Genomic DNA, 50,766 nt, shown 5'->3' with positions numbered 1-50,766 from the left:
CCCCGCCGGCCGAGACCAAGTCGCCGGCCGACAGCCCGGCCGCGTCGCAGTCTCCGACGCCGCCGCCGGCCGCCCCGGTCCAGACCGCCGACCCGTTCGGCGAGCCGTTCACATTGGAGCCGAAGAAGGTCGTGATGCTGAAGGGCACGGCCAATTGGGATTCCGCCTTCGACGCGCTGATCGAGGCGTTCAAGCAGCTCACCGCCCTGCTCGACAAGGACGGCATCAAGGCGTCGGGCAACCCGATGATCGTCTACACCTCGACCGACGACACCGGCTTCACCTTCATCGCCGAAATCCCGGTCGATCAGGATGCGAAGAACCTCGGCAAGAACATGAGCATGGGCAATTCGCCCGACGGCAAGGCACTGAAGTTCGTCCACCGTGGCTCCTATGACAACATGGACAACACCTATGAGGCGATCACCAATCACCTCGACGACAAGAAGCTCGAAGCCAAGGACACCTTCATCGAGGAATACATCACCGATCCGCTGAAGACCGCCGAAGACAAGCTCGTAATCAACGTCTACGTACCCCTGAAGTGAGCCAGATGACCAACCGCCTACCCTTCGCCGCTGCCCTCCTCGCAACCACCCTGCTTGCCGCACCCGCAATGGCCGATTCCGATTTCCCGCCAGCGATTTCAGTCACGGGTGAGGCCACCGTCTCGGTGCCGCCGGACCAGGCCCAGCTCGATGCCGGCGTCACCACCGACGCCAAGACCGCGCGCGAAGCCTCCGACGCCAACAATGTGACGATGGGCAGGGTGCTGGCAGCGTTGAAGGCCGCCGGTATCGCGGAAAAGGACTACCAGACCTCGCGGCTGTCGCTGCAGCCGCAATTCGCCAACCGTCCGCCGTCGTCGCCGAATGCGCCGCCGAGCATCGTCGGTTATCACGCGAGCAACCGCGTCACGATCAGGCTGCATGACGTCAGCAAGGTCGCCAGCGTAATCGACGTCCTGGTCGCGCCGGCGCCAATGATATCGGCGGGATCAATTTCTCGGTGTCGCAGGCTTCCAAGCTGCTCGATGAGGCCCGTGAAAGGGCTGTCGCCGACGCCCGCCGCAAGGCTGAAATCTACGCCAAGGTGCGGGCGTCACGCTCGGCGCGCCGTTGAACATCGCGGAGGTCGGCTCGGCGCCGGTACCGGTGTTCCGCGCCAAGATGGCCACGGCCGGATTCGCCGCACCGACACCGGTCGCGCAGGGCGAGGAAACGCTGACGGTCAATGTGAGCGTCTCCTGGACGATCAAGCCGGCGCAGTAGTACCTGTCGTCCCTGCGAAAGCAGGGACCATAACCACAGGGCCCAGTCGTTCGAGCGAGCTGCGGCTCCAGTGTTGTCCAACAATCGGCATTTGTGGTTATGGGTCCCGGGTCGCGCTTCGCTTGCCCGGGACGACGATCAAATCTCGAACACTTGGCCCGGCCTCAGCGTCACGAATTTCTCCCGCGGCACTTTCGCCGCATCCAGCGCTTCACCCAGCGCAATCGCGGGCGCGTCGATCGCCTCGTCGGTCAATTGAAACGTGCCGTGATGATGCGCCAGCGCTTGCGCGGCGCCGCAATCGGCCAGCGCCTTCACCGCATCCTCCGGGTTCATGTGCTGGTCGCGCATGAACCAGCGCGGCTCATAAGCGCCGATCGGCAGGATCGCGAGCCGGAGCGGGCCATGCGCCTCCGCCACGCGGCGGAAATGCCGGCCGTCGCCATAGCCGGAATCGCAGACGATGTAGAGCTTGCCGGCCGGCGTCTCCAGCACGAAGCTCGCCCATAGCGCCTTGTTGCGATCGAACAGGCCGCGCGCCGACCAGTGCCGCGTCGGCACCAGCGTCGCGGCGAGTCCGTTGCCGAGCTCGACGCGCTGATGCCAGTCGAACGCCTCGGCCTTGATCGCGGAATCCGCCGCGCGCATCGTGATGTCGTTGCCGAGCGGCGTGATCACGCGAGGACCAAACGTCATTTCAAGCTTCGACAGCGTCGCTATGTCGAGATGGTCGTAGTGACCGTGCGACACCAGCACGATGTCGATCCTGGGCAATTTCTCGAACGCAATGCCGGGATCGTTGTGCCGCTTCGGACCGGCGAAGCTCAACGGTGAGGCGCGCATCGACCACACCGGATCGACCAGGATGTTGAGGCCTGAGGTCTGGATCAGCCAGCTGGCATGGCCGACGAAGCACAGCCGCACCTTGTCGCCCTCGACCCGCGGCGGCGGCGTATCGGCATAGGGGCTCGGCGCCCATTCCGGCCAGACCGCGCGCTTGCCGCGCCCCGCGAACTGCCAGCGCAGCACCTCGCCGAGCGATTTCGGCGGCGAACCATCCGGATCGAAGAAATGTAGGCCGTCGAAGTGATCCGAGGCGGGGCCGTCATAGGTTTTCATCAGGGACATCCAGATCGAGGGCACGCCGATCGCAGCGGCGGCTCCGGTCAAGGTTGCAAGAACGCGGCGGCGGGTGATGGGCAAGCGGGTTCCCGAACAGGAGGCAGGCTCCGTTTATATGGGTGGCCACGCCGAATTCGGAATCAACGCAGCAAAATGACGTAATTTCAGTACCTTAAGGCGCAAGCGGCGCGATTTCCGGCGAAACTTGCCTTGACTTTGCCGCCCCGGCAGCGTTTAACGCGGCCACTTTCTCGGAAAGCTTCGTCTTTTCGACCCGCCGACTGGTCCTGGAGGCCAGAGGTCAACGCCCGACAGCGCGATGCGCCCTCGGGCGCGAAAGTGTTTGGACCATCATCTTGGCTCGGTGCCAAGGCAAACTATCTGGTCATCACCCCCTCGAATGCGGGCGGATGACCCGAAGCGAGCGAAGCGCGCTCACGGGCGCAACGAAGGACAACGGCATTGTTCGACAATCTGTCGGAACGGCTTGGTGGCATTCTCGATCGTCTGACGGGGCGCGGTGCGCTGACCGAAAAGGACGTCGATGCCGCGATGCGCGAGGTGCGCCGCGCGCTGCTCGAGGCCGACGTCGCGCTCGAGGTGGTCCGCAGCTTCATCGACCGGGTCCGCGAGCAGGCGATCGGTGCCACCGTCGTCAAGTCGGTGACGCCGGGCCAGATGGTGGTGAAGATCGTCCATGACGAGCTGGTCGCCACGCTCGGCTCCGACGGCCAGACCATCGACATCAACTCCGTGCCGCCGGTGCCGATCATGATGGTCGGCCTGCAGGGCTCCGGCAAGACCACCACCACCGCGAAGCTCGCGCGCCGCATGGTCCAGCGAGACAAGCGCAAGGTGCTGATGGCCTCGCTCGACGTCTACCGCCCGGCGGCGATGGAGCAGCTCGCGGTGCTCGGCCGCGACCTCGACATTCCGACGCTGCCGATCGTCGCCGGCCAGATGCCGCCGCAGATCGCGAAGCGCGCGCTCGAAGCCGGCAAGCTCGGCGGCTACGACGTCGTGCTGCTCGATACCGCCGGCCGCACCACGCTCGACGAAGACATGATGAAGGAGGCGGCCGAGATCAAAGCCGCCGCCAACCCGCATGAAGTGTTGCTGGTCGCGGACAGCCTCACCGGCCAGGACGCGGTCAACCTCGCGCGCTCGTTCGATGAGCGCGTCGGCCTCACCGGCATCGTGCTGACGCGCGTCGACGGCGACGGCCGCGGCGGCGCCGCGCTGTCGATGCGCGCGGTGACCGGCAAGCCGATCAAGCTGATCGGCACCGGTGAAAAGACCGACGCGCTGGAGGACTTCCATCCGAGCCGCATCGCCGGCCGTATCCTCGGCATGGGCGACGTCGTCTCGCTGGTCGAGAAGGCCGCCGCCAACATCGACGCCGAGAAGGCCGCGCGCACCGCCGAGCGGATGCGCAAGGGTCAGTTCGACCTCAACGACATGCGCGAGCAGCTGCAGCAGATGGCGAACATGGGCGGCATCGGCGGCCTGATGGGCATGATGCCCGGCATCTCCAAGATGAAGAACCAGATCGCGGCGGCCGGCATCGACGACAAGATACTCAAGCGCCAGGTCGCGATCATCGATTCGATGACGCGGCAGGAGCGCAAGAATCCGGACCTGCTTAAGGCGAGCCGCAAGAAGCGCATCGCGGCCGGCGCCGGCCAGAGCGTCGAGCACGTCAACAAGCTTTTGAAGATGCACCGGAACATGGCCGACATGATGAAGGCCATGGGAAGCGGCAAGCGCGGCCCGCTCGCCGGCATCGCGCAGGCGATGGGCTTTGGCGGCGGCATGAAGCCGCCCTCGCCCGAGGAGATGAAGGCGCTCGCCGAGAAGATGCAGGGCGGCGCCGGCGGCGGCCTGCCCAATCTGCCGAAGGATTTGCCGGCCGGGCTGCGCGGCGGCCTGCCGAACGTGCCGGGCCTGACCGGCCTTTCCGGCAAGCCGATGCTGCCGGGCCTCGGCGGCTTCCCGGGTAAGAAGAAATGAGCAACTCGTCGCGACGGCTCAGATGCCGGCGTGGCGCGGAATACCGATCAATCGAACACATCGACCTTTGAAGGAGAACTGAATGTCCGTTGTTATCCGCCTCGCTCGTGCAGGCACCAAGAAGCGTCCGGTCTATCACGTCGTCGTCGCCGACTCGCGCTTCCCGCGCGATGGCCGCTTCATCGAGCGTCTCGGCCACTTCAATCCGCTGCTGCCGAAGGACAACGAGGCGCGCCTGAAGCTCGACATGGACAAAGTGAAGGCCTGGCTCGCCAAGGGCGCGCAGCCGTCGGATCGCGTGACCCGCTTCCTCGACGCCGCCGGCGTCAAGAAGCGCGCGCCACGCAACAACCCCGAGAAGGCCGTGCCGCGCAAGGAGCGCAAGGCGCAGGCCGAAGCCGCCGCCAAGGCATAAGCTGAACGGCGACCACGGTGACTGCACCGGTCTGTGTCGCCCGTATCGGCGCTGCGCATGGTGTGCGCGGCGCCGTCCGGCTGTGGACCTTCACCGAAGACCCGCTGGCCGTCAGGGATTACGGCCCGCTGATGACCAAAGACGGCTCGCGCCAGTTCGAGGTCACGCATGCGCGCGAGGCCAAGGACCATCTGGTGGTGACGCTGAAGGGCGTCGCCAGCCGCGATGACGCCGAACGGCTCAACGGCCTCGAACTCTACGTGCCGCGCGACCGGCTGCCGGACACCGACGACGGCGAATACTACCACACCGATTTGATCGGGCTCGCCGCAGTGACGACGGCAGAGCAGCCGCTCGGCAAGGTGATCGCGATCCATAATTTCGGCGCCGGCGACATCATCGAGATCGCCCCGCCGCAGGGCGCGACGATGCTGCTGCCCTTCACCAACGCGGTGGTGCCGACGGTCGATCTTGCCGGCGGCCGTGTCGTCATCGACCTGCCGCAGGAAATCGACGGCGACGATCCGTCGGCAGCCTAACCCGGATATTTTCAGCCCGTCATCCGGCCCTGCTGCTCAAGCCAGTCGCAGAACACCGCACTGTGCGGATCGTTGCTGCGGCCCGCCGGGAAGTAGGCGAAGTAGCTCCGCGCCGGCAGGCTGACGTCCGGGAACGGCGTCACCAGACGCCCGGCTGCGAGATCGTCCGCGATCAGCGCCGTCGGGCCCATCGCGACGCCGAGGCCATCAAGCGCGGCCTGGATCGTCAGATAAAAATGATCGAACGTCAGCGCCGCTGCCGGCTCGAGCGCGGAGTGTCCCGCTTCCGTCAGCCAGTCGCGCCACAGCCGCGGCATCGACGTGACATGCAGCAGCGTGTGCCTTGAGAGATCCGCGATCTCACGCAGCGGCTGTTGCTCGAGCAGCGATGGATTGCACACCGGCAACCTTCGCTCCGACACCAGGAAGCGCGATGAGAATCCGTGGAAGGTGTCAGGCCCGCCACGGATCACGACATCGAACGATTCAGGCAGCGCGTCCACGGGATCATTCGACGTGCTCAAGCGCACCTCGATGTCCGGATGCTCGGTACGAAACCGGCTCATCCGCGGCAATAGCCAGCGCAGGCTGAAGGTTGCGAGCGCGTTGACGCGCAATACCGCGACGGCGGTATCGCCGCGCCGCGCGCGATGCTGCTGCACGGCCGCGGAAATCCGGTCGAGCGCCGGCGCGAATTCTGCCAGCAGCGCAGCGCCCGCCGGCGTCAGCACCACGCGCCGTACCGATCGCCGGAACAGCGCCGGCGCGCCCAGCCATTCCTCGAGCAAACGGATCTGCTGGCTGACCGCGCCATGGGTCACACTGAGCTCGGCAGCAGCTTCCTTGAAGCTGCCGAGCCGCGCGGCGGCCTCGAAGGCGCGGACCGCATTGAGCGGCGGCAGACTGCGGCGTGGGACAAACATGACCGCTCAATACCAGATTTTCTAACACATTGCCTGATTATTACTGATTTGTGACAACGAGCGATCGCGCGCATATTGCGCAACAAGCCACTTGGATATCTCCTCTTTTCGAAGACGCCCTCCGATGCACCATCATCCAATCTTTAGATTTTCTTACCTTGGATGGCAGAGATGAGCGTGTCCGTCGAAGCCGGCGCGCCTCGTTCCGACCAAGCCCGGGCAACCCGCACGCTGACGGTGACTGGGCTCAACCATGCCCTCCACGACGGCTACACCGACCTGATCTACGTGCTGCTGCCGGTCTGGCAGGCCGAGTTCGCGCTGAGCTACGGGCTGCTGGCGCTGCTGCGCGGGCTCTATGCCGGCGCGATGGCCGGCCTGCAGATTCCGGTCGGGCGCGTCGCGGAGCGGATCGACGGCAAGATCATCCTGATCGCGGGCACGGCGCTGTCGGCGCTCGGTTATGTATTCGCCGGCCTCTCCGGCGGCGTGATCGGACTTGGCCTCGCGCTGGCGCTGTCAGGCGCGGGCTCGAGCACGCAGCATCCGATCGCTTCATCGGCGGTGTCGCGCGCCTATGGCGCGGGCGCGCGCGGGCCGCTCGGCATCTATAATTTCAGCGGCGATCTCGGCAAGGCGGCGATCCCCGCGCTGACCTCGATCCTGCTCGTGATCATGTCATGGCGGCACACGCTGCTCGTGCTCGCATCCGCCGGCCTGCTGGTCGCGATCTGCATCGCGCTCTGGATGCCGTCGGTCGGCAAGGGCGCCGAGCACAAGGCGAGCACAACATCACGCCGCGCGGGCGCAGGCGGCGGTTTTCCCTGGCTGCTAGCGATCGGAATCCTCGATACCGCGGTCAGGATGGGCTTCCTCACCTTCCTGCCGTTCCTGCTGCGCGACAAGGGCGCCGCGCTGCCGACCAATGGCCTCGCGCTGGCGCTGGTCTTCATCGGCGGCGCTGCCGGGAAGTTCAGCTGCGGCTGGCTCGGCGCGCGGGTCGGCACGCTGCGCACCGTGCTGATCACCGAGGGCGGCACGGCGGCGCTGATCCTTGCGGTGCTGCTGTTGCCGCTGGCGCCGGCGATCGTGTTGCTGCCGCTGCTCGGCGTGATGCTCAACGGCACCTCCTCGGTGCTGTATGGCACGGTGCCCGAGCTGACGCCGCCGCATCAGACCGAGCGCGCCTTCGCGCTGTTCTATACCGGCACCATCGGATCGGGCGCGATCGCGCCGGTGCTTTACGGCCTGCTTGGCGATGCGCTCGGCCCGACACTCGCGACGGCTGCGACCGCACTGACGGCACTGGCGATCTGTCCGCTTGCGGTCGCGCTCGCGCAGCATCTCACCGACGAAGCTAACACGCGCAGCGCCGACGCCTGACGCCTGACGCCGCATTTTGCAGCGTCGATCTGGCGCGGTCGGGTCCGCGCAATACATAGTCCGTTGTCGATGAGGACGGCCAACGGAAAGCAAAACCATGACAAGCACGCACAAGGCCTGGCGGCTGCACGCCCACAACGATCTTCGCTTCGAGGATGTCGCAACGCCCCAGCCGGTGCCCGATGGCGTCGTGGTCCGGATCGAGGCCGGCATGGTGCTGTCCTATACCAACAAGCTGCTCTCGGGCGCGCTGCCCTACAGCCTGCCGCCGATGCCGTTCGTGCCGGGCACCAATGCGATCGCGCGCGTCGTCGCCGCGGGCGAGAACGTCACGCATGTCCAAAACGGCGACCGCGTATTCCTCAGCCCGCATCTGCGCGGCGACGTGCCGGATCGCGATCCGCCGCAGATCCTGATCGGCCTCACCGCGACGGTGACGACGCCGGAGGCGTTCGCGTTGCAGGCACGCTGGCGCGACGGCGTGTTTGCCGAGATCGCACGCTGGCCGGCCGCCTGCGTCACGCCGCTTGCTAGTCTCGACGACAGGCCGGCGACCGAGCTGATCTGCTTGGCCAAGCTGATCGTGCCGTTCGGCGGCTTGCAGCGCTCCGGCCTGCGCGGCGGGCAGACCATCATCGTCAACGGCGCGACCGGCTATTTCGGCTCGGGCGGCGTGATGCTCGCGGTCGCGATGGGCGCGGGACGCGTCGTCGCCGTCGGACGCAAGCAGGCAGCGCTCGAACAGTTGCGCGACGCATTCGGCCCGCGCGTCATTCCCGCCGTCGTCAGCGGCGATGCCGCCGCCGACGTTCAGATCATCCGCCGTGCCGCCGGCGGCAGCGCCGATGTCGCGCTCGATTTGCTCGGCGCCGCGAAGAGCACCTCGACCACGCTCTCCTGCCTGCGCGCGCTCAGGCGCGGCGGACGCATGGTGCTGATGGGCAGCGCCGAGGTGCCGCTCGAACTGTCCTTCCGCGAGATGCTGGCCAACGACTGGGAAGTGGTCGGGCAGTTCATGTACGACCGCACGGCACCTGGCCAGCTCGCCGGCCTCGCCGCCGAAGGCCTGCTCGACCTCAGCAAGATCAACGTCGCGACCTTCGCCCTTGCCGACTTCCGCCGCGCCGTCGACGCGGCCGCCATGATGCAGAGCCTCGACCTTACGGCCGTGGTGCCGTAACCAGAGGCCATGACATCGCAAGAGACCCCGGCCCAAGCGACGACCTGGCGCGCGACCGTGCTGACCCTGTTCCCGGATATGTTTCCGGGGCCGCTCGGCGTCAGCCTCGCCGGCAGGGCATTGGCCGGCGGCGTCTGGTCGCTGGAGGCGCGCGACATCAGGCGTCGGCGACCGACAAGCACCGCAGCGTCGACGACACCCCGGCCGGCGGCGGTCCGGGCATGGTGCTGCGGGCCGACGTGCTGGCGGCGGCGATCGACGCCGCTGATGTCGCCCCCGGCCGGCCGCGCCTGCTGATGAGCCCGCGGGGTCGGCCATTGACCCAGAGCCAGATCATGGAGCTCGCGGCCGGCCCCGGCCCCCTGATCGTTTGCGGCCGTTTCGAGGGCATCGACCAGCGGGTGATCGAGGCGCGGGGCCTCGAGGAGGTCTCGATCGGCGATTATGTGCTATCCGGCGGCGAAATCGCCGCGATGGCGCTGATCGACGCCTGCGTCCGCCTGTTGCCTGGGGTGATGGGCAAGCTGGCCTCGGGAACCGAGGAGAGCTTCTCCGAAGGACTACTGGAATACCCCCAGTATACCCGCCCGCAGGAGTTCGAGGGCCGCCAAATCCCGGAAATCCTGATTTCCGGCGACCACGCCAAGGTCGCGGCCTGGCGGCTGGCCCAATCCGAGGCCCTGACGGCGGCCCGGCGGCCCGATCTCTGGGCCCGCAAGGCCGGCCAAAAAGCCGCTCCGCGACGGACAAAAAACACGACAGACGGGTGACAAACCCTGCGCTTTGCCTTATAGGCACGGCCTAATCCGCACACGCGCAGGATAGATGGACGTTTGCGCAGCCCCCATACAGGCTGGGCGCGCCGCCGATGGAGATTTCGATGAACCTTATTCAGCAGCTCGAAAAAGAGCAGTTCGACAAGCTTGCCGCCACCAAGGAAATCCCGGAGTTCGGCCCCGGCGATACCGTCATCGTCAACGTGAAGGTGGTCGAAGGCGAGCGCACCCGCGTGCAGGCCTATGAAGGCGTCTGCATCGGCCGTTCCGGCCAGGGCCTCAACGAGAGCTTCACCGTGCGCAAGATTTCGTACGGCGAAGGCGTCGAGCGCGTCTTCCCGGTGATGTCGCCGATGATCGACTCCATCAAGGTCGTGCGTCGCGGCAAGGTGCGTCGCGCCAAGCTCTATTACCTGCGCAACCTGCGCGGCAAGTCGGCCCGCATCGTCGAGAAGCAGGACCGCCAGACCGCCGTCGGCGAGTAAACGTTTCCCTTTCAGGGGATGTGACCAAAAGCGCGGGGCCTGCCCCGCGCTTTTTTGTTGCGGCATACCTATCTGACGTAGCACCCCGCGCATGGATCGATTGTCGCGGGCGCGAGCCCTGTGTTAGAAATTTAGAATGGTTCCGGATCAAGCAACCCAGCCCTGCAAGCGCGTCGTGATCGACGATCGCTCGCGGCTGCCCGGCCGCTTCTTCGGGCGCTTTGCGACGTCGGCAACGTCTGAGCTTAGACGCGCAGCGTAACGCTGCCTGGACGCTTTCGCCTGCTCGCGCGCTCAAGACGCGCTCACACCATTCAACACTGAATTTCTTCTGGAGCTGAAGCTCATGTCCAAACCGACCACGCTGTACGACAAGATCTGGAACGACCACCTGGTCCATGAGGCCGAGGACGGCACCTGCCTGCTCTATATCGATCGCCATCTGGTGCACGAGGTGACCTCGCCGCAAGCGTTCGAAGGCCTGCGCGCCGCCGGCCGCAAGGTGCATGCGCCCGAGAAGACGCTCGCCGTCGTCGACCACAACATCCCGACCACCGATCGCTCGAAGCCGAACCCCGACCCCGAGAGCATCGAGCAGATGCGGGTGATGGCTGAGAACGCCAAGGAATTCGGCATCGAATATTACAACGAGTTCGACAAGCGCCAGGGCATCGTCCACGTCATCGGCCCGGAGCAGGGCTTCACGCTGCCCGGCACCACCATCGTCTGCGGTGACAGCCACACCTCGACGCATGGTGCGTTCGGCGCGCTCGCGCACGGCATCGGCACCTCCGAGGTCGAGCACGTGCTGGCGACGCAGACGCTGATCCAGAAGAAGGCCAAGAACATGCGCGCGATCGTCGACGGCAAATTGCCCGAAGGCGTGACCGGCAAGGACATCATCCTGGCAATCATCGGCGAGATCGGCACCGCTGGCGGCACCGGCTATGTGCTGGAATATGCCGGCGAGGCGATCCGTGCGCTCTCGATGGAAGGCCGCATGACGGTCTGCAACATGTCGATCGAAGGCGGCGCGCGCGCTGGCCTGGTGGCGCCCGACCAGAAGGCGTTCGACTTCCTGCGCGACCGCCCGAAGGCGCCGAAGGGCGCCGCCTGGGACGCCGCGATGCGCTACTGGGAGACGCTGCGCTCCGACGAGGGCGCGCATTTCGACCACGAGCTGCGGCTGGACGCGGCGAAGCTGCCGCCGATCGTGACCTGGGGCACGAGCCCCGAGGACGTGATCTCGATCACCGGCTTCGTGCCCGATCCGGACAAGATCACGGACGAGGCCAAGCGGCTCTCCAAGCATCGCGCGCTGAAATATATGGGCCTGACCGCCGGCACCAAGATCACCGACATCAAGCTCGACCGCGTCTTCATCGGCTCCTGCACCAACGGCCGCATCGAAGACCTGCGCGCCGCCGCGAAGATCGCCGAGGGCAAGACGGTCAACGCGCATGTCAACGCGATGATCGTGCCGGGCTCGGGCATCGTGAAGGAGCAGGCGGAAGCCGAAGGCCTCGACAAGATCTTCATCAGGGCCGGCTTCGAATGGCGCGAGCCGGGCTGCTCGATGTGCCTGGCGATGAACCCAGACAAGCTGAAGCCGGAAGAGCGCTGCGCCTCGACCTCGAACCGCAACTTCGAGGGCCGCCAGGGCTTCAAGGGCCGCACCCATCTGGTGTCGCCCGCGATGGCCGCGGCCGCAGCGATCGCCGGCCACTTCGTCGACGTCCGCGACTGGCGGTAATAAGAGGTTTCGTCTCAAGCTCGAGCCGTTGCGGAAACGGCTCGTTAACAGAGCGCACGCACACTGCCTCCTTGCGAAACAAGCCTTCGCAAGGAGCGCGTGCCGTGGCCGACAAACCCGAATTCGTCGATATGATCAGCGAGGCGACGCGGCAGAAGCACCGTCGCCGCGCCGCGCCGCGCATCATCGATCCGCTTCCCGAGGTAAAGGAGACCTCGCGCCTCAGCCACTGGCCGCCGGAGCGCTGGACGCAATGGCGGATGGAGAACCTGACGCCGTGGAAAATCAAATCCTGGAAGCTGAAGAACTGGGATTAGCTTGAGGAGTTAACGGGCGCCGCGAGGCGCCCGCTGTCGTTTCAGGCCTTACCAATAGACCCGGTACGGCCGCCAGTGGTGGCGATGGTGCCACCACGGCCGGCAGATCCGGCGTGGCCCGTAATAGGTCCAGATCACCCGGCAGCGGCGGTGATGGTAATAGGCCGGGTAATAATAGGGATAGTAGGACGATCCATAGAAATAGCGCCGGTGATGGAAGTGCCGCCGGTAGTAGGGCCGGTAGCCGTAGCGGTAACCGCCGCCATAGAAGCGGTGATAGCCGCCGTAATGGCGATGAAAGCCGCCATAGCGATAGCCGCCATGAAACGCCGGCGCGGCGCGGAAGCCGCCACCATGGAAGCCGCGGAAACCGCCACCATGAAAACCGCCGCCGTGGAAACCGCCGCCGTGAAAGCCTCCACCGCCGTGGCCGCCGCCACCGCCATGCCGAACCTGGGTCGTCATGGCATCAGCCGCGGATTTTGCCGCGGGCACGGTGCCCGGGCTCGCCGGCGACAGCGCTTCGGCGCGTTGCTGCGAAGCGATCGACAACACGAACACCGCAGCCGCCGCAACGCCGAGACGGCGCAGCAATCCGCGCCGCAAACAGCTCTCCCTCATCTCCGAACCTCCCTGACAACAGCAATGACAGCCGCGCTGCGTGGCAGCCGGTCGCATTGCGTTCATTGCGGTCGCTCCCAGCGTGACGCTAGAAACGCGCAACTGAATGCGCCATGAACACGCAAGGCGCGTGCGGCAAAAAGTCCGGAAGGGAACGTCAGTGACTGTCTATGTGATCGTGCAGCTCAAGATGACCGACCGCGCCGCCTATGACCGCTATCAGGCGCGCTTCTTCGATGTGTTCAGGAAGTTCGACGGGCGGCTGCTGTCGGCCGACGAACATCCCGCAGTTCTCGAGGGCAATTGGGATCGCGACAAGCTGGTGCTGATGTCGTTCCCTGATGAAGCCGCGTTCCGCGCCTGGTCGGAATCACCCGAATACGTCGAGATCTCAAGGGATCGCAAGGCGGGTGCGCAAGGCATTGTGCTGCTGGCGAAGGGCTTTGCACCATGACACCGCCGGAGCGGCCCCGGCCGGGGCTGCTCTCCTGCTGCGCCACCCATTTCGCGCACCATGCGGCGAGGTTCGTTACCAGAACGGGCCGAACCCGAAGCCGAAGGTAAACGGCGCCGGCGAAGCGTAAGGATAGGGCCGATAGTAGTAGGGCCGTCCGTAGTAATAGGAGCCGTACGGCCGGTAATACGGATAGGGCCGGTAGTACGGCCGGTAATACGGACGGTAGCCGTGGTGATAATGGTGACGATGGTAACGGCGATGATGTCGCTGCGCGCTGATGTCCGTCGCCTTGCCCGCTTGCCCTTGTGCCGCAGCCTGCGGCTTGGCTGATGCCGCAGCTTTTGCCGATGCCGGCGCCGTCAATGCGAATGCGCATGCGACAGCGGCAACGCCGATCCATCTCATCATGATCAACTCCTGCAGATTTCGATTGATGTCATCTCGCGCGCGCGAATCTGCCGGTTTGATGGCTGAGAACGACAACAGGCCCGCTGCTCACGGGCCTGTGTCTCAACTGCGCTGATACGCCGCGCGATCAGTGGCGCCAGTGGCGACGATGGCCCCAGCCGCGGTGATGTCCGCGACCCCAGCCACGGTGCCAGCCATGACCATGACCGTGACCATAGCGTACCTGCGTGGTGGTCTGGCTCGCATTGTCCTGAACCGTTGCGGCGGTGCCTGGCGTGGCGAGCGACATCGCGTTCGCGCGCTCGGCCGGCGCCGCCAAAACCAGCACGGCACCGACGGCCGCAAGCCCCAGAACGTTCATCACCTTCATGCGTTGTCTCCTTGATTCCTGGATGTCACGTCGTGCAACGACGATTCAGTTTCGAATCGACCCCCGTTGCCGCGACGCAGATCGCAAGCAGAATGCGGGCGACGTGAATGGGAAGTGAATATCTGCGCCACAATCATGAATGCCGGTGGCGCGCTCAGGTTCCGATATGGCCGCGTGAATTTTCGTGTCCGCACGTAAAACCAGCATAGCCATTGGTCGTATGTGTTGTGAGGTGCCGCTCACAGGAGACCACCGTTGGCACAACAGAGTCAGCGCAAATGGCACACGTGCGGCGCGGCCGCGCTCGGTTCCATGATTTCAATTGATGTCGCGCTCGCCGCGCAAGGACCGGGCGGCGGCATGGGGACGGCGAGCCATCTCACGCAAATGCTGATGGCGCTCGCGGTCTATGGAACGATGGGAGCGATCGCAGCCGTCGCGCTGATCAGTGCGACGCGCCGACGTCTGCGCAGCTAGCCCGGACGCCAGAAGCAGTTCATGCGCGGCGTGATCACGGTGCCGCTTGGCCGGTGCTCCTGCACATAGGTCGCGGTGCAATCGCGCACGGCGTTCGGGCCGGGATTGTAGCGCGGGATCACATCCGGTTCCCAATGATCGGGCCGGGAGCGGTAGATCGGCACGCGCTTCAGGTGGCGGCGCTCGACGACGCGCTCACGCACCGGAGCCGGCTCACCGATGCGCGCTTCGGCTGCGGCGCTCTGCGCCCGCGCCTCGCCTACCGGGAGCAAGAGCCCGACTGATGCCGCCAACAGCGCTGCCGCCACGATCCTTTTCATCACGCCACCCGAGCCCCAATTATCGGCCGCACGGTCTCCCATTGCGCCGCTAAGGTCAACTGCGCTGGCGCCGCTGGAGGCACTCGCGCTAAAGGAGTGTCATGTGGACCACAGCAAAAGCCCCCTCGCTCGCCGAGATGGAGGCCATGGCGCACGAGGTTTTCGAGCGCCTGCCGGAGACGTTCCGGGCCCTCTGCGAGGGTCTGATCATCCGTGTCGACGACTTCCCGACCGACGAGGTGCTGGATGAGATGCAGGCCGAGAGCGAGTTCGACCTGCTCGGCCTGTTTCACGGCGTCGGCCTGCCGCAGCAGAGCCATGGCGACGTGGCCCGGCTCCCCAACCTGGTCTGGCTGTACCGCCGGCCGATCCTGGATTATTGGGCCGAGCACGACGAGACCCTCGGCCACATCGTCCGCCACGTGCTGATCCACGAGATCGGGCACCATTTCGGCCTCTCCGACGCCGATATGGAGGCGATTGAGGCCGATGCGGGGTAAGGCGCTTTCGAGCGAAGTGGACCCCCGGTTCGCGTGACGAAAGCGCGTCAAAACATGAAGCTGGAGCCCATTACGCTTCCATTGGAGCGGAATGGGCTCCAGCTTTGCAGAAATGGCCCTTTTACCGCTGTCACATTCGCGATAAACATCCGGCCCCTACCCCTACTTTTGGCCCGGGAAGAGCACCGATGGATAAGTTCACCACGCTGGAAGGCGTCGCGGCACCGCTGAAGATCATCAATGTCGACACCGACATGATCATTCCGAAGCAGTACCTCAAGACCATCAAGCGCACCGGCCTTGGCAAGGGGCTCTTCTCCGAACAGCGCTACAAGGATGACGGCAGCGAGAACCCCGATTTCGTCCTCAACCAGTCCGCCTATCGCAACGCGAAGGTGCTGGTCGCCGGCGACAATTTCGGCTGCGGCTCGAGCGCGAGCACGCGCCCTGGGCGCTGCTCGACTTCGGCATCCGCTGCGTGATCTCGACCTCGTTCGGCGACATCTTCTACAACAACTGCTTCAAGAACGGCATCCTGCCGATCCGCGTGTCGCAGGAGGACCTCGACAAGCTGTTTGACGATGCCGAGCGCGGCGCCAATGCGACGCTGACCATCGACCTCCCCAACCAGGAGATCCGCGGTCCCGACGGCGGCAAGGTGAAGTTCGAGATCGATCCGTTCCGCAAGCACTGCCTGATCAACGGCCTCGACGACATCGGCCTGACGATGGAGAAGAAGAAGTCGATCGACAGCTTTGAGGCCAAGCTCAAGGAACGTGCCTGGGCTTGAGGCCCGGCGTATCATCGCGCCCCGGTGCCCTCAGGCGCCGGGGTTTTTCTTTGATCGAGCTCCGTTCCGATGAGATCGGAACGGTGCTCTAGGTTCTAGTTTTGACGCGTTTTCTTCACGCGAACCGGTATCCACTTCGCTTGAAAACGCTTTGGTCGTCCTGTCACGAACCTGCTGATGGCTGACACGCATGCTGCCTGACATCGTCACCTTCTGGCATGGCTCGATGGACGCGCTGCGCCAGACCTGCCTGCGCTCGCAGCTGGCGGCCGGGCACAAGGTCACCGTCTACAGCTTCGATCCTGTCCCCGGACTGCCCGATGGTGTCGGCAATGCCGAGGCCGAAGCGGTGCTGCCGCATGCGTTCTCGGAGCGGCTGCGTCCGGCCGAGCCGGACGGCTCGTGGCGCGACTGGACCATCCTGCAATTCAGCGACTTCTTCCGGATGCGGCTGATGAAGCAGCGCGCGGGCCTCTGGCTCGATGCCGATGTGCTGTTGCTCAAGCCCGTCGAGATCGATCCGGCAAAGCCCTATTTCGCCTGGGAGCGGCCGCGACAGCTCGGCAACTCGGTGCTGTATCTGCCGCACAACGATCCGATCGTGCGCGCGTTCGAGGCCTTGATGCAGCAGGACGAGCTGACGCCGGACTGGCTGGCGCTGCGCCACCGCCTGACCTTCGCGATACGCAAGCTGCGCGGCAAGTCCAGGCGCCTGTCCGACATCCGCATCGCGATCTACGGCCCCGCCGCACTCACCGCGCTGGCGCGCCGCGAAGGCGAGTTGCACTACGCGTTGCCGAAGCAATCGTTCTACGCGGTGCACGCCGAACCAAGACTGTTCTTTGAGCCGTCGGATTTTTCGAAGTATCTGAACGATCCCGGGATCATCGGTCTGCACATCTCGCCGAAGGGCCGCGGCAAGGAGGCCCCGATCCCCGGCAGCCTCTATGCGTGGGCGGCGGAGAGGTTTCGGCAGACCTGAGCCGATTTGATCTGCCGCAAGGCCCGGCTGCACGGCAGGCATCATAGTGTGGCGCCACTTTACATCAGAGGCGCCCATGACCACCGAACCTCGGTACCCTGTCGTTGAATATCTGGCCGATGTATTCGCCAATTGGCTGAAGCATCGGCGGGAGCTGGGTGAACTGCGCGAACTTGACGATGCAAGTTTCAGCCAGATCGCAGCCGATTTGCGGATCAGCCCCGATGACCTCACCGCGCTGGTGCGCCAGGGGCCGCACAGCGCCGATGAGCTGCCCAGGCTGCTCACGGCGCTCGGCATCGACCGGGAGAAACTCGCCCGCATCGAGCCACTGGTGCTGCGCGACATGGAGCGGGTCTGCAGCCTGTGCGGCCACAAGCGGCAGTGCGACCACGATCTCGCAGCCGGCAAGTCCGGCGCGCGCTATCAACAGTACTGCCCGAACGCCGCGACGATCGATGCGCTGGGTGAAGCTGCAGGCAACCCCACCTCCGGGTCCTGAGTGAATGTCGATGCTCAATCATAGCGCCGTCTGGCGCCGTGGATTGCTGGTCGCCATCATCGTGCTGGCGGCCCTCTTTCTGCTGCGCCTGCATCGAGCCGATGGTGCGGAGCAACCCACAGAGAGCATTGCTGCCGGGCATCGGTTGGCTGAAGCTTGGTGCAAGGAATGCCATGTCATCGGCACGATCGCGACCGGTGCGAAGAAAGTGCCGCCGGACTTCGTCGCCGTCGCCAACCGGCATTCGACGACTGCACTCTGGTTGAAGGTATTCTTGAAGACGAGCCATCCGAAGATGCCGAACATCATCGTCGGCCCAAGCGAGGCCGATGATCTCGTGAACTACATCATGAGCCTGAAGCGCGACTAGAGCGCGCCTCGTGGTCGATGGTCGTCAATGCCCCATCGCGGCGATCGCGTCGGCGATCGCGATGGTGCGCTTGGCTATCTCGGCGTGCAGGCGCTCCACCATGCGGCCGTCGAGCTGGATCGCGCCGCGCGAGGCATTCTCCGGCTGCGCGAAGGCGGCGATGATCTTGCGGGCCTCGGCGACCTCGGCCTCCGGCGGCGTGAAGATCGCATTGCAGGCATCGATGTGGCTCGGATGGATCAGCGTCTTGCCGTCGAAGCCGAGATCGCGGCCCTGCGCGCATTCCTCCGCGAAGCCGTCGATATTGCCGATGTCGCCATAGGGGCCGTCGAGGATCTCGAGGCCGTGCGCGCGGGTCGCCAGGATGCAGTGCGTGATCATCGGGATCATCGCCGCGCGTCCCGGCTTCATCCGGATCCTGGTCTCGCGCGCGATGTCGTTCGGCCCGAACACGAAGCCGGCAAGCCGGATTTCGGAATCCTTCGACGCCGCCGCGAGCTTGTCGGCATCCAGCACGGCGCGCGCGGTCTCGATCATGGCCCAGACCCGGATCGAGGCCGGGGCATTGATGTCGCTGAGGCGATCGGCGACGGCGTTGAGATCGTCGACGGTGGAGATCTTGGGAACCAGGATGCCGTCCGGCTGCGCCTTGCCGGCCATGCCGATGTCGTCGACCCACCAGGGCGTATCGAGCGCGTTGATGCGGATCAGGACCTCGCGCTTGCCAAAACCCTTGGCGGCGACCGCCTTGGCGATCTGCTCGCGGGCAATGGCCTTGGCGTCGGGCGCAACGGAATCCTCCAGGTCGAGGATAATACCGTCGGCCGGCAGCGTGCGGGCCTTCTCCAGCGCCCGTGCATTCGATCCCGGCATGAACAGCAGGCTGCGGCGCGGACGGGTCATCGGCATTCTCCTGCGGGCTTGGGCTCCGCCGCTGTCCATTGTTTGGGCATTGGGGCAGGAACCATCCTTCAACGCTGCCGTATCATCTCAGGCGGCACGCCGAAAGTCTTGTTCCCGTCATTGGCATGTGGTTAGCCAGAGGCCATGAAATTCTTTCCGAAGCAGTTGATCGACGGCTACCGGACCTTCGCGACCCAGCGGTTGCCGACTGAACAGTCGCGCTACCGGGATCTGTCGGAACGTGGCCAGTTTCCCGAAACCATGGTGATCGGCTGCTGCGATTCCCGCGTCTCGCCCGAGGTGATCTTCGACGCAGGCCCGGGCGAATTGTTCGTGGTCCGGAACATCGCCAATCTGGTTCCGGTCTATCAGCCCGACAGCAACGCCCACGGCGTCTCGGCCGCGCTGGAATACGCCGTGACCGTGCTGAAGGTAAAGAACATCGTGGTGCTGGGCCATGCCCAGTGCGGCGGCATCCGCGCCTTCGTCGACAAGATCAAGCCGCTGACGCCCGGCGACTTCATCGGCAAATGGATGCAGATGTTCATCAAGCCGGGCGAGGTGGTCGAGCAGCGCGACCATGAGAGCATGCAGGACTTCGTCACCCGCATCGAGAAGGCCGCAGTGTTCCGCTCGCTGGAGAACTTGATGACCTTCCCGTTCGTCCGCGAACGCGTGGAGAACGGCGAGATGCAGCTGCACGGCGCCTATTTCGGCGTCGCCGAGGGCTCGCTGTTCGTGCTCGACCGGGTCGCGAAGGAATTCATCAGCGTCACCGACGCCTGAAGGGCGGCGAGTAGCGCCTTCGGCTACGCCTCGTCGTGAGCGTTGCCCCAGCGATCGGACAACGCGAGCAACAGCGCCGAGATCACGAACACCAGGTGCACGGCGACCAGCCAGGTCATCCGCGTCGCATCGAACGCGGCATCGATGTTCAGGAACGCTTCCAGCACGTGGATCGCCGAGATCGCGACGATCGATGCCAGCAGCTTCTGTTTCAGCCCGGCAAAATCGATCTTGGTGATCCAGATCGGCCAGTTCGGGTTGCCCGACGTGTCGATGCGCGAGACGAAGTTCTCGTAGCCCGAGAACACCACGATCAGAATGAGGTTGGCGACCAGTGTGACGTCGATCAGCGCCAGCGCATCGAGGATGACTTCGGTCGACTTGTAGCCCGACGCATGCAGCACGAACTCCCACAGCATGCGGGCGAATTTCAGCAGCAGCACGGCGAGCGCCACGACCAGGCCGACATAGAATGGCGCCATCAGCCAGCGGCTGTTGAACAGCACATATTCGAAGCCGCGCATGATGCGCGGCGTCGCCGGACCTGCTGGGGTGGGAGCCGCTTGTTCCGACATGGTGCCGCTCCCCCCGTTCGCTCTGCTTAAGCCGCTTTTTGCTTGGCCGTGATCAGCTTGCGGTTGATCAGGACCTCGGCGATCTGCACGGCATTGAGTGCCGCGCCCTTGCGCAGATTGTCCGACACGCACCAGAACGCCAGGCCGTTCTCCACCGTCGCGTCCTCGCGGATGCGGCTGATATAGGTCGCGTCCTCGCCGGCCGCCTCGTACGGCGTGACGTAACCGCCTGGCTCGTGCTTGTCGATCACGAGGCAGCCCGGCGCATTACGCAGGATGTTTCGCGCCTCGTCGGCGGTGATTGGATTGGCGAACTCGACATTGACCGCCTCGGAGTGACCGACGAAGACCGGCACGCGCACGCAGGTCGCGGTCAGCTTGATCTTGGGATCAAGGATCTTCTTGGTCTCCGCCATCATCTTCCACTCTTCCTTGGTGAAGCCGTCTTCCATGAAGACGTCGATCTGGGGGATGACGTTGAAGGCGATGCGCTTGGGAAACTTCTTATTGATCAGCTCGTCATTGGTGTAGACGGCCTTGGTCTGCGAGAACAATTCGTCCATCGCGTCCTTGCCGGCGCCCGACACCGATTGATAGGTCGACACCACGACGCGGGTGATCGTCGCCTTGTCGTGCAGCGGCTTCAGCGCGACCACGAGCTGCGCGGTCGAGCAGTTCGGGTTGGCAATGATGTTCTTCTTGGTGAAGCCCGCGGTCGCATCCGCGTTCACTTCCGGCACGATCAGCGGCACGTCCGGGTCCATGCGCCAGGCCGACGAATTGTCGATCACGACCGCACCGGCGGCGCCGATCCTGGGCGACCATTCCTTGGACACCGAGCCGCCGGCCGACATCAGGCAGATATCGATGTCGGAGAAATCATAGTGCTCGAGCGCCTTCACCTTCAGGGTGCGGTCGCCATAGGAGACCTCGATGCCGACGCTGCGGCGCGAGGCCAGCACGACGACCTCGTCGGCGGGGAATTTGCGCTCATCCAGAATGTTGAGCATTTCGCGCCCGACATTGCCGGTCGCACCGACCACCGCGACTTTGTAACCCATCGTTCACTCTCCGACGAAATATGCCCGTTCCCCCGCTGCTCGCGGAAAGGGAAGAGGCAGCGCTTCTATGCGAGAAACCCCGTCAAGACAACGTTGCGTAGCTTTGAGCGTTTTGATGCGTTTATTTCAGGCCGATTCGGCCGCATCCCATCATACGAGAAATCCGTCTGACCTGACGAGCTTCGTGGACGAGGTGTACGCCACGCTCTCCGGGCTGTTCGCCTATGCCATCGCGCTCGCGTTGTTCGTCGCCCTCGGCACCTATCTATGGAGGCAGCTGCCGGACGCAACGGCGGTAGCGGCACCCGCTGCCGCGGGCTGGAGCCTGGCCGGGCGCCAAACCCAGGCCTTCGCCACCAGCAAGCTAGATCAACGAGACAAAACAGAGGCTTACGAAGTCTTTCGGCATCCCGAGGGCGGCCGCAAGGACGTCTTCCACTGGACCGATGCCGATGGCGCACCGATAGCCGGGCTGGAAATCTACCGCCCTGGCGGCGAGTCCATGGGGTCCGCGGTCGCCGAGATTGCCGGACAGCTCGACCCGGGCGGCCTCCGCGAGCTCGAGGCCGCCGGCATCGTCGACAGCAAGTTCGGCAGCGTCACCCTGCTGCGCCCGGCGCGGCAGGACGGCAGCCGTGCCTGCCTCGGTTTCCTCAAGCAGGCCGACGCCCCCGATCTCAGGATTTCCGGCTGGACCTGCCAGGGTGCGAGCTTGCCGGCTCAGCGCGCCGCGATCGTCTGCATGCTGAACCGCCTGACCCTGCTGGCCGCAGGCAATGACCCGAGGCTCGCCGCGCTGTTTGCTCATGCCGAGCTCAAGCGCACCGACTGCGTTACCTCCGGGCTGCCCGCTTTGTCGGCCGACTGGGTGACGGGCAGCGAGAACCCGCTCCTGCGCGGCGCGCTTTGATGGCGAGACCGTGGCAAGGCACTGGTTTTCATGAAACTTTTGCGCTCGGACACGCATTATCTGGCCCGGTGTGGCGCAATTGACCTAGTGACGGCCTCCCCACCAGGGCTACAATGTGTTCCGAGTGATTTTGGCGGACGCGCCAGCCCCCGAAGGGGCCGTAATGACGAGGATGCGATGACCTTGAAACTCCCTGCCGCGAACAAGCTCGTGGTGTTGCTTGCCGCGGCTGCCGTCACCGCAACCGCCTTCGGCATGACCGCGGCCAGCGCGCAGAGCCAGACCCCGAGCAAGCGCAAGCAGCAGGAGCAGTATGACCGCGACGGCCGCCGCTATTACGGCGCGCAGGGTCCGAACCGGGTCTATCAGCAGGGTCCGCGTACCCGTGTTTACGTCACCACGCGCTCCTGGCTGGATGCCGGCACAGAGGTGCTGCCGGGCGACCGCAAGTTCAACGACTATGCCTATCCGCCGGATGTCGGCTATCCCTCGTTCGGACGCGAGAACAACAACCGGCCGATCGATCGCCAGCCGCTCAGCCCGCCGTCCGACCTTGGCGGCTATCCGCGGACCTTCCCGCTGTACTGAGATTTTCGGCAAGCAGCCGATACGAAAATGCCCGGCTCCGGCCGGGCATTTTTTTGAAGCAGTCATTCCGGGGCTCGCGAAGCGAGAACCCGGAATGACGCGTGTCAAACTTACGCGTGCAGCTTCTGCAATTCCTTCAGGATCGCCTCGCCCATCTGGCTCGTGCTGGCAGGCGTGGTGCCTTCCGACTTGATGTCGGCGGTGCGCAAGCCGCTGGCGAGCACGGCCGCGATCGCGGCATCGACCTTGTCGGCGAGAGCGCCCATGTCGAAGGAATAGCGCAGCGCCATGCCGAACGACGAGATCATCGCAATCGGATTGGCGAGGCCCTTGCCCGCGATGTCGGGCGCCGAGCCGTGCACCGGCTCGAACAGCGAGCGCCGCTTCTTGGTCTTCGCATCGACCTCGCCGAGCGAGGCCGACGGCAGCATGCCGAGCGAGCCGGTCAGCATCGCCGCGATGTCGGACAGCATGTCGCCGAACAGGTTGTCGGTCACGATGACGTCGAACTGCTTCGGTGCCTTGACGAGGTTCATGCCGCCGGAATCGGCGAGCTGGTGCTCCAGCGTGACGTCCTTGTATTCGCGCGCGTGAACCTGGGTCATGACCTCGTTCCAGAGCACGCCCGACTTCATGACGTTGCGCTTCTCCATCGACGTCACCTTGTTGCGGCGCTTGCGCGCCAGGTCGAAGGCGACGCGGCCGATGCGCTCGATCTCGTAGGTGTCGTAGACCTGGGTGTCGACCGCACGCTTCTGGCCGTTGCCGAGATCGGTGATGGTCTTCGGCTCGCCGAAATAGACGCCGCCGGTGAGCTCGCGGACGATCATGATGTCGAGGCCCTCGACCACCTCGCGCTTCAGGCTCGAGGCCTCGGCCAGCGCCGGATAGCACACCGCGGGGCGGAGGTTGGCGAACAGGCCGAGATCCTTGCGCAGCCGCAGCAGGCCGGCTTCCGGCCGCACCTCATAGGGCACGCTGTCCCACTTCGGACCGCCGACCGCGCCGAAGATCACGGCATCGGCCGCCGTGGCCTTGGCCATGTCGGCTTCCGAGATCGACACCTTGTGTGCGTCATAGGCGGAGCCGCCGACCAGGCCCCGCTCGGTCTCGAACTTGGCGATGCCCTGCGCATTCAGCCAGTCGATCACGCGCTGCACCTCGGCCATCACTTCGGGGCCGATGCCGTCGCCGGGGAGAAGCAGCAGTTTGTGGGTCGCCATGGTCGTTACCTCATTCAATCGGGCATGCCCGTCATCGTCTGGCGCGAGTGCTAAAACGCCCCGCACCGATTGGCAAGGCACCCTGAGCAGGGCCAAAATGGCCCGGAAAGAGCCAACCGCGCCTCAAGAAGCCAACAAGACGGACTCATGACCGCAGCCATTATCTACGCCTTCGCCTCGGCCATTTTCCTCGGTGCCGGGGTGGTGCTGGCGCAGCTCGGCCTGCGCACCGTCGAGCCGCTGTCGGGGGCGGCGATCAGCGTGCCCTCCTTCACCCTGCTGTTCCTGGTGCTGTCGCCGCTGATCCTGCATGGCGAGCCGGTGGTCTGGCGGGCCCTGCCGATCTTCGTGGCGATCGGCCTGTTCTTCCCGGCCTCGCTGACGCTTTTGACCTTTGCGTCGAACCGGGCGCTCGGCCCGGTGATCACCTCGACGCTGGGCAATCTGGCGCCGCTGTTCGCGGTCACCGCGGCCGTGGTGCTGCTGCACGAGCCGCTGCAGCCGCAGCAGCTCCTGGGCCTCGTCGTCGCGGTCGCGGGCGCTGCCGTGATCACCGTGACCCGGCCGCGCGACCTCGGGCATTGGCGCAGCTGGGCGTTGCTGCTGCCGCTCACGAGTGCGCTGGTGCGCGGCATCTTGCCCCCGATCGCCAAGCTCGGGCTTGCGGTCTGGCCGAGCCCGCTATGGGCCTGCCTGATCGGATACGTGATGTCCTCGCTGGTGGTGCTGACCGTGCAGCGGATCCGCAAGGGCAGCTTCAGGGTGCAGGCACCGCGCGAAGGCCTGTTCTGGTTCGCGCTGACCGGGATCAGCAACGGGCTCAGCGCGCTCAGCCTGTTCGCCGCGGTCCGTAACGGCCCGATCACGCTGGTGGCGCCGCTCGCTGCGATCTACCCGCTGGTGACCGTGGCGATGAGCGCCGTCATGCTCAAGCACGTTGAGATAACGGCGCGGATCGTCGCCGGAACCCTTTTGACAGTCGTCGGCGTCGCGCTGGTCCTGATCGCCTGATTGCCCGATACGCAAGACAGTGTTGCGGCCTCCAGTGGTGGGCAGGAGCGCCGCGGCCTGCCACAATGCCGGTATTGCCGGAGTGAATTGTGAGAGCCCCCACCCCATCCTACCCGCACCCCGCGCGGCTGATCCTGATTCTATCGCTTGCACCGACGGTCGGCCTCGGCATCGGCCGTTTCGCCTATTCGCTGGTGCTGCCCGATATGCGTGACTCGCTGGCGTGGTCGTATTCGGCCGCCGGCTTCATGAACACGATCAATGCCGCCGGCTATCTGGTCGGCGCGCTGTTCGCCTCGCGGCTGATCCAGCGCTTCGGGCTCGCCACATCGGTGCGCTGGTCGACACTGGCCTGCGTGCTGTCGCTGGCACTTTGCGCCATCTCGGGCAATTTTGCCGTGCTGAGTTTTGCCCGCCTCCTGGTCGGCTTTGCTGCCGCAATCGGCTTTGTCGGCGGCGGCGCGCTCGCGGCAACCATCGCGCAATCGCGACCGGAACGCGCCAACTTCCTGCTCAGCCTGTTCTATGCCGGGCCGGGCATCGGCATATTGGCATCCGGCCTGATCGCGCCCTTCGTGCTGCAAGGCTTCGGCGCCGGCTCCTGGTGGATCGTGTGGTGGGCGATGACCCTGCTCTCGGTGATCATGACGGTGCCGCTGCTACTTGCGCCATTCCACGCCGACGCGATCGCCGGCGGCATCGTGCGGACCAAATTCGCCGTGAGGCCGGTCCTGATCTACCTCGCCGCCTACTTCCTGTTCGGCGCGGGCTACATCGCCTACATGACCTTCATGATCGCCTATGTCCGCGATGGCGGCGGCGGCGCGGTGGCGCAGTGCGCATTCTGGAGCCTGATCGGCGTCAGCGCATTCGTCACGCCATGGGTGTGGCGGCGGGTGCTGGCGCTCGACCGCGGCGGGCTCGCCACAACAATCATTCTCGGCGTCAACGCGCTCGGCGCCGCTCTGCCGATCTTCGGCCATTCGCCGCTGCTGCTCGGGATCTCGGCGCTGGTGTTCGGTGTCGCGTTCTTCGCCGTGGTCGGCTCGACCACCGCCTTCGTGCGCCTCAACTATCCGCCGGAAGCCTGGCCGACCGCGATCGCGGCAATGACCATCGCCTTCGGCATCGGCCAGACGCTCGGGCCGATCGTGGTCGGCGCAATCACCGACGCGGTCGGCAGCCTGTCATTCGCGCTGAACGTCTCGGCCGCGATGCTCGCGCTCGGCGCGCTGCTGTCGGCGTTTCAGAGGAAGGTGGGGCCGTAAGCCTGCGCCGGGACGACGGCTGCTAACTCCCGCTAAACGAATTATACCCCTGGTCTTCCCAGTAGCCGCCCTTGTAGTCGTTGGTGACTTCCATCGAGAGCACGTATTTCGGGTTCTTGAAGCCGAGCTTGGTCGGCACCCGGATCTTCATCGGGAAGCCATAGGCGCGCGGCAGGATCTCATCGGCGAATTTGAACGTCATCTGGGTCTGCGGATGCAGCGCCGTGCGCATGTCCAAAGGCGAGTTGTAGCCGTCCTTGTCGGCACACTGGAACCAGACATATTTGGCGCGGGTGTCGGCGCCAATGATCTTGAGGAAGTCGCGCAGCGGCGTCCCGGTCCAGCTGCCGATCGCGCTCCAGCCCTCGACGCAGATGTGGCGCGTCACCTGCTTGACTTGCGGCAGCTTGTACAATTCGTCGAGCGTCCACGCCTTCTTGTTGTCGACCAGCCCGCGCACCTCGAGCTTCCAGTCCGCCGCCGCGATGACGGGGGCATCGTCGAGGTCGTAATAGGCGTTGAACGGGAACGGCTTGGTGATCATGCTCTCGGGGAAGGTCGGCGCCAGCGCGTCCGGATTGAACATCCAGGCCTGCACCGCGTCGTTGAACTTCGAGACCTTCTTCAGCAATTCCTCCGCCGACGAGGAATCGACCACGTCGCAGCCGGTCAGCAGCGTCAGCGCGCCGAGGCTGGTGCCGGCCGTGATGAAGCGGCGGCGCGTCAGCTCTGGCATCGTCTTCACCGCATCGCGCACCAGCAGCTTCCTGTCGACGCCGGGAATCAGGAGTTTTCTGAGACGACCCATAATACCCTCCGTCAGCGTCCGATGATCATGGCGCGCAGGCTCTTCGGCACCAGCAGCGCGAGCGCGACATGGATCACCAGGAAGGCGACGATCAGCGCCATGCAGGTGAAGTGGACATAGCGGGCGATGTCGTAGCCGCCGAACAGCGACACCAGCCAGTGCAACTGCACCGGCTTCCACATCGACAGGCCGGACAGCACGATCACGACGCCGACGGTAATGATGCCGGCATAGAGCAGCTTCTGCACCGAGTTGTATTTGCTGAGATCGTCATGCGACAGCTTGAAGGTCAGCGCCGCCTTGGTGTCGGCAATCACGCCGCCGGGGGTGATCGGCAGCAGCTTCCTGCGGAAGCGGCCGGTGGCGAAACCCAGCGCCAGGTAGGTCAGGCCGTTGACCATCAACAGCCACATCGCGGCGAAGTGCCAGAGCAGCGCGCCGCCGAGCCAGCCGCCGAGCGTGATGCTGCGCGAGAAGGTGAAACTGAACAGCGGCGAGGCGTTGTAGATCTGCCAGCCGGACATGATCATCAGGATCATCGCGAAGGCGTTGGTCCAGTGCACGATCCGGACCCACACCGGCTGGATCACCTTCACCGGTGTTGCGGTCTCTGCCTGGTGGTCGCTGACGGCAAGGCTCGTCATGAAAGTTCTCTGCTCGTGGTCGTTACCGGCTTATACGCCGGGAACCGGCATTCCGTTACAGGGTCGGGCATCATCAGTTTGATATTGGCCACTTCATGTGGTCACAAAAATGCGAGCCGGGGCGAGGCTCCGGCTCGCGATCTCGTCGGACCGGTCAGGGACTAAACCGGGCGGCCGGGTGTTACGACGCCGGCATCAGCACGGTGTCGACGACATGGATGACGCCGTTCGACTGGTTGACGTTGGAGATCGTCACCATCGAGGTGCCGCCCTTGGCATCGACGATCCAGACCTTGCCGTCCTGCCGCTTCACGGTCAGCTGCTCGCCCTCGGCGGTCTTCAGCATCTTGCCGTCGGTGAGGTCGGAAGCCTCGAGCTTGCCGGGCACCACATGGTAGGTGAGGATCTTGGTCAGCGTCGCCTTGTTCTCGGGCTTCACGAGGCTATCGACGGTTCCCGCCGGCAGCTTGCCGAACGCGGCGTTGGTCGGCGCGAACACCGTGAACGGGCCCTTGCCTTCCAGCGTGCCGACCAGGCCGGCGGCCTTCACCGCGGCGACGAGGGTGGTGTGGTCCTTCGAATTGACGGCGTTCTGGATGATGTTCTTGGACGGGAACATCGCGGCGCCGCCGACCATCACGGTCTTTTCTTCGGCGCGGACCGGCGCGATGACGGTGGCTGTGATCGCGAGCGCGCTGAAGGCGGCGGCAGCGAGATAGGCAATACGCTTCGACATGATTTCGTCTCCCAATGGGTAATCTGGCCGGCGCGTCTCCGCCGGCGATGAAGGGGCAACAACGGCGCGGGTTGGTTGATGCAAGCGCCGTCGTTGAGCTGAGCTACGCGAGGTTTTCCGGGCGGTTTCCGGAAATAATTCTTTGTGATTCCTGAAACCGGCCGCGCCGCGCTCCGTATGCGCGAGGCTTCGCGCAACCCATCCCGCATTCCATTCAACGGAATGGACGCGTGCGCTGCCGCGAGCAATTTGCTTGCCGCCATTGTTCGATTGGTTCAGCCTGAGATTGCGGCGCAGCTTCGCCGCAGGCGGTCGTGGGGATGCCGGTCATGAGCAGCATTACGGCGGATGGGCGCGCCGCGCCCATGGTGAACGATGCCGACAGCGACGTCGGTCCGCTCGAACAGAAGCATCTGCAATACGCCAACTACCGCGCCGTCGCCGGCAGCACCGAACTCACGAAGACCCATTGGCACATCGCCACCGCCAACGCGCTCGGCTGGGGCTTCGACGGCATGGACGGCGTGATCTTCGCGCTGATCTCGCCGATGGTGATCAAGGAATTCCAGCTCACCCTGCCGGAGTATCGCTCCGGCATGCAGATCGCGCTGTTCGTCGGCATCGCCGGGCTCTATTTCTGGCCGTGGCTCGCCGACCGCTATGGCCGCCGCACGCTGCTCGCGGTCAACATCGCGCTGTTCTCGCTGCTGATGCCGGTCGCGGCGCTGTCGCCGACCTTTGCGGTATTCGTGATCGCGCGCTCACTGCTGTTCTTCGCGCTGAACGGCGAATGGTCGCTCGGCTCGATGCTGGTGGCCGAGACCTGGCCGGCGCGACTGCGCGGCCGCGTCATCAGCATCACCCGCTCGGCCTGGTGTCTCGGCGCCACGCTCGCCGGCGCGATCAGCGGTCTCGTCGCCGCCAATTTCGGCTGGCGCATCGCCGTGATGGTGCCCGGTGTGATCGCGCTGCTGGCGATCTATATCCGCTCGACCTGTCCGGAATCGCCCTATTGGGTGCGCTCGCAGGACCGCAAGCGGCGCATCTCGGAGACGCTGGCGCGCGGCGGCACCGTCAGCGACGACGACCGCAACTGGTTCACCAAGGCCAAGTCGGTCGGCATCAGCCAGGTGTTCATGCCCGACGTGCTGCCCTCAACCCTGGTCGCACTGTTCGTCGCCTGCGCCTCGACCTGCATCTACGGCACCGTCGCGCCTGGATGCCGCTGTACCTGTCGACCGAGAAGCGTTGGTCGACCACCGAGTACAGCCTGTTCTACGTGTTCTACGGCCTGTGCGGCTTCCTCGGCCTCTGCCTGGTCGGCTGGCTGATCGACAAGATCGGCCGCCGCCGCACCTTCATCGTGACCCTGATCGAGGGCGCGATCTTCATGACGCTCTGGGTCTATTCGGAGGATCGCGTCCTGCTGTGGACGTTCGGGCTCGCCTGGTGTCTCGGCTTCCTCGGCTTCTGGGGCCCGAGCACGACGCTCACCGCTGAGATCTTCCCGACCCGAATCCGCGGCGCCGCCAACGGCGTGGTCTGGGCGATCGCCTATTTCGTCGGCTTCGTGCTGTTCCCCTTCGTCTCGATCGCGCTCCAGCAGCACACCGGCTCGTTCGCGCTGGCGTTCCTCTGCATCCCCGTGCTGATGATCGCGATGGCGATCGGCGTGTTCCTGTTCGTGCCGGAGCATACCGGCAAGGAGCTGAACGAGATCAGCGAGTAAGGTAGAACCACCCACGCCGTCGTCCAGGCGAAGCCAACGGGTCGGCGCGAAGCGCCGCCCGATGACAGGCTCCGCGCGAGCCGGGACCCATAACCACGAATGGTCGTTTTTGCGCGAACTGGGGCTCCAGCGTAGGCTAGCCACCAACGCCGGTGTTATGGGTCCCTGCGTTCGCAGGGACGACCCGTTGAGGGAGCTCGGCCTAATCCCGGTTCGCCGGCGTCTGGATGAAGCCGCGGTTGTGGGTCGGGCTGATCAGGATCTCGTTCATGCAGACCCGCGCCGGCATGCTGGCGACGAAAGCGATGGTGCGGCCGCAATCCTCGGGCTGCAGCATCTTGGCCTGCTCGGCCTCGCTCGGCACCACCGGCCGCTGCTTCAGGATCGGGGTTGCGACCTCGCCCGGCGATAGGCAGCAGGCGCGCAGGCCGTTGACGCATTCGTCCATGTTGAAGGAATGGGTCAGCGCCAGCACCGCGTGCTTGGTCGTGGTGTAGGCCGGGCCCGGCATCTTCGAGACGTGACGGCCGGCCCAGGAGGCGACGTTGATGATGCAGCCGTCCTGCTGCTTGCGCATCGTCGGCAGCACCGCGCGCATGCAATAGAGCACGCCGTTGAGGTTGACCTCGACGAGCTTGTCCCAGCCTTCCAGTTCCATGTCGGCCCAGCTGCGCTTCGGCACGTTGATGCCGGCGCTGTTGACCAGGAGATCGATGCGGCCATGCCTGGCGACGATCGCCTCGGCCGCCTTATTGACGTCGGCCTTGTTGCTGACGTCGAGCGGGATCGCCTCCGCCTTGCCGCCCTTTTTCGTGATGTTGGCGACCACGCGGTCGAGCTCTTCCTTGCGGCGGCCGGAAACCACCACCGTCCAGCCGTCCGCAGCCAGGAATTCCGCCCCGGATTCACCGATTCCCGTTCCACCGCCGGTGACCCAGGCCACGCGTTTCCCATGATTTGTCATGCAAACTGTCTCCGTTGCTTTCCGAAGGGCGTTTTTGCTAATCCAGCCGGACTGTTACCGGCGCTTTCGCCCCTCAGGGGATGTTGCATGAACACGACCACCAACGCCAACCTGTTTTCCCGCCTGTTCGACGGCCTCGACGATCCCAACCGGCTCGCGATCGAGCAGATCGACGGCAGCCGCATCTCCTATGGCGATCTGATCGCGCGCGCCGGCCAGATGGCGAACGTGCTGGTTGAGCGCGGCGTCAAGCCGGGCGACCGCGTCGCGGCACAGACCGAGAAGTCGGTTTCGGCGCTGGTGCTGTATCTCGCCACGGTGCGCGCCGGCGGCGTCTATCTGCCGCTCAATACCGCCTATACGCTGAACGAGCTCGAATACTTCATATCGGACGCCGAGCCGGCGCTTGTGGTCTGCGATCCCGCCAAGCTTGACGGCATCAAGGCGATCGCCGCCAAGGTCGGCGCGAAGGTCGAGACGCTCGATCCAACCGGCAAGGGCTCGCTCACCGAAGCCGCCGACAAGGCGCCGAAGGACTTCGCGACGGTACCGCGCGAAAACAACGACCTCGCGGCGATCCTCTACACGTCCGGCACCACCGGCCGTTCCAAGGGCGCGATGCTGTCGCACGACAATCTCGCCTCGAACTCCTATTCGCTGGTCGACTACTGGCGCTTCACCGACAAGGACGTGCTGATCCACGCGCTGCCGATCTATCACACCCACGGCCTGTTCGTGGCCAGCAACGTGACGCTGTTCGCACGCGCCTCGATGATCTTCCTGCCGAAGTTCGATCCGGACGCGATCCTCAAGCTGATGGCGCGCGCCACCGTGATGATGGGCGTGCCGACCTTCTACACCCGCCTGCTGCAGAACCCCGGCCTGAACAAGGACGCCACCAAGCACATGCGGCTGTTCATCTCGGGCTCCGCGCCGCTGCTCGCCGACACCCATCGCGAATGGTCGGCGCGCACCGGCCACGCCGTGCTGGAACGCTACGGCATGACCGAGACCAACATGAACACGTCGAACCCCTATGAGGGCGACCGCGTGCCTGGCGCAGTCGGCTTCGCGCTGCCCGGCGTGACGGTGCGGGTCACCGATCCCGAGACCGGCAAGGAGCTGGCGCGCGAGACCATCGGCATGATCGAGGTCAAGGGTCCGAACGTGTTCCAGGGTTACTGGCGGATGCCGGAGAAGACCAAGGCCGAATTCCGCGCCGACGGCTTCTTCGTCACCGGCGACCTCGGCAAGATCGACGACAAGGGCTATGTCCACATCCTCGGCCGCGGCAAGGACCTCGTGATCTCCGGCGGCTTCAACGTCTATCCGAAGGAGATCGAGAGCGAGATCGACGCCATGCCGGGCGTGATCGAATCCGCCGTGATCGGCGTGCCGCATGCCGATTTCGGCGAGGGCGTCACCGCCGTCCTGGTTTGCAACAAGGGCGCCGATGTCAGCGAGGCCTCGGTGCTGAAGGCGCTCGACGGGCGGCTCGCCAAATTCAAGATGCCCAAGCGCGTCTTCGTGGTCGACGAATTGCCGCGCAACGCGATGGGCAAGGTGCAGAAGAACATTCTGCGCGATACGTATAAGGGTATCTATTCGAAGGCCTGAGGAAAGCGGGATTTCGCGAGGGAAGGATGAACCGCGAGTATGCCGAGAAGATCTGTCTGCAGGTCTTCGATGCTTTGGACGCAATTTACGAGGCTGAAAGGAACATCGCAGGGCTTGGCAAGCAGGAACGGATTCGATTCCATGCTTCGGTTCAGGCGGTCATTGCGGATCTTGAGGACAAGCTTCTCTTTCCGATTTGCGAGCAGTATCCGGATTTGCTTCCACCCACGGAGGAACAGAGGCCACGCATACTTTGCAGCGAATTGACATGGAGCGAGGTGAATCTTCCGTCTTCGGACCGAAGATCAACTCGACGAAGTCATCATGTCGCTTTTGAAGCCGCGGTGGCGGAAGGTCGTGTGGTTCGTGACCATTGCAGAAGAACGCTACAAGGAACCTGGCTGGGCTATCAGTCATGAAGCGACCGCGGCGCGCTTGAAGGTGCTCTCCGATATGGATCGTATCGAAGGGGGTCGGCGATATGCGGTGCTGGGGCAATAGCGAGGTCCGGTTGAAGGACTGAGTGCGGTTAATGCCCGCCCAGCAGGCTGATCACGAACCGTCCGCCGACGATGAAGAGATAAGCCCCGAACGCCACCTCCAGCGCGCGCTTCGACAGCGCGTGCGCGATCCTCACGCCGAGCGGGGCGGTGACGAGCGTGGTCGGCATCACCAGAAGCGCGCCGATCAGGGAGACGTAGCCGAGCGCGAACGGCAGTTGCAGCGCGGCAACGTCCGGAAAGCGCGCGGCGCTGGCCAGCCGGCATAGACATAACCCAGTGCGCCGGGGATCGAGATCAGCACCGCGAGCGCGGACGAGGTCGCGACCGCCTGATGGATCGGCCGGCCATAGAACGTCATCAGCAGATTGGCGAACAGGCCGCCGCCGATGCCCATCAGCGTCGACAGCAGGCCGACGAAGAAACCATAGACGCGCATCAGGAAACCTTTCGGCACGTCGTCGCCGAATTTCCAGGTCTCGCGCGCCAACAGCAGCCGCGCTGCCGCCGACCAGGCCACCATCACGAACACGATCTTGAACAGCCGCTCCGGCGCGAAGCGCGCGGTGACGCTGCCGGCGGCAACGCCGATCATGATCGGCAGCCACCAGCGCTTCAGGATCGTCATGTCAACCGCGCCGCGGCGATAATGGGCGCGGAACGAGCTCAGCGAGGTCGGGATGATGATGGCGAGTGAGGTGCCGATGCACAGCGGCATCCGCACCTCGAGCGGGACGCCGGCAAGGCGAAAGCATTCGTAGAACACCGGCACCAGGATCGCGCCGCCGCCGATCCCGAACAGGCCGGCGAGAAACCCGGACAGCGCACCGACCGCGATTAGCAACAACGCAAGCTCGAGCAATTCCCTGGGGTCGAGGCCGGCCATCATGTCCTTCGCAGTGTTCGTTGGGCGCCCATAGCGGATGCCGGGAGGCTGTTCGCGCAGATCAATAGCCCCTTTTGGGATTCGGGAGTATCTATGCTCTTGAGCAGGCTCTGTTGCGGATTGCGGAAGGATCGAGCGTGGACCAGCTTGCGGCGATGGCGGCCTTTGTCCGCGCGGTCGAGACCGGCAGCCTGTCGGCGGCGGCGCGGTCGTTGCCGAGCTCGCTGACTTCGGTGAGCCGCCAGATCAGCGCGCTGGAAGAGCAGTTCGGCACCCGCCTGCTGCTGCGCACCACGCGCCAGCTCGCGCTGACCGACGATGGCCGAATTCTCTACGAGCGCGCGAAATCGATTCTCGGCGAGGTGAGGGAGATGGAGGCGGCGCTGGCGCGGGACCCGCATCAGCCGTCGGGCCGGATTCGACTAAGCTCACCGAGCCTGGTCGGACGGCTCGTGATCGCACCGATGCTGGTCGAGTTTCTTCGCCGCTATCCCGCGCTGTCGGTCGACCTGCTGTTGATCGACCGCGCCGTCGACATGGTCGAGGAGGATATCCATCTCGCTGTCCGCATCGGCCGCTTGCGCGACTCGCAGCTCATCACGCGCAAGCTCACCGATTTGCAGATGATCGTGTGCGCGGCGCCGGATTATCTGGCTCGGCGCGGCGAGCCGCAGACGCCGGACGATCTTGCTGATCATGACTGCCTGGTGTTTTCCGATTCGCCCGGCAGCGCCGCATGGCGCTTTGCCGACGGCTCGAAGACGGGTCGCAAATTCCGCATATCCGGTCGGCTCTGGATGAATAGCCTCGACGCGGTGGTTGTTGCGGCGCGGGATGGTGCGGGCATCGTCCGTGTGCCGTCGTGGCAAGTGCAGTCCGATCTCGCGTGCGGCCGCTTGCGGCGCCTGCTGATCGACCATGAGCCGGCGCCGACGCCGCTGCATTTGATGCGTCAGCCGACGCGCCTCGCGTCGCCTAAGATCAGGGCATTCGTCGATTATCTGGTGGAACAATGGGGCAGGATCGACGCCTTCCGGACCCCGTCAACGGCCAGCTGAACGCGCCTGCCGCCCAAGCGAACGAAGATTCACTTCTTAGTTCGCTTAGCCTTGCATTTAGTATACCACGCTGCGGATCAACCAGAATTCGGCAAGTCTAACAATGAACTTCGGTTCGAGCGAAGGCTAATTGGCCGTTGCGCGGGGTGATCCTAGTCCGTAAATAGAACTCCTCTACCGCGTTCCCCGATGGGCCGGGCGCGGTCCCTCACAGCATAAAGCCCGCCGATGACCGCCAGGATCGAACGACCGCTTTCACCCCATTTGCAGACCTACCGGTGGACGCTGACGATGGCGCTGTCCATCGTTCACCGTGCCACAGGTTTGGCACTCTATTTCGGCACCCTGCTGCTGGCCTGGTGGCTGATCGCCGCCGCCTCCGGCCCCACCGCCTATGCCAATGTCCAGCCTTCACCGGCAGTGCGATCGGCAAGTTGATCGTGTTCGGCTACACATGGGCGCTGATGCACCATCTGTGCAGCGGCATCCGGCATTTCGTCTGGGATCTCGGCTACGGGTTCAAGGCTAATGAGCGCGAAGCGCTGACCTGGGGCGCGCTGATCGCCGGCATCTCGCTGACCGTGCTGGTCTGGATCATTGCCTATGCGGTTGGAGGTGGACGATGAGCGGCCCTTCCTCGATGCGCACGCCGCTGGAACGCGTCCGCGGCCTTGGCTCCGCGCATACCGGCACCTCCGATTTCTGGCGTCAACGCCTCACCGCGGTCGCGATGACGCTGCTGATCGTTCCCGTGATCGTCGTCGTGATCATGCTGATCGGCCGCAACCATGCCGGCGCAGCGCAGATCCTCGGCTCGATCCCGATCGCCATCATCCTGCTGCTCTTCATCGTCGCCAGCACCTGGCACATGAAGATCGGCATGCAGGTCGTGATCGAAGACTACATCCACAACGAGAAGCTGAAGATCGCCAGCGTGATGGCCAACAACTTCTTCTGCGTCGCGGTCGCATTGGCCTCGATCTACGCAATCCTCAAATTGTCATCGGGAGTTTGACCCATGGCCGGCGAAGGTAACGGCAAGGCCACCAACGGGAGTGGCCCGGCCACGAACGGCAAGGCCTATCCGATCCAGGACCACACCTACGACGTCGTCGTGGTCGGCGCCGGCGGCGCGGGCCTGCGCGCCGTGGTCGGCTGCTCGGAAGCGGGACTGCGCACTGCCTGCATCACCAAGGTGTTCCCGACCCGCTCGCACACCGTTGCGGCGCAGGGCGGCATCTCGGCCTCGCTCGGCAACATGCATCCGGACGATTGGCGCTGGCACATGTACGACACCGTGAAGGGGTCGGACTGGCTCGGCGACCAGGACGCGATCGAATACATGGTGCGCAACGCGCCCGACGCGGTCTACGAGCTCGAGCATTGGGGCGTGCCGTTCTCGCGCACCGAGGACGGCAAGATCTATCAGCGCCCGTTCGGCGGCATGACCATGGACTACGGCAAGGGCCAGGCGCAGCGCACCTGCGCCGCGGCCGACCGCACCGGCCACGCCATGCTGCACACGATGTATGGCCAGTCGCTGCGCCACGCGGCCGAGTTCTTCATCGAATTCTTCGCCATCGACCTGATCATGGACGACCAGGGCGTCTGCCGCGGCGTGATCGCGCTCAAGCTCGACGATGGCACGCTGCATCGCTTCCGCGCCCAGACCACGATCCTGGCGACTGGCGGCTACGGCCGTGCCTACGCCTCCTGCACCTCGGCCCACACCTGCACCGGCGACGGCGGCGGCATGGTGCTGCGCGCCGGCCTGCCGCTGCAGGACATGGAGTTCGTCCAGTTCCATCCGACCGGCATCTACGGCTCGGGCTGTCTCGTCACCGAAGGCGCCCGCGGCGAAGGCGGCTATCTCGTCAACTCCGAGGGCGAGCGCTTCATGGAGCGCTATGCGCCGTCGGCCAAGGACCTCGCCTCGCGCGACGTGGTCTCGCGCGCGATGACGATCGAGATCCGCGAAGGCCGCGGCGTCGGCAAGAAGAAGGATCACATCTTCCTGCACCTCGATCACCTCGATCCGAAGGTGCTGCATGAACGGCTGCCGGGCATCTCGGAATCGGCGAAGATCTTCGCCAATGTCGATGTCACCCGCGAGCCGATCCCGATCGTGCCGACCGTGCATTACAACATGGGCGGCATTGCCACCAACTATCACGCCGAGGTGCTGACCAAGCGCAACGGCGACGACAATTCGGTGGTGCCGGGCCTGATGGCGATCGGCGAAGCCGCCTGCGTCTCGGTGCACGGTGCCAACCGCCTCGGCTCCAACTCGCTGATCGACCTCGTGGTGTTCGGCCGCGCCGCCGCGCTGCGCCTTGCCGACAAGCTGACGGCGAACGCCAAGCAGCCGGAGTTGCCGAAGGACTCCGCCGACCTCGCGCTCGGCCGGCTCGATCACTTCCGCCACGCCTCCGGCGGCACGCCGACCGCGAAGCTGCGCGACAGCATGCAGCATGTGATGCAGAACAATTGCGCGGTGTTCCGCACCGGCGACGTGCTGCAGGAAGGCCAGAACCTGATCCACAAGGTCTATGGCGGTGTCGGCGACATCTCGGTCTCCGACCGCTCGCTGGTGTGGAATTCCGACCTGATCGAGACGCTGGAATTCGACAATCTGATCGTGCAGGCGGTCGTGACGATGGATTCGGCGGCCAACCGTACCGAGAGCCGCGGCGCGCATGCGCGCGAGGACTTCTCGGCCCGCGACGACAAGAACTGGATGAAGCACACGCTGACCTGGATCGACCCGGCCGGCAAGACCGCGATCGAATATCGACCGGTCCACGACTACACGATGACCAATGACGTGCAGTACATCCCGCCGAAGGCGCGGGTCTACTGAGAACGAAGGCGAGCAAGCATGGTTGAATTCGCACTTCCGAAGAATTCGAAGATTTCCGGCGGCAAGACCTGGCCGAAGCCGGCCGGCGCCACCGAGACCCGCGAATTCCGGGTGTATCGCTGGAACCCGGACGACGGCAAGAATCCGAGCGTCGACACCTACTATGTCGACACCCATGATTGCGGTCCGATGGTGCTGGACGGCCTGATCTGGATCAAGAACCACGTCGACCCGACGCTGACCTTCCGCCGCTCCTGCCGCGAAGGCGTCTGCGGCTCCTGCGCGATGAACATCGACGGCCAGAACACCCTGGCCTGCACCAAGTCGATGCACGATGTCGGCGCGGGCGGCGCGGTGAAGGTCAATCCGCTGCCGCACCAGCCTGTCGTGAAGGATCTGGTCCCCGACCTCACCAATTTCTACGCCCAGTATGCCTCGATCGAGCCGTGGCTGAAGACCACGACGCCGACGACCGCAAAAGGAATGGAGGCAGAGCCACGAGGACCGCGAGAAGCTCGACGGTCTCTACGAGTGCATCCTGTGCGCCTGCTGCTCGACCTCGTGCCCGAGCTACTGGTGGAACAGCGAACGCTTCCTCGGCCCCGCCGCTTGCTGCAGGCAACGCGCTGGGTCACGGATTCGCGCGATGAAGCGACCGGCGAGCGGCTCGACAATCTCGAAGATCCGTTCCGTCTCTATCGCTGCCACACCATCATGAACTGCGCCAAGGCGTGCCCGAAGGGCCTCAACCCCTCCGAGGCGATCGCCGAGCTCAAGTTCAAGATGGTCGAACGCCAGATCTGATCTGCCGCGACCGCGACTGGCGCTGCTGTTATGAGCCGCCAGTCGCCGTGGGCCGGATCAGGATATCGGCACCGACCGCATCGATCCCCGGCTTGCGGAGGTCGAGCACGACGTCGACGATGCTGTGATCCTCCGGATCCATCGTCACGGTGAAGCCGAGATCGCGGCACATCCCGATCATCGTGGTGTTCTCGGTGAGCACCTGGCCGGACAGCCGCTTCAGTCCCTCCGACTGCGCATAGTGGATCAGGAGCTGCATCAGCGCCCAGCCGAGCCCTTTGCCCTTGAGATCGGACTGCAGCAGGATCGCGTATTCGGCGTTCTCGTACAGCGAGTCCGAATGCAGCCGCACCGCGCCCATCATCTCGCCGCTCACTGGATCGAGCGCCACGAAGGCCATCGCGCGCGCATAGTCGAGCTGGGTGAGCCGCGCGATGAACGCGTGCGAAAATTCCTTCATCGCATGGAAGAAGCGCAGCCTGAGGTCCTCGGCACTCACGCGCTTGAAGAAGCCATCGACCATCGGCTCGTCCTCCGGCCGCATCGGGCGCACCGTGACGCGCGAGCCGTCACGTAACGCGAGCTCGCCCTCCCATTGCGACGGATAGGGCCTGACCGCGAGCCTGGTCTGGCCGGCGAACAGCCGGGTGGGCTTGCGGATCGCGACCCTCGCATCGAGCGCGAGCACGCCGGTCTCGTCCGCCAGCATCGGATTGATGTCGAGCTCGGCGACCTCGGGAATGTCGGCGGCCATTTGCGCCAACTTGACCAAGGTGAGCGGCACCAATTCGGCCGGGACGGCCGGCACATCGCCATAGCCGCCGAGCAACCGCGAGACACGCGTGCGTCCGACCAGCTCATGGGCGAGATTCATGTCGAGCGGCGGCAGCGCCAGCGCCCTGTCGTTGATCACCTCGACCGCGGGGCCGCCGCGACCGAACACGATCACCGGGCCGAAGGTCGGATCGTCGGCGATGCCGAGGATCAATTCGCGCGCAGCGCGCCGCACGATCATCGGCTGGATCGTCACGCCTTGCAGGATGGCGTCGGGCCGCGCGCTTCGTGCGCGCTTCAAAACCGTCCTGGCGGCCTCGATCACACTGTCCCTGGTGCGCAGGTCGAGGATGACGCCGCCGACATCGGACGCGTGCCTGATGTCGCGCGAGAACACCCTGACCACGATCGCATGTCCCTCGGCGAGGAATGGCGCCGCCATCTCGGCAGCATCCTCGGCACTGTCGGCGACCAGCGTCGTCACGATCGGAATGCGATAGGCCTTGAACAGGGCGACGATCTCGGCCGGATCGAGCCATGCCCGTCCTTCCGACAGCGCATTCATGACGACGTGCCGCGCCGCCGCCGTCTCCGGCGTGAACACCGACGCGACGCCGGGCGGGGTCGCCGCGAGCGCCGTAGAGGCCTCACGGTAGCGCACCAGATACATGAAGGCGCGAACCGCATCGTCCTCGGTCGGGAAATGCGGAATCCGCGCCGCCTCGAAGATCGCGCCGGTGCGCTCGTCGGCGCCGACCCATGCCGCGAGCACCAGTGCGGCGACTGCGCTGCGCTTGGTCCTGCGGTCACGCACGCATTGCGCCACGGCCTCGGCAATTCCCACGGCGGGCGCCACCGCGGTTTCCACATTCGCGACCAGGATGGCGTCGTTGTTGGCGTCATCGAGCAGCGCGTTGAGCGCCACCACATAACGGGCGGCATCGGCATCCCCCGCGATGTCGACCGGATTGGCGCACGACCAGCCCTGCGGCAGCAACTCATCGAGCCGCGCAATGGTCTGCGGCATCAGCGTCGCGGGAACGCCGCCGAGCTCGGCCAGCCGGTCGGTCGCGAGGATGCCGAGCCCGCCGCCATTGGTCAGGATCGCGAGCCGGTTGCCGCGCGGCACGAAGCCGCGGCCGAGCAGCTCGGCACAATCGAACAGCTGGCGAAGGTCGTAGACGCGCAGCATGCCGGCGCGGCGGAACGCGGCGTCATAGACCGCATCCGAACCGGCCAGCGCACCGGTGTGGGTCGCGGCGGCCTTCGCCCCCTGCGCCATCCGGCCGGACTTGACGACGATGACCGGCTTCATGCGCGCCGCGGCGCGCGCCGCCGACATGAACTTGCGCGCATCCTTGACCGCCTCGAGGTAGATCAGGATGGCGTTGGTATGATCGTCGAGCGCGAAATAATCCAGGAGGTCGGCGACGTCGACGTCGAGCTGGTCACCGATCGAGGCGATACCGGAGAAGCCGAGCCGCCGCTCCGCCGCCCATTCTATCATCGCCGACGCGACGGCGCCGGACTGCGAGATCAGCGCGACATGTCCATCGGGCGGCTGATGCGAGGCGAAGCTTGCATTGAGCTTGGCGCGCGGCACCATGACGCCGAGGCAATTCGGCCCGATCAGGCGCATGCCGTGCCGCCGCGCCGTCTGCCCTGCAAGCTCCGCAAGCGACCCCGCGCCGTAGCCGAGACCAGCCGACAGGATCGCGGCGCCGGCAACCCCCGCCAAGGCGGCCTCCGCCACGATCTCCGGGACCGCGGCCGGCGGCGCGCTGATGACGACGAGATCCGGAACGAATGGCAGCGACTTCAGGTCCGGAACGGTCGGCACGCCATCGACATCGGCATACTGCCGGTTGACGACGCCGACCTTGCCGGCAAAGCCGCTCGCCCTGACGTTTCGCAGCACGGCTGCGCCGAGCGATGACGGACGCGGGCTACCGCCGACCACCGCGATGCTTCGAGGCGAAAAGAGCCGCTCCAGGCCGTAGGTCGACATTGCATGGTCTCGCAGGGAACCCGAGGATGCGCGTGAGGCGCCCCCGGATGAACTCTACTTCGTCGTTCGGCCTGTTGCACCCATTGCCGCCACAACGGCTCTTATCAATGAAGGCCGAGCGCCTGCGCCAAATTGAAGGTCAGGAAGCTTGCGGCATAGGCCAGCGCGAGCATGTAGATGAACGTCACCACCATCCACTTCGCGCCGCCGGTCTCGCGGCGGATCACCGCGAGCGTCGAGGCGCATTGCGGGGCGAAGATGTACCAGACCAGGAGCGACAGCGCGGTCGCCAGCGTCCATTTCTGCGCCAGCACCTGGCCGATCTGATCGGCCGCCTCCTTGCCGCCCTCGATCGAATAGACGGTGCCGAGCGCGGCGACCGCGACCTCGCGCGCCGCCATGCCCGGGATCAGCGCCACCGCGATCTGCCAGTTGAAGCCGATCGGCCGCAGCAGCGGCTCGAGCGCGTGGCCGATCATCGCCGCGAAGCTGTAGTTGATCGCCGGCCCCTCGGCCCCGGCGGGCGCTTGCGGGAACGACGCCAGGAACCAGATCAGCACCATCATCGAGAGGATCGTGGTGCCGGCGCGATACAGGAACATCTTGGCGCGGGTGAATACGCCGATCGCGATGCTGCGCAGCCGCGGCATCTTGTAGTCGGGCAATTCCAGCATGAACGGCGCTGGCGCGTGGTCGCGCCACAGGAAGAATTTCGCGATCGCCGAGACCGTCAGCGCGCTGGTGATCCCAGCGGCATAGAGGCCGAACATCACGAGCCCCTGCAGATTGACGAAGCCCCACAGCGTGGTCGCCGGAACGAAGGCCGAGATGATCAGCGTATAGACCGGAATCCGCGCCGAGCAGGTCATCAGCGGCGCGATCAGGATCGTGGTCAGGCGGTCGCGGCGGTTGTCGATCACCCGCGTCGCCATGATGCCGGGAATGGCGCAGGCGAAGCTCGACAGCAGCGGAATGAAGGCGCGGCCATGCAGCCCGGCGCCACCCATGATGCGGTCCATCAGGAACGCGGCGCGCGCCATGTAGCCGAAATCTTCCAGCAGCAGGATGAACAGGAAGATGATGATGATCTGCGGCAGGAACACGATGACGCTGCCGACGCCCGAGATCAGGCCGTTCTGCAGGAAGCTCTGCAACAGGCCCCAGCCTGCGGGCATCAGGTCATGGATCAGCTGCCCGAGCGCGGCAAAACCGTCCGACAGCAGCTCCATCGCCGGCTGCGCCCAGGTGAACACCGCCTGGAACATCACGAACAGGATCACGGCCAGGATCACGAGACCCCAGACCGGATGCAGCACGACCGAATCGATCCGGTTGGTCAGCGTGTCCGGCTTGGTCGGCAGCGTCACCACCGCCGCGATGATGCGATCCGCCTCGCGCTGCGCCGCCTTGAGGTCGGCAATCGTCGGCGTCGTCCACTCGCTGGCCGCCGCCTCATGCGACTTCGCCAGGAATTCGTCGGTCCGCTTCAGGAGTTCGTCGACACCGCCCTTGCGAACCGCGACCGAGGTCACGATCGGCAGGCCGAGCTCCTGCGACATCCGATCGAGATCGATCGTCACGCCGCGCCGCCTTGCGATGTCGATCATGTTGAGCACGAGCATCATCGGCCGGCCGACGCGCTTCAGCTCGAGCACCAGCCGAAGGGTCAGCCGCAGATTGGTGGCGTCCGCAACGCAGAGCATGAGGTCGGGCACCGCCTCGCCGTCGAAGCGGCCGAGCACGATGTCGCGGGTGATCTCCTCGTCCGGGCTGCGGCCGCGCAGCGAATAGGTGCCGGGCAAGTCGAGCACGGTGACGCTGCGGCCCTCCGGCGTGACGAAGCCGCCGGATTTGCGCTCGACCGTGACGCCCGGATAATTGGCGACCTTCTGGCGGCTGCCGGTCAGGCTGTTGAACAGCGACGTCTTGCCGGTGTTCGGCGCGCCGACCAGCGCCAGGCGCAGGGATGCAGTTGTCATTCGACGATCACGGCCATGGCTTCGCTCCGGCGCAGCGCGATCGTGATGTTGTCGACGCGCACCGCGATCGGGTCCCGCCGGATCGTGCCTTCATGCAGGATTTCCACGCGCGCGCCTTCCACAAATCCCATCTCGACCAGGCGCTGCTCCAGCTCCTGCGGAGAGAGCGATGAGCCCGTCACGAGCGCATCGAGCCTGATGATCTTGCCGACAAAACCGCGATCCGCATGCCCGAGCCGGATATCGTGAAGAATGTCCTGGGAAGTGTCTGGATCGCCTGTCATGCGGCCTGTTTTTCAGCAGGTAGTCACAGGGTCAAGCATTTGCCCGTGAGAGGTTTTAGAACCCCTAAAAAGAGCGTCTCCGATCGTCTTCCCGGCCGATTTTCCGCTTGACTGCCGCGCTCCTGCTAACGAGGTCGTGATCCCCGCGGGCGGCGTGGCCGGCCCCGCCAGGCCGGCGGTCATCGCCCCGCCGCGCCGGGCCTGAGTTCGACCCGGCAGCCGACCGAGCGCCCCGAACCGACTTTCGTTGCCCGCAGACGCGGACGAGCTTCCGATACGGCGATCCGGGACGGGGATTTGCTTCCTCCGGCACAATGGTTTGCGTTAAGGTCTGCAAGGAGCCGGAGCGCCCGTGCCGACCGCACCACGCAATTCGCTGAGACTGCTGCAATGGATGATGGCTGGCTCGCTGGCCCTTCCGCTGGCGCTGTTCCTGTTCGCTTCGGCGATGTCCCGGATCTCGACCAGCGAGGCCGCCGACCAGGAAATCCAGCGGACCCTCGACGTCACCCATGAACACGCGCTCAAGGTGTTCGAGACCATCGACCGCAGCCTCGGCGAGGTCACCGAGGTCGTCCGCGGCATGAGCGATGCCGAGATCGTCGCGCGCGAGAAGAGCCTGCACGAGCGGCTGCGCCAGGTTGCCGAGACGCTTCCCCAGGTGAAATCGATCTGGGTGTTCGATGCCAGCGGCCATGCCCTGGTCAACAGCCTGGTGGAGCCGGCTCCCGACATCGATTTCTCGGATCGGGACTACTTCCGGATCCATGTCGAGCGCGACATCGGCACCTATATCGGCGAGGTCTTGACCCCGCGGCCGCCCTATCAGGGCGCGCGGTTCTTCAGCGTCGGCCGGCGCCGCAGCAACCCGGACGGCAGCTTTGCCGGCGTGATCCAGGCTTCGGTGCTTCCGGAGTATTTCGAAAACTTCTATGCGCGGATCGGCCGCGAGCCCGGCAGCTTCCTGGCGCTGATCCGGACCGACGGCGCGGTGCTGGCGCACTTCCCGGTCGTCGACCACGACGCCAGGTTCGAGCCGAGCGGGCCGCTCGGACAGCAGATGGCCGCCAATCCGCAGGCCGGCACCATGACGATCCGCTCCCCGGTCGATGGCATCGAACGGCGCATGCGCTATGAGCGGCTGGCCGAATACCCGATCTATGTCAGCGCCGGCCTGGAAACCTTGGCGATCCGGGCGCGCTGGATCACGACCATGGCCCAGCACCTGATCTTCGGCATCCCGGCCACCGCGCTGCTGTTCGGCTTGCTGGTGCTCGCCTATCAGCGAACCGAGCGCCTGGAGGAGGAGGCCAACAAGCGTATCGAAGCCGAGGAGGCATTGCGGCATGGCCAGCGGCTGGAAGCCCTCGGGCAACTGACCGGCGGCGTCGCACACGACTTCAACAATCTACTCACCGTGATCCGCGCGTCGGTCGACATGTTGCGGCGGCCGGACCTACCGGAGCCGCGGCGGCAGCGCTACATCGATGCGATCTCCAACACGGTGAACCGTGCCGCCAAGCTGACCAACCAGCTGCTTGCGTTCGCGCGCCGGCAAACGCTCAAGCCCGAGGTGTTCGATGCCTGCCAGAACGTCCGCACCCTAAGCGAGATGATCGCGACCCTGATCGGCTCGCGCATCGAGATCACGGCGCAGGTGCCGGACCAGACCTGCCTCGTCAACGCCGACGCCGGCCAGTTCGAGACCGCCATCATCAATATGGCGGTGAATGCGCGCGACGCCATGGACGGCGTCGGCCGGCTCACGATCGCGGTCCGCGCCGTGGACAATCTGCCGTCCGAGACCAGCACGCCGCCGAGCCCGCACGGCCATGTTGCGGTGTCGGTGGCCGACACCGGCGTCGGAATTCCGCAGGAGCTGTTCGGCCGCATCTTCGAGCCGTTTTACACCACCAAGGAGGTCGGTCACGGTACCGGCCTCGGCCTGTCGCAGGTGTTCGGCTTCGCCAAGCAGTCCGGCGGCGAGGTCACTGTGAGCAGCGAGGTCGGGAAGGGCTCGACATTCACGCTGTATCTCCCGCGCGTCGTCGGCAAGCACAGCGCGCAATCGCCGCTCATGGAGGATGCGCCTTCGGTCGATCCGACCAGCGCAACGGTCCTGATCGTCGAGGACAATGCCGAGGTCGGAAAGTTCGCCGCCGACACGCTGACCCAGCTCGGTTGCACCTGCGTGCTGGTGGAGAACGCCACCCACGCACTGGAGGAGCTGACCGTCGACCCCGGCCGGTTCGACCTCGTGTTCACCGATGTCGTGATGCCCGGCATGAGCGGCATCGAGCTTGCCGAGGAGATCCGCCGGCAGCGGCTCGATCTGCCGATCGTGCTCGCCTCCGGCTACAGCCAGGTGCTGTCGCAGCAGGGCAGCGGCGGCTTCGAGCTGCTGCAGAAACCCTATTCGGCCGAGCAGCTGGCGCGCATGCTGCACAAGGCCGCGCGCTCGCGCCGGCTGCGGCGGGATCAGGCGCCGGCGGGGTGAGGTGATTGCGCTGGCACAGCTCAGCACGCTTCGTCCGGTCATTCTGCATGCCTCGGAACCGCACTGGAACCTTGTGATTTCCCTCGCGTTGTCGCGCGATGGGTAAGGCTGAGGCAAAATCCGGATCGTCGAACAGGCCCTCGCCGGCCAAGGCCACCTTGCCTCGGAACGCGAGAGCGAAGCGCGGCAGTGCTGCGGACGGCAACGCTGCACCGAGCGGAGCGGACGACAAGAAAGCGGACGACAAATCGGAATTTGTCGAGGTCATTGCCGAAAACGGCGACCATGTCGAACCGCCGCCGCCTGAAATCCTCGAACCCGATCCCGAACTGTCGCCCGAAGAAGCCGAACAGGCGCGCAAAGACTATCTGCTGACCCGATTCTGGATCACCGCGCGCGGCTACTGGGGCCGCAATGGCGACCGGCTGGCGTGGCTGTTCACGATCGGCCTGCTGCTGCTGATCGTCGCCAACGTCGCCGTCCAGTACGGCATCAACGTCTGGAATCGCGCGATCTTCGATGCGATCGAGAAGCGGGATTCGGTCAGCGTCTTCCACCTCACCGCGATCTTCTTTCCGCTCGCGATCGGCAGCGTCCTGCTGGGCGTCGCGCAGGTATTCGGCCGCATGGGGATTCAACGGCGCTGGCGCGCCTGGCTGACCAACGCCGTGGTGTCGCGCTGGCTGGCGAACGGCCGCTACTACCAGCTCAACCTCGTCGACGGCGATCACAAGAATCCGGAATACCGCATCGCCGAGGATCTGCGAATCGCGACCGACTCACCGGTCGATTTCATCGCCGGCGTGACGTCGGCGCTGCTGTCCGCCATCACGTTCATCGTCGTGCTCTGGACGATCGGCGGCGCGCTGACGGTGACGCTGGGCGGCTCGTCCATCACCATCCCGGGCTTCCTGGTGATTGCCGCGATCATCTACGCCGCCATTGCGTCCGGCTCGATCATGGTGATCGGTCGCCGCTTCGTGCAGATATCCGAGGACAAGAACCAGGCGGAAGCCGAATTCCGCTACACGCTGACCCGCGTGCGCGAGAACGGCGAAAGCATCGCGCTGCTCGGCGGCGAGACCGAAGAGCGCGACGGCATCGACAGGACATTCTCGAACGTGCTGCGGCAATGGGCGCGGCTCGCCGGGCAGCATATGCGCACGACGCTCGTTTCGCAGGGATCGAATCTCATCGCGCCGGTCGTGCCCTTGCTGTTGTGCGCGCCAAAGTTCCTCGACGGCAGCATGACGCTGGGCCAGGTGATGCAGGCGGCCTCCGCCTTCACCATCGTGCAGACTGCGTTCGGCTGGCTAGTCGACAATTATCCGAGGCTCGCCGACTGGAACGCGTGCGCACGCCGCATCGCGTCGCTGATGATGTCGCTCGACGGGCTCGAGCGCGCCGAGACCGGCGACGGCTTCGGCCGCATCAAACGCGGCGAGACCGAGGGCGAGGCCATGCTGAGTCTCAACGACCTCTCGGTCACGCTCGATGACGGCACGGCCGTGGTCGGCGAAACCGAAGTCGCGATCGATGCGGGAGAACGGCTGCTGGTCGCCGGCGAATCCGGCACCGGCAAGAGCACGCTGGTCCGCGCCATTGCCGGCCTATGGCCGTGGGGCGGCGGCAGTGTCGGACTGCATGCGGACCGCCGCCTGTTCATGCTGCCGCAAAAGCCGTACGTGCCTTCGGGCACGCTGCGGCGGGCGGTGGCCTATCCCGGCGCGGCGGAGGACTGGAACGTCGAGCAGATCGGCGACGCCCTGCACAAGGTCGGCCTCGACCATCTGAAGGACAAGATCGAGGAAGACGCACCCTGGGACCAGACGCTGTCCGGCGGCGAGAAGCAGCGGCTCGCGTTTGCGCGCCTGCTGCTGCACAACCCCGACATCGTCGTGCTCGACGAGGCGACCTCCGCGCTCGACGAGAAGAGCCAGGACAAGATGATGGAGATGGTGACGGCGGAGTTGCCGAACGCGACCATCGTCAGCGTCGCTCATCGCGTCGAGCTCGAAGCGTTTCACAGCCGCAAGATCGTGCTGGAGCGCCGCAAGGGCGGCGCCAAGCTGGTCAGTGACGTCGACCTCATCCCGCGCAAGGGCAAGCGAAAGCTGCTCGGGCGCTTCCTGCGGAATCGTCGAGCTTCGGCCAAGGCCGCATAACGGGCGTTGGCGCTCCCGTCAAAACCGGCTATGCATGCGCCGCTTTTGACGAGGGCAGTGCGTGATCCCCAGCAACGACATTTCGCCGGCGCCGTTCGGCGCCCTGGCGCCCAATGCGGCGCAGGCCGCCATCATCCGGCTTGCGCATCGCACCGGATTGAGGCGCGGCGCGTTCCGGCCATGGCTGTCGCGGCTTGTCAATCTGCTCGGCGCGGGACCGCTCGATGTGACCTACCAGGGCGCATCGTTCCGCTTCCATCACCAGCACAGCGCGACCGAGCGCGGCGCGCTGTTTAATCCCGACTACAACCTCGAAGACTCGCGTTCCTGCGCCGCCATGTCGGCGCCGGCGGCACCTTCGTCGATCTCGGCGCCAATGTCGGCACCTATGCGCTGGCGCTGGCGCGCGATGTCGGACCCGATGGCAAGGTGATCGCGATCGAGCCGCATCCGATCACGCATGCGCGGCTCAAATTCAACACCCAGGCCTCAGGCTTTCCGCAGGTGCACCTGGTCGCCGCGGCCGCAGGCCCCACCGACGGCGAGCTGATGATCGAGACCGACGGCGACAATCTCGGTGCCAGCCACATCGTCACCGGCACGCCCACCGGCAAGGCATTCAAGGTGCCGTCGCTGCGGCTGCAACGCATCCTCGAGGAGGCCGGCGCTGACAAGGTCGATGCGCTGAAGATCGACGTCGAAGGTTTCGAGGATCGTGTGCTGGTCGGCTTCTTCCGCGACGCGCCGGAGCAACTGTGGCCGCGCGCGGTCGTGATCGAGCATCTGTCGAAGGACGAATGGACCGACGACTGCATTGCGGACATGCACACGCGTGGTTACGTCGATCAGGGCCGGACGCGAAGCAACACGCTGCTGGTGCGGAGCTGAGACTTGCGCGCGGCTGAGGCCGGTCGCACCGAACAATCTTCTCCTTCCCCTGAAGCCCCTTAAAAGGTGAGGTGAAGCGAGAGCGCGGATGCAACAAGGGAGGCTCGCGATGATCGACCATATCGGCTTTTCGGTCTCTGACTACGAACGCGCGAAGGCGTTCTACCAGACCGCGCTGGCACCGCTCGACTACGGCCTGATCATGGAAGTGCCTGCGGAAGTCACCGGCCACGCGCCGGCGGCAGGCTTCGGCGCCAACGGCAAGCCGGATTTCTGGATCGGCGGCGAAGGCGCGATGAACAAGCCGGTGCACATCGCCATCACCGCCAAGGACCGCGCTACCGTCGACGCCTTCTACAAGGCCGCGATGGCGGCCGGAGGCCGCGACAACGGCGCGCCGGGCATTCGCGCGCATTATCACCCGAACTATTACGGCGCGTTCGTGCTCGATCCCGACGGCCACAACATCGAGGCGGTCTGCCACGCACCAGGATAACGCCGGCAGGAACGGCGCGGCGCGCGATCCGTTATCGCTTCGAACGACAACGGAGCGATCAATGCACGCGACGCGACTTGGCATCGGCCACGGGGCCTCGATGTGATGCCGATCGAGCCCCCCCGAGATCCCGCCGGCGACGCCGAGCAATCCGAGCGAACCGCCGCCTGGGATTCCGCCGGGCAATCCGCAGCCTGAAATTCCGCCGCCCGTGCGCGAACCGGGCGAGCCGCCGCGGCCGGACGAGTTGCCCGGCAACACCCCCGACGAATCACCGGTGCGCGGGCCGCCTGGACCATCCGGCCCGCCGCCTGCGACAGATCGTCCGCCCGGGCGGTAAGTCACCCTCGCGCCTTAGTTCCAAATCGATTGCGAATGTGTCGAAGCGTTTCTTCTGAATGTCCAGTGAACAAAGACACATGCAACCCGTTATAATGTCGAAATAAACTTCGTCGATGATTCGGCGCTCGCCACAATCCGGCCTAACGGCTGGCAATTCATCGTCCTGCCGAATTGTTCGGCTCTCACTTTCTCTCCTGCCCAGACTTTCCGCCCCGGGGACTCCAATACCATGACAAAGCTTCGTCTCGTGCTGCTCGCCACGACTGCGCTGACGGTGATGCAATTCGCAACCTCCGCGTCGCACGCACAAACTTCGCCGCTGGTCGTCGCACAGGCGCAGCCAAAGGAAGAGCTCGGACCTGACGGAAAGCCGAAGCCGCGACCGGCACCGGGCGCTCCCGCCCATCCAGCGCCGCCCGCCGCTGCGCCGC

At 65.3% G+C, this 50,766-nt stretch carries 48 protein-coding genes and 7 pseudogenes; 37 read left to right on the top strand and 18 right to left on the bottom strand.

The window, feature by feature from the left end; genetic code table 11:
- Together ALC15_RS36550 and ALC15_RS36545 are read left to right on the top strand one after the other, a co-directional pair.
- Nucleotides 1-548: GyrI-like domain-containing protein (locus ALC15_RS36550; protein WP_050631465.1), on the top strand; the 548-nt coding region annotated here is incomplete at its 5' end.
- Between the two features lie 5 nt (nt 549-553).
- Nucleotides 554-1,271, top strand: a pseudogene (locus ALC15_RS36545) (SIMPL domain-containing protein).
- A gap of 138 nt (nt 1,272-1,409) precedes the next feature.
- On the opposite strand, the gene ALC15_RS36540 reads toward ALC15_RS36545, so the two are convergent.
- The gene (locus ALC15_RS36540; RefSeq protein WP_050631464.1) at nt 1,410-2,474 is read right to left on the bottom strand and encodes an MBL fold metallo-hydrolase; all 1,065 of its coding nucleotides are present in this window, start codon (nt 2,472-2,474) and stop codon (nt 1,410-1,412) included.
- 381 nt (nt 2,475-2,855) lie between these two features.
- Here ALC15_RS36540 and ffh point away from each other — a divergent pair, with 381 nt between their 5' ends.
- From ffh to rimM, 3 genes are all read left to right on the top strand, one after another.
- Nucleotides 2,856-4,403, top strand: a complete 1,548-nt coding sequence (gene ffh / locus ALC15_RS36535; RefSeq protein WP_050631463.1) for a signal recognition particle protein — start codon at nt 2,856-2,858, stop codon at nt 4,401-4,403.
- Between the two features lie 82 nt (nt 4,404-4,485).
- The gene (gene rpsP / locus ALC15_RS36530) at nt 4,486-4,818 is read left to right on the top strand and encodes a 30S ribosomal protein S16 (RefSeq protein ID WP_050424979.1); all 333 of its coding nucleotides are present in this window, start codon (nt 4,486-4,488) and stop codon (nt 4,816-4,818) included.
- A 17-nt stretch (nt 4,819-4,835) separates the two neighbouring features.
- Nucleotides 4,836-5,357, top strand: a complete 522-nt coding sequence (gene rimM, locus ALC15_RS36525; protein ID WP_050631462.1) for a ribosome maturation factor RimM — start codon at nt 4,836-4,838, stop codon at nt 5,355-5,357.
- Nucleotides 5,358-5,368: 11 nt separating this feature from the next.
- On the opposite strand, the gene gcvA is transcribed toward rimM, so the two are convergent.
- A complete protein-coding gene (gene gcvA / locus ALC15_RS36520; RefSeq protein ID WP_050631461.1) occupies nt 5,369-6,280 on the bottom strand; it encodes a transcriptional regulator GcvA in 912 nt (303 codons plus the stop codon).
- Between the two features lie 171 nt (nt 6,281-6,451).
- On the opposite strand from gcvA, the gene ALC15_RS36515 reads away from it, so the two are divergent.
- From ALC15_RS36515 to ALC15_RS36490, 6 genes and pseudogenes are all read left to right on the top strand, one after another.
- Nucleotides 6,452-7,663 carry an MFS transporter gene (locus ALC15_RS36515; protein ID WP_050631468.1) on the top strand — a complete coding sequence of 404 codons (1,212 nt, stop codon included), beginning with the start codon at nt 6,452-6,454 and terminating at the stop codon, nt 7,661-7,663.
- Nucleotides 7,664-7,760: 97 nt separating this feature from the next.
- Nucleotides 7,761-8,843, top strand: a complete 1,083-nt coding sequence (locus tag ALC15_RS36510) for a quinone oxidoreductase family protein (protein WP_050631460.1) — start codon at nt 7,761-7,763, stop codon at nt 8,841-8,843.
- Between the two features lie 9 nt (nt 8,844-8,852).
- Nucleotides 8,853-9,613 (top strand): annotated as a pseudogene (gene trmD, locus ALC15_RS36505) (tRNA (guanosine(37)-N1)-methyltransferase TrmD).
- Nucleotides 9,614-9,723: 110 nt separating this feature from the next.
- Nucleotides 9,724-10,104, top strand: coding sequence for a 50S ribosomal protein L19 (gene rplS / locus ALC15_RS36500; protein ID WP_028336277.1), 381 nt, complete (start codon nt 9,724-9,726; stop codon nt 10,102-10,104).
- 346 nt (nt 10,105-10,450) lie between these two features.
- Nucleotides 10,451-11,857 (top strand): 3-isopropylmalate dehydratase large subunit, encoded by a 1,407-nt coding sequence (leuC, locus tag ALC15_RS36495; protein WP_050631459.1) that lies wholly within the window; start codon nt 10,451-10,453, stop codon nt 11,855-11,857.
- A 104-nt stretch (nt 11,858-11,961) separates the two neighbouring features.
- Nucleotides 11,962-12,174: a hypothetical protein gene (locus ALC15_RS36490; RefSeq protein WP_050631458.1), complete on the top strand. Its 213-nt coding sequence runs from the start codon at nt 11,962-11,964 to the stop codon at nt 12,172-12,174.
- A 48-nt stretch (nt 12,175-12,222) separates the two neighbouring features.
- On the opposite strand, the gene ALC15_RS36485 is transcribed toward ALC15_RS36490, so the two are convergent.
- On the bottom strand, nt 12,223-12,795 hold the full coding sequence (locus tag ALC15_RS36485; RefSeq protein ID WP_050631457.1) for a hypothetical protein: 573 nt from the start codon (nt 12,793-12,795) through the stop codon (nt 12,223-12,225).
- A 160-nt stretch (nt 12,796-12,955) separates the two neighbouring features.
- On the opposite strand from ALC15_RS36485, the gene ALC15_RS36480 reads away from it, so the two are divergent.
- On the top strand, nt 12,956-13,249 hold the full coding sequence (locus ALC15_RS36480) for a DUF1330 domain-containing protein (protein WP_050631456.1): 294 nt from the start codon (nt 12,956-12,958) through the stop codon (nt 13,247-13,249).
- 75 nt (nt 13,250-13,324) lie between these two features.
- On the opposite strand, the gene ALC15_RS36475 is transcribed toward ALC15_RS36480, so the two are convergent.
- Together ALC15_RS36475 and ALC15_RS36470 are read right to left on the bottom strand one after the other, a co-directional pair.
- Nucleotides 13,325-13,660: a hypothetical protein gene (locus tag ALC15_RS36475; protein WP_063781917.1), complete on the bottom strand. Its 336-nt coding sequence runs from the start codon at nt 13,658-13,660 to the stop codon at nt 13,325-13,327.
- A 127-nt stretch (nt 13,661-13,787) separates the two neighbouring features.
- Nucleotides 13,788-14,030, bottom strand: a complete 243-nt coding sequence (locus tag ALC15_RS36470) for a hypothetical protein (protein ID WP_050631454.1) — start codon at nt 14,028-14,030, stop codon at nt 13,788-13,790.
- A gap of 255 nt (nt 14,031-14,285) precedes the next feature.
- Here ALC15_RS36470 and ALC15_RS43730 point away from each other — a divergent pair, with 255 nt between their 5' ends.
- Entirely contained in the window at nt 14,286-14,507 is a 222-nt protein-coding gene (locus tag ALC15_RS43730) for a hypothetical protein (protein WP_128089678.1), read from the top strand.
- Here ALC15_RS43730 and ALC15_RS36465 read toward each other — a convergent pair.
- Nucleotides 14,504-14,827, bottom strand: coding sequence for a hypothetical protein (locus ALC15_RS36465; protein WP_050631453.1), 324 nt, complete (start codon nt 14,825-14,827; stop codon nt 14,504-14,506). The two genes, ALC15_RS43730 and ALC15_RS36465, sit on opposite strands and share 4 nt — an antisense overlap.
- Before the next feature lie 101 nt (nt 14,828-14,928).
- Here ALC15_RS36465 and ALC15_RS36460 point away from each other — a divergent pair, with 101 nt between their 5' ends.
- The 5 genes and pseudogenes from ALC15_RS36460 (at nt 14,929) to ALC15_RS36440 (ending at nt 17,971) form a co-directional block, all read left to right on the top strand.
- Nucleotides 14,929-15,327, top strand: coding sequence for a metallopeptidase family protein (locus ALC15_RS36460; protein ID WP_050631452.1), 399 nt, complete (start codon nt 14,929-14,931; stop codon nt 15,325-15,327).
- A 188-nt stretch (nt 15,328-15,515) separates the two neighbouring features.
- Nucleotides 15,516-16,117: pseudogene (gene leuD / locus ALC15_RS36455) on the top strand (3-isopropylmalate dehydratase small subunit).
- Between the two features lie 190 nt (nt 16,118-16,307).
- Nucleotides 16,308-17,099: a glycosyltransferase family 32 protein gene (locus tag ALC15_RS36450; protein ID WP_050631451.1), complete on the top strand. Its 792-nt coding sequence runs from the start codon at nt 16,308-16,310 to the stop codon at nt 17,097-17,099.
- 76 nt (nt 17,100-17,175) lie between these two features.
- Nucleotides 17,176-17,601 (top strand): hypothetical protein, encoded by a 426-nt coding sequence (locus tag ALC15_RS36445; protein ID WP_050631450.1) that lies wholly within the window; start codon nt 17,176-17,178, stop codon nt 17,599-17,601.
- 4 nt (nt 17,602-17,605) lie between these two features.
- Complete coding sequence (locus tag ALC15_RS36440) at nt 17,606-17,971, top strand: c-type cytochrome (protein WP_050631449.1); 366 nt, start codon at nt 17,606-17,608, stop codon at nt 17,969-17,971.
- A gap of 24 nt (nt 17,972-17,995) precedes the next feature.
- Here the strand turns inward: ALC15_RS36440 and ALC15_RS36435 are convergent, their stop codons facing one another.
- Entirely contained in the window at nt 17,996-18,874 is an 879-nt protein-coding gene (locus ALC15_RS36435; protein WP_094194340.1) for an HpcH/HpaI aldolase/citrate lyase family protein, read from the bottom strand.
- Nucleotides 18,875-19,018: 144 nt separating this feature from the next.
- Between ALC15_RS36435 and ALC15_RS36430 the strand changes: the two genes are divergently transcribed.
- Nucleotides 19,019-19,660: a carbonic anhydrase gene (locus ALC15_RS36430; protein ID WP_050631447.1), complete on the top strand. Its 642-nt coding sequence runs from the start codon at nt 19,019-19,021 to the stop codon at nt 19,658-19,660.
- A gap of 23 nt (nt 19,661-19,683) precedes the next feature.
- On the opposite strand, the gene ALC15_RS36425 is transcribed toward ALC15_RS36430, so the two are convergent.
- Together ALC15_RS36425 and ALC15_RS36420 are read right to left on the bottom strand one after the other, a co-directional pair.
- Entirely contained in the window at nt 19,684-20,235 is a 552-nt protein-coding gene (locus tag ALC15_RS36425; RefSeq protein ID WP_050631446.1) for a TIGR00645 family protein, read from the bottom strand.
- A 26-nt stretch (nt 20,236-20,261) separates the two neighbouring features.
- A complete protein-coding gene (locus ALC15_RS36420) occupies nt 20,262-21,296 on the bottom strand; it encodes an aspartate-semialdehyde dehydrogenase (RefSeq protein WP_050631445.1) in 1,035 nt (344 codons plus the stop codon).
- Nucleotides 21,297-21,411: 115 nt separating this feature from the next.
- Here ALC15_RS36420 and ALC15_RS36415 point away from each other — a divergent pair, with 115 nt between their 5' ends.
- Nucleotides 21,412-22,206 carry a hypothetical protein gene (locus tag ALC15_RS36415; RefSeq protein ID WP_050631444.1) on the top strand — a complete coding sequence of 265 codons (795 nt, stop codon included), beginning with the start codon at nt 21,412-21,414 and terminating at the stop codon, nt 22,204-22,206.
- Between the two features lie 177 nt (nt 22,207-22,383).
- Nucleotides 22,384-22,794 (top strand): hypothetical protein, encoded by a 411-nt coding sequence (locus ALC15_RS36410; protein WP_050631443.1) that lies wholly within the window; start codon nt 22,384-22,386, stop codon nt 22,792-22,794.
- 110 nt (nt 22,795-22,904) lie between these two features.
- On the opposite strand, the gene leuB is transcribed toward ALC15_RS36410, so the two are convergent.
- Nucleotides 22,905-24,017, bottom strand: coding sequence for a 3-isopropylmalate dehydrogenase (leuB, locus tag ALC15_RS36405; protein ID WP_050631442.1), 1,113 nt, complete (start codon nt 24,015-24,017; stop codon nt 22,905-22,907).
- A gap of 147 nt (nt 24,018-24,164) precedes the next feature.
- Here leuB and ALC15_RS36400 point away from each other — a divergent pair, with 147 nt between their 5' ends.
- Together ALC15_RS36400 and ALC15_RS36395 are read left to right on the top strand one after the other, a co-directional pair.
- The gene (locus tag ALC15_RS36400) at nt 24,165-25,028 is read left to right on the top strand and encodes a DMT family transporter (RefSeq protein WP_050631441.1); all 864 of its coding nucleotides are present in this window, start codon (nt 24,165-24,167) and stop codon (nt 25,026-25,028) included.
- An 89-nt stretch (nt 25,029-25,117) separates the two neighbouring features.
- Nucleotides 25,118-26,296, top strand: a complete 1,179-nt coding sequence (locus ALC15_RS36395) for a YbfB/YjiJ family MFS transporter (protein ID WP_050631440.1) — start codon at nt 25,118-25,120, stop codon at nt 26,294-26,296.
- Between the two features lie 22 nt (nt 26,297-26,318).
- Here the strand turns inward: ALC15_RS36395 and ALC15_RS36390 are convergent, their stop codons facing one another.
- The 3 genes from ALC15_RS36390 to ALC15_RS36380 all read right to left on the bottom strand — a co-directional run bounded on the left by ALC15_RS36390 (nt 26,319) and on the right by ALC15_RS36380 (nt 28,484).
- The gene (locus tag ALC15_RS36390; RefSeq protein ID WP_050631439.1) at nt 26,319-27,104 is read right to left on the bottom strand and encodes a molybdopterin-binding protein; all 786 of its coding nucleotides are present in this window, start codon (nt 27,102-27,104) and stop codon (nt 26,319-26,321) included.
- Between the two features lie 11 nt (nt 27,105-27,115).
- Complete coding sequence (locus tag ALC15_RS36385) at nt 27,116-27,748, bottom strand: cytochrome b/b6 domain-containing protein (RefSeq protein WP_050631438.1); 633 nt, start codon at nt 27,746-27,748, stop codon at nt 27,116-27,118.
- Nucleotides 27,749-27,929: 181 nt separating this feature from the next.
- The gene (locus ALC15_RS36380) at nt 27,930-28,484 is read right to left on the bottom strand and encodes a fasciclin domain-containing protein (RefSeq protein ID WP_050631437.1); all 555 of its coding nucleotides are present in this window, start codon (nt 28,482-28,484) and stop codon (nt 27,930-27,932) included.
- A 329-nt stretch (nt 28,485-28,813) separates the two neighbouring features.
- Here ALC15_RS36380 and ALC15_RS36375 point away from each other — a divergent pair, with 329 nt between their 5' ends.
- Both ALC15_RS36375 and ALC15_RS46770 read left to right on the top strand, forming a co-directional pair.
- Nucleotides 28,814-29,815: an MFS transporter gene (locus tag ALC15_RS36375; protein ID WP_244486418.1), complete on the top strand. Its 1,002-nt coding sequence runs from the start codon at nt 28,814-28,816 to the stop codon at nt 29,813-29,815.
- Nucleotides 29,764-30,213 carry an MFS transporter gene (locus ALC15_RS46770; protein WP_347336348.1) on the top strand — a complete coding sequence of 150 codons (450 nt, stop codon included), beginning with the start codon at nt 29,764-29,766 and terminating at the stop codon, nt 30,211-30,213. The genes ALC15_RS36375 and ALC15_RS46770 overlap by 52 nt, the downstream gene beginning before the upstream one ends.
- A gap of 202 nt (nt 30,214-30,415) precedes the next feature.
- Here the strand turns inward: ALC15_RS46770 and ALC15_RS36370 are convergent, their stop codons facing one another.
- Entirely contained in the window at nt 30,416-31,177 is a 762-nt protein-coding gene (locus tag ALC15_RS36370) for an SDR family oxidoreductase (RefSeq protein WP_050631436.1), read from the bottom strand.
- 87 nt (nt 31,178-31,264) lie between these two features.
- Between ALC15_RS36370 and ALC15_RS36365 the strand changes: the two genes are divergently transcribed.
- A complete protein-coding gene (locus tag ALC15_RS36365) occupies nt 31,265-32,794 on the top strand; it encodes a malonate--CoA ligase (RefSeq protein WP_050631435.1) in 1,530 nt (509 codons plus the stop codon).
- 26 nt (nt 32,795-32,820) lie between these two features.
- Nucleotides 32,821-33,213 (top strand): hypothetical protein, encoded by a 393-nt coding sequence (locus tag ALC15_RS43725; RefSeq protein ID WP_128089677.1) that lies wholly within the window; start codon nt 32,821-32,823, stop codon nt 33,211-33,213.
- Nucleotides 33,214-33,323: 110 nt separating this feature from the next.
- Here the strand turns inward: ALC15_RS43725 and ALC15_RS36360 are convergent.
- Nucleotides 33,324-34,183: pseudogene (locus ALC15_RS36360) on the bottom strand (sulfite exporter TauE/SafE family protein).
- A 152-nt stretch (nt 34,184-34,335) separates the two neighbouring features.
- On the opposite strand from ALC15_RS36360, the gene ALC15_RS36355 reads away from it, so the two are divergent.
- From ALC15_RS36355 to ALC15_RS36335, 5 genes and pseudogenes are all read left to right on the top strand, one after another.
- The gene (locus tag ALC15_RS36355; protein WP_244486420.1) at nt 34,336-35,238 is read left to right on the top strand and encodes a LysR family transcriptional regulator; all 903 of its coding nucleotides are present in this window, start codon (nt 34,336-34,338) and stop codon (nt 35,236-35,238) included.
- Nucleotides 35,239-35,466: 228 nt separating this feature from the next.
- Nucleotides 35,467-35,864: pseudogene (gene sdhC, locus ALC15_RS36350) on the top strand (succinate dehydrogenase, cytochrome b556 subunit).
- A 14-nt stretch (nt 35,865-35,878) separates the two neighbouring features.
- Nucleotides 35,879-36,253 (top strand): succinate dehydrogenase, hydrophobic membrane anchor protein, encoded by a 375-nt coding sequence (gene sdhD / locus ALC15_RS36345; protein ID WP_094194339.1) that lies wholly within the window; start codon nt 35,879-35,881, stop codon nt 36,251-36,253.
- Between the two features lie 3 nt (nt 36,254-36,256).
- Complete coding sequence (gene sdhA, locus ALC15_RS36340; RefSeq protein WP_050631433.1) at nt 36,257-38,098, top strand: succinate dehydrogenase flavoprotein subunit; 1,842 nt, start codon at nt 36,257-36,259, stop codon at nt 38,096-38,098.
- An 18-nt stretch (nt 38,099-38,116) separates the two neighbouring features.
- Complete coding sequence (locus tag ALC15_RS36335) at nt 38,117-38,902, top strand: succinate dehydrogenase iron-sulfur subunit (RefSeq protein WP_244486416.1); 786 nt, start codon at nt 38,117-38,119, stop codon at nt 38,900-38,902.
- 28 nt (nt 38,903-38,930) lie between these two features.
- Here ALC15_RS36335 and ALC15_RS36330 read toward each other — a convergent pair whose 3' ends face one another.
- The 3 genes from ALC15_RS36330 to ALC15_RS36320 form a co-directional block, all read right to left on the bottom strand.
- Nucleotides 38,931-41,684, bottom strand: coding sequence for a bifunctional acetate--CoA ligase family protein/GNAT family N-acetyltransferase (locus tag ALC15_RS36330; RefSeq protein WP_050631432.1), 2,754 nt, complete (start codon nt 41,682-41,684; stop codon nt 38,931-38,933).
- A gap of 104 nt (nt 41,685-41,788) precedes the next feature.
- Nucleotides 41,789-43,663 carry a ferrous iron transporter B gene (feoB, locus tag ALC15_RS36325; protein WP_050631431.1) on the bottom strand — a complete coding sequence of 625 codons (1,875 nt, stop codon included), beginning with the start codon at nt 43,661-43,663 and terminating at the stop codon, nt 41,789-41,791.
- On the bottom strand, nt 43,660-43,947 hold the full coding sequence (locus tag ALC15_RS36320; RefSeq protein ID WP_050631430.1) for a FeoA family protein: 288 nt from the start codon (nt 43,945-43,947) through the stop codon (nt 43,660-43,662). The genes feoB and ALC15_RS36320 overlap by 4 nt, the downstream gene beginning before the upstream one ends.
- Nucleotides 43,948-44,299: 352 nt before the next feature.
- Between ALC15_RS36320 and ALC15_RS36315 the strand changes: the two genes are divergently transcribed.
- The 5 genes and pseudogenes from ALC15_RS36315 to ALC15_RS45610 all read left to right on the top strand — a co-directional run.
- Entirely contained in the window at nt 44,300-46,444 is a 2,145-nt protein-coding gene (locus ALC15_RS36315; RefSeq protein ID WP_094194336.1) for a hybrid sensor histidine kinase/response regulator, read from the top strand.
- Nucleotides 46,445-46,542: 98 nt separating this feature from the next.
- A complete protein-coding gene (locus ALC15_RS36310) occupies nt 46,543-48,609 on the top strand; it encodes an ABC transporter ATP-binding protein/permease (RefSeq protein ID WP_200914731.1) in 2,067 nt (688 codons plus the stop codon).
- 61 nt (nt 48,610-48,670) lie between these two features.
- Nucleotides 48,671-49,497: pseudogene (locus ALC15_RS36305) on the top strand (FkbM family methyltransferase).
- A gap of 109 nt (nt 49,498-49,606) precedes the next feature.
- A complete protein-coding gene (locus ALC15_RS36300) occupies nt 49,607-49,993 on the top strand; it encodes a VOC family protein (RefSeq protein ID WP_050631429.1) in 387 nt (128 codons plus the stop codon).
- A 571-nt stretch (nt 49,994-50,564) separates the two neighbouring features.
- Nucleotides 50,565-50,766: pseudogene (locus ALC15_RS45610) on the top strand (OmpA family protein); the annotation flags it as partial.

The organism is Bradyrhizobium viridifuturi (assembly GCF_001238275.1).
Taxonomy (GTDB): Bacteria; Pseudomonadota; Alphaproteobacteria; order Rhizobiales; family Xanthobacteraceae; genus Bradyrhizobium; species Bradyrhizobium viridifuturi.
This window is presented reverse-complemented; position numbering and strand designations above follow the sequence as displayed.

What these genes read in the sequence shown, in the direction of transcription:
- rpsP (WP_050424979.1), top strand. Translation starts at nt 4,486, where the DNA reads ATGTCCGTTGTTATCCGCCTCGCTCGTGCAGGCACCAAGAAGCGTCCG.
- gcvA (WP_050631461.1), bottom strand. Translation starts at nt 6,280, where the DNA reads ATGTTTGTCCCACGCCGCAGTCTGCCGCCGCTCAATGCGGTCCGCGCC.
- ALC15_RS36515 (WP_050631468.1), top strand. Translation starts at nt 6,452, where the DNA reads ATGAGCGTGTCCGTCGAAGCCGGCGCGCCTCGTTCCGACCAAGCCCGG.
- ALC15_RS36510 (WP_050631460.1), top strand. Translation starts at nt 7,761, where the DNA reads ATGACAAGCACGCACAAGGCCTGGCGGCTGCACGCCCACAACGATCTT.
- rplS (WP_028336277.1), top strand. Translation starts at nt 9,724, where the DNA reads ATGAACCTTATTCAGCAGCTCGAAAAAGAGCAGTTCGACAAGCTTGCC.
- leuC (WP_050631459.1), top strand. Translation starts at nt 10,451, where the DNA reads ATGTCCAAACCGACCACGCTGTACGACAAGATCTGGAACGACCACCTG.
- ALC15_RS36485 (WP_050631457.1), bottom strand. Translation starts at nt 12,795, where the DNA reads ATGAGGGAGAGCTGTTTGCGGCGCGGATTGCTGCGCCGTCTCGGCGTT.
- ALC15_RS36475 (WP_063781917.1), bottom strand. Translation starts at nt 13,660, where the DNA reads ATGATGAGATGGATCGGCGTTGCCGCTGTCGCATGCGCATTCGCATTG.
- ALC15_RS36470 (WP_050631454.1), bottom strand. Translation starts at nt 14,030, where the DNA reads ATGAAGGTGATGAACGTTCTGGGGCTTGCGGCCGTCGGTGCCGTGCTG.
- ALC15_RS36465 (WP_050631453.1), bottom strand. Translation starts at nt 14,827, where the DNA reads ATGAAAAGGATCGTGGCGGCAGCGCTGTTGGCGGCATCAGTCGGGCTC.
- ALC15_RS36460 (WP_050631452.1), top strand. Translation starts at nt 14,929, where the DNA reads ATGTGGACCACAGCAAAAGCCCCCTCGCTCGCCGAGATGGAGGCCATG.
- ALC15_RS36450 (WP_050631451.1), top strand. Translation starts at nt 16,308, where the DNA reads ATGCTGCCTGACATCGTCACCTTCTGGCATGGCTCGATGGACGCGCTG.
- ALC15_RS36445 (WP_050631450.1), top strand. Translation starts at nt 17,176, where the DNA reads ATGACCACCGAACCTCGGTACCCTGTCGTTGAATATCTGGCCGATGTA.
- ALC15_RS36440 (WP_050631449.1), top strand. Translation starts at nt 17,606, where the DNA reads ATGTCGATGCTCAATCATAGCGCCGTCTGGCGCCGTGGATTGCTGGTC.
- ALC15_RS36435 (WP_094194340.1), bottom strand. Translation starts at nt 18,874, where the DNA reads ATGACCCGTCCGCGCCGCAGCCTGCTGTTCATGCCGGGATCGAATGCA.
- ALC15_RS36430 (WP_050631447.1), top strand. Translation starts at nt 19,019, where the DNA reads ATGAAATTCTTTCCGAAGCAGTTGATCGACGGCTACCGGACCTTCGCG.
- ALC15_RS36425 (WP_050631446.1), bottom strand. Translation starts at nt 20,235, where the DNA reads ATGTCGGAACAAGCGGCTCCCACCCCAGCAGGTCCGGCGACGCCGCGC.
- ALC15_RS36420 (WP_050631445.1), bottom strand. Translation starts at nt 21,296, where the DNA reads ATGGGTTACAAAGTCGCGGTGGTCGGTGCGACCGGCAATGTCGGGCGC.
- ALC15_RS36415 (WP_050631444.1), top strand. Translation starts at nt 21,412, where the DNA reads ATGCGTTTATTTCAGGCCGATTCGGCCGCATCCCATCATACGAGAAAT.
- ALC15_RS36410 (WP_050631443.1), top strand. Translation starts at nt 22,384, where the DNA reads ATGACCTTGAAACTCCCTGCCGCGAACAAGCTCGTGGTGTTGCTTGCC.
- leuB (WP_050631442.1), bottom strand. Translation starts at nt 24,017, where the DNA reads ATGGCGACCCACAAACTGCTGCTTCTCCCCGGCGACGGCATCGGCCCC.
- ALC15_RS36400 (WP_050631441.1), top strand. Translation starts at nt 24,165, where the DNA reads ATGACCGCAGCCATTATCTACGCCTTCGCCTCGGCCATTTTCCTCGGT.
- ALC15_RS36390 (WP_050631439.1), bottom strand. Translation starts at nt 27,104, where the DNA reads ATGGGTCGTCTCAGAAAACTCCTGATTCCCGGCGTCGACAGGAAGCTG.
- ALC15_RS36385 (WP_050631438.1), bottom strand. Translation starts at nt 27,748, where the DNA reads ATGACGAGCCTTGCCGTCAGCGACCACCAGGCAGAGACCGCAACACCG.
- ALC15_RS36380 (WP_050631437.1), bottom strand. Translation starts at nt 28,484, where the DNA reads ATGTCGAAGCGTATTGCCTATCTCGCTGCCGCCGCCTTCAGCGCGCTC.
- ALC15_RS36375 (WP_244486418.1), top strand. Translation starts at nt 28,814, where the DNA reads ATGAGCAGCATTACGGCGGATGGGCGCGCCGCGCCCATGGTGAACGAT.
- ALC15_RS36370 (WP_050631436.1), bottom strand. Translation starts at nt 31,177, where the DNA reads ATGACAAATCATGGGAAACGCGTGGCCTGGGTCACCGGCGGTGGAACG.
- ALC15_RS36365 (WP_050631435.1), top strand. Translation starts at nt 31,265, where the DNA reads ATGAACACGACCACCAACGCCAACCTGTTTTCCCGCCTGTTCGACGGC.
- ALC15_RS43725 (WP_128089677.1), top strand. Translation starts at nt 32,821, where the DNA reads ATGAACCGCGAGTATGCCGAGAAGATCTGTCTGCAGGTCTTCGATGCT.
- ALC15_RS36355 (WP_244486420.1), top strand. Translation starts at nt 34,336, where the DNA reads ATGGCGGCCTTTGTCCGCGCGGTCGAGACCGGCAGCCTGTCGGCGGCG.
- sdhD (WP_094194339.1), top strand. Translation starts at nt 35,879, where the DNA reads ATGCGCACGCCGCTGGAACGCGTCCGCGGCCTTGGCTCCGCGCATACC.
- sdhA (WP_050631433.1), top strand. Translation starts at nt 36,257, where the DNA reads ATGGCCGGCGAAGGTAACGGCAAGGCCACCAACGGGAGTGGCCCGGCC.
- ALC15_RS36335 (WP_244486416.1), top strand. Translation starts at nt 38,117, where the DNA reads ATGGTTGAATTCGCACTTCCGAAGAATTCGAAGATTTCCGGCGGCAAG.
- ALC15_RS36330 (WP_050631432.1), bottom strand. Translation starts at nt 41,684, where the DNA reads ATGTCGACCTACGGCCTGGAGCGGCTCTTTTCGCCTCGAAGCATCGCG.
- feoB (WP_050631431.1), bottom strand. Translation starts at nt 43,663, where the DNA reads ATGACAACTGCATCCCTGCGCCTGGCGCTGGTCGGCGCGCCGAACACC.
- ALC15_RS36320 (WP_050631430.1), bottom strand. Translation starts at nt 43,947, where the DNA reads ATGACAGGCGATCCAGACACTTCCCAGGACATTCTTCACGATATCCGG.
- ALC15_RS36310 (WP_200914731.1), top strand. Translation starts at nt 46,543, where the DNA reads ATGGGTAAGGCTGAGGCAAAATCCGGATCGTCGAACAGGCCCTCGCCG.
- ALC15_RS36300 (WP_050631429.1), top strand. Translation starts at nt 49,607, where the DNA reads ATGATCGACCATATCGGCTTTTCGGTCTCTGACTACGAACGCGCGAAG.